Source organism: Pseudomonadota bacterium, assembly GCA_016195085.1.
GTDB lineage: Bacteria > Pseudomonadota > Alphaproteobacteria > SHVZ01 > SHVZ01 > JACQAG01.
Genome location: JACQAG010000017.1, coordinates 1 through 44292 on the forward strand (window position 1 = coordinate 1; position 44292 = coordinate 44292).

Annotated in this window: 35 protein-coding genes and 1 other RNA gene; 7 read left to right on the forward strand and 29 right to left on the reverse strand. The window is 66.0% G+C overall.

Annotation, left to right across the window (positions count from 1 at the left end; translation table 11 throughout):
* Nucleotides 1-236, forward strand: a 236-nt coding sequence (locus HY058_04585; GenBank protein MBI3496561.1) for a hypothetical protein, incomplete at its 5' end; no start/stop codon positions are given.
* Nucleotides 237-324: 88 nt separating this feature from the next.
* On the opposite strand, the gene HY058_04590 is transcribed toward HY058_04585, so the two are convergent.
* The 6 genes from HY058_04590 to recN all read right to left on the reverse strand — a co-directional run bounded on the left by HY058_04590 (nucleotide 325) and on the right by recN (nucleotide 9245).
* Complete coding sequence (locus tag HY058_04590) at nucleotides 325-1242, reverse strand: DUF3883 domain-containing protein (GenBank protein MBI3496562.1); 918 nt, start codon at nucleotides 1240-1242, stop codon at nucleotides 325-327.
* Nucleotides 1230-2834 (reverse strand): DEAD/DEAH box helicase, encoded by a 1605-nt coding sequence (locus tag HY058_04595; protein MBI3496563.1) that lies wholly within the window; start codon nucleotides 2832-2834, stop codon nucleotides 1230-1232. The genes HY058_04590 and HY058_04595 overlap by 13 nt, the downstream gene beginning before the upstream one ends.
* 175 nt (nucleotides 2835-3009) lie before the next feature.
* Nucleotides 3010-4245, reverse strand: coding sequence for a hypothetical protein (locus HY058_04600; protein MBI3496564.1), 1236 nt, complete (start codon nucleotides 4243-4245; stop codon nucleotides 3010-3012).
* Nucleotides 4246-4348: 103 nt separating this feature from the next.
* A complete protein-coding gene (locus HY058_04605; GenBank protein ID MBI3496565.1) occupies nucleotides 4349-5290 on the reverse strand; it encodes a site-specific DNA-methyltransferase in 942 nt (313 codons plus the stop codon).
* A gap of 179 nt (nucleotides 5291-5469) precedes the next feature.
* The gene (gene ligA / locus HY058_04610) at nucleotides 5470-7560 is read right to left on the reverse strand and encodes an NAD-dependent DNA ligase LigA (GenBank protein ID MBI3496566.1); all 2091 of its coding nucleotides are present in this window, start codon (nucleotides 7558-7560) and stop codon (nucleotides 5470-5472) included.
* A 14-nt stretch (nucleotides 7561-7574) separates the two neighbouring features.
* Nucleotides 7575-9245 (reverse strand): DNA repair protein RecN, encoded by a 1671-nt coding sequence (recN, locus tag HY058_04615; protein MBI3496567.1) that lies wholly within the window; start codon nucleotides 9243-9245, stop codon nucleotides 7575-7577.
* A 232-nt stretch (nucleotides 9246-9477) separates the two neighbouring features.
* On the opposite strand from recN, the gene HY058_04620 reads away from it, so the two are divergent.
* Both HY058_04620 and HY058_04625 read left to right on the forward strand, forming a co-directional pair.
* The gene (locus tag HY058_04620; GenBank protein ID MBI3496568.1) at nucleotides 9478-10581 is read left to right on the forward strand and encodes an ISNCY family transposase; all 1104 of its coding nucleotides are present in this window, start codon (nucleotides 9478-9480) and stop codon (nucleotides 10579-10581) included.
* Between the two features lie 398 nt (nucleotides 10582-10979).
* Nucleotides 10980-11366, forward strand: coding sequence for a hypothetical protein (locus HY058_04625; protein MBI3496569.1), 387 nt, complete (start codon nucleotides 10980-10982; stop codon nucleotides 11364-11366).
* Nucleotide 11367: 1 nt separating this feature from the next.
* Here the strand turns inward: HY058_04625 and HY058_04630 are convergent, their stop codons facing one another.
* The 23 genes from HY058_04630 to HY058_04740 form a co-directional block, all read right to left on the reverse strand.
* Nucleotides 11368-12039, reverse strand: coding sequence for a Fe2+-dependent dioxygenase (locus HY058_04630; protein ID MBI3496570.1), 672 nt, complete (start codon nucleotides 12037-12039; stop codon nucleotides 11368-11370).
* 90 nt (nucleotides 12040-12129) lie between these two features.
* On the reverse strand, nucleotides 12130-12498 hold the full coding sequence (locus HY058_04635; protein MBI3496571.1) for a DUF3572 family protein: 369 nt from the start codon (nucleotides 12496-12498) through the stop codon (nucleotides 12130-12132).
* Between the two features lie 198 nt (nucleotides 12499-12696).
* Nucleotides 12697-13506: an outer membrane protein assembly factor BamD gene (locus HY058_04640; GenBank protein MBI3496572.1), complete on the reverse strand. Its 810-nt coding sequence runs from the start codon at nucleotides 13504-13506 to the stop codon at nucleotides 12697-12699.
* Between the two features lie 90 nt (nucleotides 13507-13596).
* On the reverse strand, nucleotides 13597-14565 hold the full coding sequence (locus HY058_04645) for a UDP-3-O-acyl-N-acetylglucosamine deacetylase (GenBank protein ID MBI3496573.1): 969 nt from the start codon (nucleotides 14563-14565) through the stop codon (nucleotides 13597-13599).
* A 148-nt stretch (nucleotides 14566-14713) separates the two neighbouring features.
* The gene (ftsZ, locus tag HY058_04650) at nucleotides 14714-16474 is read right to left on the reverse strand and encodes a cell division protein FtsZ (protein MBI3496574.1); all 1761 of its coding nucleotides are present in this window, start codon (nucleotides 16472-16474) and stop codon (nucleotides 14714-14716) included.
* A 76-nt stretch (nucleotides 16475-16550) separates the two neighbouring features.
* A complete protein-coding gene (gene ftsA, locus HY058_04655; GenBank protein ID MBI3496575.1) occupies nucleotides 16551-17807 on the reverse strand; it encodes a cell division protein FtsA in 1257 nt (418 codons plus the stop codon).
* 38 nt (nucleotides 17808-17845) lie between these two features.
* Entirely contained in the window at nucleotides 17846-18694 is an 849-nt protein-coding gene (locus HY058_04660; GenBank protein MBI3496576.1) for an FtsQ-type POTRA domain-containing protein, read from the reverse strand.
* Nucleotides 18682-19584 carry a D-alanine--D-alanine ligase gene (locus HY058_04665; protein MBI3496577.1) on the reverse strand — a complete coding sequence of 301 codons (903 nt, stop codon included), beginning with the start codon at nucleotides 19582-19584 and terminating at the stop codon, nucleotides 18682-18684. The genes HY058_04660 and HY058_04665 overlap by 13 nt, the downstream gene beginning before the upstream one ends.
* Complete coding sequence (gene murB / locus HY058_04670) at nucleotides 19581-20498, reverse strand: UDP-N-acetylmuramate dehydrogenase (protein ID MBI3496578.1); 918 nt, start codon at nucleotides 20496-20498, stop codon at nucleotides 19581-19583. The genes HY058_04665 and murB overlap by 4 nt, the downstream gene beginning before the upstream one ends.
* Nucleotides 20499-20515: 17 nt before the next feature.
* Complete coding sequence (locus tag HY058_04675) at nucleotides 20516-21949, reverse strand: UDP-N-acetylmuramate--L-alanine ligase (GenBank protein MBI3496579.1); 1434 nt, start codon at nucleotides 21947-21949, stop codon at nucleotides 20516-20518.
* Nucleotides 21946-23091, reverse strand: a complete 1146-nt coding sequence (gene murG, locus HY058_04680) for an undecaprenyldiphospho-muramoylpentapeptide beta-N-acetylglucosaminyltransferase (GenBank protein ID MBI3496580.1) — start codon at nucleotides 23089-23091, stop codon at nucleotides 21946-21948. Before murG ends, HY058_04675 begins: the two co-directional genes overlap by 4 nt.
* Nucleotides 23088-24212: a cell division protein FtsW gene (locus HY058_04685; protein ID MBI3496581.1), complete on the reverse strand. Its 1125-nt coding sequence runs from the start codon at nucleotides 24210-24212 to the stop codon at nucleotides 23088-23090. Before HY058_04685 ends, murG begins: the two co-directional genes overlap by 4 nt.
* On the reverse strand, nucleotides 24209-25597 hold the full coding sequence (locus tag HY058_04690; protein ID MBI3496582.1) for a UDP-N-acetylmuramoyl-L-alanine--D-glutamate ligase: 1389 nt from the start codon (nucleotides 25595-25597) through the stop codon (nucleotides 24209-24211). The genes HY058_04685 and HY058_04690 overlap by 4 nt, the downstream gene beginning before the upstream one ends.
* Nucleotides 25598-25602: 5 nt before the next feature.
* Entirely contained in the window at nucleotides 25603-26691 is a 1089-nt protein-coding gene (locus tag HY058_04695) for a phospho-N-acetylmuramoyl-pentapeptide-transferase (GenBank protein MBI3496583.1), read from the reverse strand.
* Nucleotides 26691-28127, reverse strand: coding sequence for a UDP-N-acetylmuramoyl-tripeptide--D-alanyl-D-alanine ligase (gene murF, locus HY058_04700; protein ID MBI3496584.1), 1437 nt, complete (start codon nucleotides 28125-28127; stop codon nucleotides 26691-26693). The genes HY058_04695 and murF overlap by 1 nt, the downstream gene beginning before the upstream one ends.
* Nucleotides 28127-29581, reverse strand: coding sequence for a UDP-N-acetylmuramoyl-L-alanyl-D-glutamate--2,6-diaminopimelate ligase (locus tag HY058_04705; protein MBI3496585.1), 1455 nt, complete (start codon nucleotides 29579-29581; stop codon nucleotides 28127-28129). Before HY058_04705 ends, murF begins: the two co-directional genes overlap by 1 nt.
* Nucleotide 29582: 1 nt before the next feature.
* On the reverse strand, nucleotides 29583-31331 hold the full coding sequence (locus tag HY058_04710; GenBank protein MBI3496586.1) for a penicillin-binding protein 2: 1749 nt from the start codon (nucleotides 31329-31331) through the stop codon (nucleotides 29583-29585).
* Nucleotides 31331-32005 carry a hypothetical protein gene (locus HY058_04715; protein MBI3496587.1) on the reverse strand — a complete coding sequence of 225 codons (675 nt, stop codon included), beginning with the start codon at nucleotides 32003-32005 and terminating at the stop codon, nucleotides 31331-31333. Before HY058_04715 ends, HY058_04710 begins: the two co-directional genes overlap by 1 nt.
* Nucleotides 32002-32985 carry a 16S rRNA (cytosine(1402)-N(4))-methyltransferase RsmH gene (gene rsmH / locus HY058_04720; protein ID MBI3496588.1) on the reverse strand — a complete coding sequence of 328 codons (984 nt, stop codon included), beginning with the start codon at nucleotides 32983-32985 and terminating at the stop codon, nucleotides 32002-32004. Before rsmH ends, HY058_04715 begins: the two co-directional genes overlap by 4 nt.
* Nucleotides 32982-33458 carry a division/cell wall cluster transcriptional repressor MraZ gene (gene mraZ / locus HY058_04725; protein ID MBI3496589.1) on the reverse strand — a complete coding sequence of 159 codons (477 nt, stop codon included), beginning with the start codon at nucleotides 33456-33458 and terminating at the stop codon, nucleotides 32982-32984. Before mraZ ends, rsmH begins: the two co-directional genes overlap by 4 nt.
* A 410-nt stretch (nucleotides 33459-33868) precedes the next feature.
* Nucleotides 33869-34281, reverse strand: an RNA gene (gene rnpB, locus HY058_04730) — RNase P RNA component class A.
* 83 nt (nucleotides 34282-34364) lie between these two features.
* The gene (locus HY058_04735) at nucleotides 34365-35096 is read right to left on the reverse strand and encodes a TerB family tellurite resistance protein (protein ID MBI3496590.1); all 732 of its coding nucleotides are present in this window, start codon (nucleotides 35094-35096) and stop codon (nucleotides 34365-34367) included.
* A gap of 13 nt (nucleotides 35097-35109) precedes the next feature.
* Nucleotides 35110-36276: a hypothetical protein gene (locus HY058_04740; GenBank protein ID MBI3496591.1), complete on the reverse strand. Its 1167-nt coding sequence runs from the start codon at nucleotides 36274-36276 to the stop codon at nucleotides 35110-35112.
* A 224-nt stretch (nucleotides 36277-36500) separates the two neighbouring features.
* Between HY058_04740 and dctP the strand changes: the two genes are divergently transcribed.
* From dctP to HY058_04760, 4 genes are all read left to right on the forward strand, one after another.
* A complete protein-coding gene (gene dctP, locus HY058_04745; GenBank protein ID MBI3496592.1) occupies nucleotides 36501-37457 on the forward strand; it encodes a TRAP transporter substrate-binding protein DctP in 957 nt (318 codons plus the stop codon).
* A gap of 227 nt (nucleotides 37458-37684) precedes the next feature.
* On the forward strand, nucleotides 37685-38266 hold the full coding sequence (locus HY058_04750; GenBank protein ID MBI3496593.1) for a GNAT family N-acetyltransferase: 582 nt from the start codon (nucleotides 37685-37687) through the stop codon (nucleotides 38264-38266).
* 297 nt (nucleotides 38267-38563) lie between these two features.
* Nucleotides 38564-42202 (forward strand): hydantoinase B/oxoprolinase family protein, encoded by a 3639-nt coding sequence (locus HY058_04755; protein MBI3496594.1) that lies wholly within the window; start codon nucleotides 38564-38566, stop codon nucleotides 42200-42202.
* Between the two features lie 177 nt (nucleotides 42203-42379).
* Complete coding sequence (locus HY058_04760) at nucleotides 42380-43885, forward strand: ABC transporter substrate-binding protein (protein MBI3496595.1); 1506 nt, start codon at nucleotides 42380-42382, stop codon at nucleotides 43883-43885.
* The last annotated feature ends 407 nt before the right edge of the window (nucleotides 43886-44292 follow it).

Here is a 44292-nt window from a genome sequence, read left to right on the forward strand (position 1 = left end):
CAATGAGCCCTGTCCCTGCGGCTCGGGAAAGAAGTTCAAGAAGTGTTGCGGAAAACCGCCCTGATCCCAGCACCGGAAGCGCACGGTGCGATGATGCTGGCTGCGCAAGCTTCATCTACCCGTCGCCAAAACACCGCTTACAATATGGCGAGGTCATCGGCGAGACCTCGACCGCGGTCGCAGCCGGCCAGCTTGTGCATACGCACAATCTGGTGAGTCGGCGGGCGAAGCGGTGATGAGCGATCATTTTGTCGATATGACTTAGCCCAGAAACCACGACCGCCCGCTCAGGTCTTCACGCTGCGCTTTTAGCCAAGCGCACGATCACGGCGGTGGGACCGCAGACTTGATAGCAGAGCGACAAGCTGCGAGGGCTTCTGCCTGTAGCGGAACGTCGTTATCACCGAAATCCATGTACCGGAGTTGCGTATTTTCCCACTTTCCACCGCCCTGATTAATGGGCAAGTGCGTTTCCAGAGTGTTTACCTCGACTACGAAGAGCCGCGGCTGCTCATGCAGTAGCCATAGATGGAACTCATAGTTCATACTATTGATCGCGGTTTCCCATTCGTTGCGTGTCACAAAGAAGGTGGCCTCCTTCAACCGCATGGTGCTTCCTTTCACCTCGATCCTCAGCACCTCGCTCCGATCCCGGTCCTTCACCGATAAGACATCGAATCCTGAGACATTTGATTCGATCGCCTGCCATTTCGGTTCCTTACCGGTTCGCGCTCGCTCCTGCGTCACTGTTAAGCGTTCTGCGAGGCGCCCAATCCGGAGATTGAACCCAGATTTCTTCGATCGGATGCTTAAGGCGACAAAATCCCACCACTCCACGACAGCGTCGTCATTACCTTCGAACAACCCACATGACTTGAAACACTGCTCTACGTTGGTCGGCATAGATCTCTGGGCCTCAGCGCGCCCGAGAAGTATGCGCTTCGCCCAAGGCGGTGACTCGATGGCGATCAGATCGGCAAGTTGGGCTCGGAGAAAATGGCCCTCATCCACTAGTTCCGCGATGACATGACCGCGGTCAGTTAATCGCAATGCCCCGTCTCTCGACACATTCGCCCACTGACATTTCTGAACCAGAGCCAGCACCGCTGCTGCGTCTGCAACCTCGAAACGACGAAAGCTTTCGCGGAATAGCTCCACGGTGATCGCCTGGTCGCGAACTAACCTCAAAAATGACTGGCTCGAGTACAGCACGCCGACTGAGAACATCGTCACCGTCGCCATGCATTCAGGTGGTTGACGAAGTCCGCCAAATCCTCATCGTCGAAGGCATCAACGTCTGCATCAAGGTCGACCGAAACAGGCTCAATTCGAAGGCCTGGATCCTGCAGAACCTCTGCCATGCGTCCAATTTTTGTGATCAATCGGCGGTTGACAGACTCATCGACCGTGTTGAGACATATCAGCATTTCGACTGTTGTAATCTGATCTGGTCTCAGGCCAAGGCGATGGATGCGGTCTTCTGACTGAAGAAACTGTGCTGCGTTATAGTTGCGATCGAGGTAGATCGCATGATGACAGACCGAATGCAGGCTGATGCCTTCACCGCATGCCGCCGGGTTCGCAACGAGGACATAGCAATTCGCATCGTCGTGAAACCTCTTGATCTTCTGCTCTCGAGTTCCTTCTTCGTCTTCGCTTCCAGCATCCACTCCCCCGTGAATATAGTCCGCACCGAGATCGATCAGGCGCTGAGCAACAATTTCCACATTGTCGACAAAACTCGACCATATGATTGTTTTTTGACCTTTCAGGGCCAATTGGCGTGCTCTCAGGCATACCGCTTCCAGTTTGGCACTGTCACCCTCTTCCAAGACTTCAGCCAACAGATCCGTGTGTTCAAATTCCACGGCACGCGCCAACAGACCTGGGTTGGACACGACCTGTAAAAGGCGCAATGCACTACGGCCGATGCGCCTCAATTTCATTCGGTCTGCTATATGCAAACCTTCAGCTTCTCTAGCTGCTTCCGATGACAGAAGACGATAGAGCTCATGTTGAGCGGGCTTTAGCGGTACAGGAATTAGGCGTCTCTCTACCGCCGGCAAATTCAACTCTGCTTTCGTGGTTCGCACGTATACGGGCTGAATCATATTCGTGACGGTGTTCTCATCGGCATTGATCTCGGGGAAGAGGAATCGGAACTGTGGGACCAAGTCGGCCAAGTCGTTTGGCATCGGTGTCCCCGACATAATCAGCTTATAAGAGGGTATATCGCTTATCGAAAGGATCGCATTCCCTATAACTCCTGACAGCCCGCGCTTTATACGATGCGACTCATCAAGGAACAGAATGCTGTCAGAGCCTGAAAGAAAGTCCCCTATCTCTGCCAGCACGTTCGGAAGTTGCTGGTATGTGATGAGAGTTTTGCTTGGTTCCGTACGCAGTATTTGCCGAATTGTTGCTCTGCCGCCCGTGAGCCTCACGAAGGGTTCGCTATCTCGTAAACAAAGGCCCAACTGTTCTTCCCACGCAGCAAACGCATTTTTGGGTGCGACGACAAACAGGCGAGTTGTCTCAATTCTTTTTAACGCGTAGACAGCCAAAGCTTCGGTTGTCTTCCCGGCGCCCGGAACGGAAAAGGTTGCCGCTGAAGGACGCGTGGCGAGCCTCGTCACATTGCGCTTCTGTTCGTTCGTGAGATCGCGAATGAAGCCCGCACCTTGTAATCGGCGCAACATCTCGCCAACGTCAAGCGGTTGCGCTGCAAGGGTCGCTTCATAGGCATCGTGGCGCAGGTTGGCGAGCTTGAGGCGTTGTTCAGCCGATGAGTGGACCGCAACGCCGAATTTTTTACGACTAGCTTGATACGCCAAGCCATCTCGACAAGAAAGGAATGCCCACCAAGGCATGGCAAGTGAGACGGCAGTCAGCTCTAAAGTTTGCGGATTGCTGTCGAGGCAAAGTCGACGGATGTGTGGCCAGATCCTCGGATCACCCACGTAACTTAGGACGGCCCTCCTCGTCTCTTCATCGTACGAGACAAGGACATTATTGTTCTCCATCGCCTCGTGCCCACTCAGACAGCTCGGCCACTAGCCGTCCAATTTGCTCCAGATCTGGCAAACATCCGTCCCGCAATGTCCCGGACTCTATCCCTTCTTTTGCGGCCTGCAGCGCCTCTCTCGCCCGACGTATCTGATCTGCCACGTAGCCGGTCTTTTTCTTATGTCGTTTTTTGGCAGCCTCGGCATCGAGAGTGTCACGTATTGCTAGGCGCGCGTTCTCAAAGTTCGCCTGATCGTTGAGTGCATCAGCCAACCTCGTTAGTTGTTCGCTTTTGTCCTCCTCGGCCTCTAGATCCAGCTCAGCGATGAGATTTTCGGCCACATCCTCAATAACGTCTCCAACGACCTTTATCTCCGCGTATGTACGTTTTCCTTCACCGGCTTCGTCGGCCAGGCAAAAGGATGCCTTTTCGAAGATTTCCTTATATGGCTCAGGCTGCTTGAGTTTCTTGCGCGTTCTACTGATTTGGCGAAAGGCAAATTCCTTGTCGTCCAATTCAGAGTACCGTTTGGGTTTTCCTCGGCTCTCAAGATAGGCATCCGCATAGTCGAGCGCGTCGAAGAGTTCGCGTAAGTCCTGTGAATCAATCTCGTATAGCGCCGATATCTGTGCTTCGGCATACCCATGGGTAGTCTGTTTTTCTCGATACATCAGAGCCTCAGCGGTCCAGCTGTAATCTGCCTTCAGGTCTTCTTTCAGCTGTAGCGTCGCCTCTAGCGCATCGAGATCTCGGTCATCGCAGGGCGGGAGGATCACTACATCGATGGTCGCGAAGCGTTTGTACGCCGAAGAGTCTTCCGCATAGAGGTCTCGCCAAGTCGCGAGGCGACGGTTTCCGTTAATAACAAAGCCCTGCGCCGAAAGAATGATTGGCTCAGATTGCTCGACCTTCTTGAACTCTGCGAAGAGATTCTTGCTATCGTTCTCCTTTGCTAATTTGACGAGCAGCTTGTGTTGAACCTCCTGCGCCTCTGCAGACTCTAGATCTGCTCTAAAGAAATCCGAGGGGAGGTCCGAATGCTGCGCGAGATACTCGGCTTGCCGATCTGTTGTCCGACCGTTCTCTAACCTGTAGAGCGGCAGATCGAGAGGCAACCGATGGATCGGGAGGTACTGATTGGATCCTTGAAACGGTACGGGGTGCGTCTTGTTGCTGCTATTATTCTGGAGCTCTAGCAAGAACTGCTTGCGTCGCGGATATCGCCAGCCGTAGTCCATCGATCGCCCCCGTATCGACTATCCGCGGATTCCAGAACCTACATTGCGAGAGTGTTGATTGCCATCGCTTGCCCCGACGTCTCTCCAATAGCACTACTGAGCACTATGCGATCTGGTCGCGGCGCACCGACATTGGAGAGGTGCGATGGTCATAAAGGGGGCGCGCGTGGGATCTAAATCTCATTTTACCCGACAGTGCCCCATCGATCCGCGCCTTGGCAAGTTGCGCGTAAGCTTCGTCGATTTCGCATCCCCAAAAGCGCCGTTGATGAATAGCGGCTGCTACACCAGCCGAGCCCACTCCTGCGAATGGATCGAACACAAGATCGCCTTCGTTTGAGAGCGCAAGCACTAACCTCTCCACGAGCCCTACCGGGAATTGACAAGGGTGCCCAGTTTTCTCGACGTGGCTTGCTTTGACATTGGGGATATCCCACACGTCGATATCAGCAGCTGGGACCTCCCAAACATCCTCGGGGTTTTTTCCCATAGGGTGACTCGAAAATTTTCCTGCATTGGGGCCTTTGTAAGCCCGTTTGCCAGGATACTTCGGTGGTATCCGGACTGCGTCGAGGTTGAATGTATAGTCGTTCGATTTCGTGTACCAAAGTACCACCTCATAGCGACCACTAAACCGCCGTCGCTGATGCATGCCGTGGCCATACCGCCAAATGACGCGATTCCGAAGTTTAAGGCCGTGCTTGAGAAAAATCGGATGGAAGATGTAGTCGAGCGGCGCGATAGACCCGTTCTCCACGTAGTTGCCTATTTGCCAGCATAGGCTGCCTGAAGGCTTGAGACGCGTAACCAGCTTGGCAATTATCGCTTCGTGCCATTTTGCATAGTCTTCAAGCCCCTGCTTGGTCTCGTAGTGCTTGCCAAGGTTATACGGTGGAGACGTGACCACGAGGTCCCATAATGCGGCCTTTGGCAGCGATGCGAGCACCCGCTCAGCATCGACATTCCAGATTATTGCTGCATGCTTGGATAGTCCCTTTGGAACACGCTTCCACAGCCTAGTTCGTTGCGGTGCCTGACGCGTCATGGTTGTTGATGTGCCCCCTTTTGACCAGACAAGTATTGACGCGGACGAAGGTGACGCGTTCTTAGCCCCTTCGTCCATAGTCGAGTAGGTTCCCACGCCATTTGACGCAGTTCAGGGTCCGTGACGCAACGGAGTGTGGCGCTGAGCCTGAGCCGCCGGGCGAAGCGGAGAGAGACCCCCTACCCGATCAGTGTCAGCCATTCCTGCTCACTCAGCGTCTTCACCCCCAGCTCGGCTGCCTTCGCCGCCTTCGAGCCGGCGTCCGCCCCCACCACCAGATAGTCGGTCTTCTTCGAGACCGAGCCTGCGACCTTGGCGCCTAAGGACTCGGCCCGCGCCTTGGCTTCGCTGCGGGTCATCTCCACCAGTGTGCCGGTGAAGACCACGGTCTTGCCGGCAACCGGCGAGCCGGTGGTGCGCGGCTGCACGAAGGGCTCGACCGCGACCAGGTGTTTGAGCTGGTCCAAGGTCTCGCGGTTGTGCTGCTCGGCGAAGAAGGCGAGGAGATCGGTCGCCAGCGAGGGGCCGATCTGGTCGATCGCATCCAGATCGGTGAAGGCCTCCGAGCTCTGATCCTGGGCCTCCTCCATCGCCTTTCGCCAGGCCTCCAAGGTGCCGTAATGGCGGGCGAGCAACTTTGCTGTCGCCTGGCCCACCTGGCGGATGCCAAGGGCGTAGATGAAGCGGTCGAGGGGGATGCGGCGGCGCTGGCTGATGGCATCGAAGAGCTTCTTCGCCGAAATCGGGCCCCAGCCCTCGCGCTCGGCGATCGGCGGACGCCCCTTGCCGTCGCGCTCCTCGAGGGTGAAGAGATCGGGCGGCGATTTCACCAGACCGTCCTCGTAGAAGGCGCGGATGTGCTTGTCGCCGAGGCCTTCGATGTCGAAGGCATCGCGGGAGACGAAATGCCGGAGCCGCTCGACGGCCTGCGCCGGGCAGGTGAGACCCGCGGTGCAGCGGCGCACCACCGCGTCCGGCTCGCGCATGGCGAGGCTGCCGCAAACCGGGCAGTGATCGGGGAACTTGAAGGCGCGGGCCCCCTTCGGCCGCTCCTCGGGCACGATGGCGACGATCTGCGGGATCACGTCGCCGGCGCGCTGCACGATCACCAGATCGCCGACGCGCACGTCCTTCCTCTGGATCTCGTCCTCGTTGTGCAAGGTGGCGCGGCTGACCATGACGCCGCCGACATTGACCGGCTCCAGCTCGGCCACCGGCGTCAAGGCGCCGGTGCGGCCGACCGAGATCCAGATCTCGTTGACGCGGGTGCGCGCCTGCTCGGCCGGGAATTTATGCGCAATCGCCCAGCGCGGCGCCCGGCTCACCATGCCGAGCCGCTCTTGGAGGGCAAACTCGTTCACCTTGTAGACGACACCGTCGATGTCGTAGGGGATGCCGGGCCGCTCCGCCAGCATGCGGGCATGGAAGGCGAGTGCGGCCTCGACGCCCGCTACATGCTTGGCCAAGGGGTTGACCTTGAAGCCCCAGCCCTGGAGCCGCTTGTAGAACTCCGCCTGGGTCTTCGCCACCGGCCCCGAGATCTCGCCGAAGGCATAGGCGAGAAACCGCAACGGCCGGCTCTGGGTGATCGTCGGGTCTAGCTGGCGCACGCTGCCGGCCGCGGCGTTTCGCGGATTGGCGAAGATCTTCTCGCCCGCCGCCTCCTGCGCCTGGTTCATGGCGAGGAAGTCATCGCGGGTCATATAGACCTCGCCCCTCACTTCCATGAGATCCGGCGCCTTGCCCTTGAGCTGTTTCGGCACGTCGGCGAGGGTACGGAGATTGGCGGTCACGTCCTCGCCGACGGTGCCGTCGCCGCGCGTGGCACCCAGGATGAGCGTGCCGTGCTCGTAGATGAGGTTCGCCGAGAGCCCGTCGATCTTCGGCTCGGCCATGAGCTCGATAGTGTCGGGCTCGACCTTGGCGACGTCCTCCGGCTTCACGAAGAAGTTGCGCACACCCTTAAAGAAACCTTGCACGTCCTCGTCGTCGAAGGCGTTCTCAAGCGAGAGCATCGGCCTCCGGTGGGTGACCTTGGCGAAGCCCTGGGCCGGCCCGGGGGCCACCTTGCGGCTGGGGCTGTCGGGGCGGATGAGGGTGGGGAAGCGCTTCTCGATCGCCGCATTGCGCCGGCGCAGCCGGTCATAGTCGGCATCCGAGATGATCGGCGCGTCTTCCTGGTGATAGGCCCGGTCATGGCGGGCGATCTCGTCGGCCAGCCGCTGGAGCTCGGCCCTGGCCTCGCTTTCGCTCAAGCGCTCGACGGCGATGGCGCCGGCCTCCTTCACCGGCGTCCCCCCGCCATCAGATCGGAGGCGGCGGCGCGGGCGGCATCGGTCACTGTGGCGCCGGACAGCATGCGCGCCAGCTCCTCGCGTCGCTCGGCCTCGTCCAGCGGCGCCACGCGGGTCAAGGCCGCGCGCCCGACCAGCTCCTTGGTCACCAGCCAGTGGTGCTGGGCGCGGGCGGTCACCTGCGGGGAATGGGTCACCACCAGCACTTGCAGCTCACTGGCGAGCCGCGCCAGCCTTTCGCCCACCGCATCGGCGACGGCACCGCCGACGCCGGCGTCGACCTCATCGAAGATGAGCGTGGGCACCGGGGCGGCGGCGGCCAGCACCACCTTGAGCGCCAGCATGAAGCGCGCCAGCTCGCCGCCCGAGGCGACCTTGGCAAGCGGGCCGGGCTCGCTGCCGGGGTTGGTCGAGACCTCGAAGACGATGCGCTCGATGCCGGCGGGTCCCCAGTCCGGCTCGCCCAAGCGCTCGATCCGGGTGCGGAAGCGCGCCCGCTCCAGCTTGAGCGGCGGCAGCTCGCCGGCGACGCGCTTGTCCAGGCGCCGCGCGGCGGCAAGCCTTGCCGCGGACAGGGATTCCGCCACGCTGCAATAGTGCGTCCGCGCGCCCACCGCCTCGGCTGCCAGAGTCTTCAACCTTGCGTCCGAGGCTTCGAGGTGGGCCAGGCGCTGCTTCAGGGAATCGGCGCGCGCCGCCAGCGCATCCACACCGATCCCGTGCTTGCGCGCCTGATCGCGGAGCGCGAACAGGCGGTCGTCGATCTCCGCCAGGCGGCCGGAATCGAGATCGATCCCCGAGCCCGCCCTCTGCAGCAGGCGGAGCGCCTCGGCAAGCTCGGCCATGGCGCGCTCGAGGCCGGCAGCGGCTGGGTCCAGAAGTCCGGCGGCGAGTGCCGCGACCCGGGCCAAGCTCCGCTGGGCTGAGCCGAGCGCGCGCTCAGCACCGCGCTCGCCGGCCAGGTCCTCGAGCGCGGCGTTGATCGCCTCCACCAGCTTCTCGGCATGCATGAGCATGGATCGCCGGGCGACGAGCCCCGCTTCCTCGCCCGGCTTGGGCGCCAGCCCCTCCAGCTCGCTGACCGACTGGCGCAAGCTCGCCGCCTCGGCGGCGGCTTTCTCCGCCTCGGCTTTCGCTTCTGCGAGTGCCGCGTCGCTCATACGCCAGGCGGCGTGCCGGGCGGCGACCGCCTTCGCATCCTCGAGGAGCCCGGCGAAGGCATCCAAGAGCCCGCGATGGGTCGAGGCATCGAGGAGGCCGCGCTCGTCGAACTGCCCCTGGATCTCAACCAGGCTGTCGCCGACCTGGCGCAGGAGATTGACGCTGACCGGCTGGTCGTTGATGAAGGCCCGGGTGCGGCCATCGGCACCGAGCGTGCGGCGGAGCACGAGCGCGTCCTCGTCCTCCATGCCAGCCGCGGCGATGAGGGCCCGCGCCGGATGGTCGCCGGCCACGGCAAAGCCGGCGCTGACGGTGGCGCTGGCGGCACCGGGGCGCACCAGACGCGATTCCGCGCGCGCCCCCAGCGCCAGACCCAAGGCGTCGAGCAGGATCGACTTCCCGGCGCCGGTCTCGCCGGTCAGCACGCAAAGCCCAGCGGCCGGCGCCAGGTCCAGCCGGTCGATCAGCACGAAATCGCGGATCGACAACTCGATCAGCATGGTCCGTCAACCGCTTCGAGAGAAGCCGGAGCCTGCCAGAGGCGTGCCGGCGGCGCAACAGAGCCTAGGTTCCGTGTAGCTAGCTCGTGATCTGTCCGGAGTTTGTAGCTCGTGATCTGTCCGGTTCTAGAACCACTCCAACGAGGGGGTGGGGATGGACCGGGTCAGAGTAGACGAGGGAGTTCGGAGGATGCGTTTTGAGGGATTGTTGGATCGTCATGAACGGGGCGAGTTGAGCCAGTTGGAAGCGGCGGAGATGCTTGGGATGGGGGAGCGGACGTTTCGGCGCTGGCGCGATCGGCTTCGCGAGGAAGGGCCGTCGGGGTTGGCGGACCGTCGGCTGGGCAAGCCGTCCGCCAGGCGTGCCGGAGTGGCGGAGATCGCGCGAATGCTGGAGCTGTATGCGGGGAGCTATGCGGACTTTACGGTGAAGCATTTTCACGAGCAGCTGGTGAAGCGGCATAACTACCAGCTGGGTTATACGGTGACCAAGGTGCACCTGCAGCGCGCTGGCCTGGTGCAGCCGGCGCCGCGGCGCTCGGCGCATCGCAAGAAGCGCCCCCGGCGGCCAATGATCGGCATGATGCTGCACCAGGACGCTTCCAAGCATGCTTGGTTGCCCGGCGATCGGCGCGCCTACGATCTGGTGGTGACGATGGAGGATGCGACCAGCGCCCTCTACTCGGCGTTCCTGGTTGATGAGGAGGGCACCGCCTCGAGCTTTCGTGGGTTGAGCGAGGTGATCGAGCGCCACGGCCTGTTCTGCTCCCTCTATACCGATCGGGGCGGCCACTACTTCCGCACGCCCAAGGCCGGCGAGCCGGTGTCGCGACAGCTTCCAACCCAGGTCGGCCGCGCCCTTGCCCAGCTCGGCATCGAGCACATCGCCGCCTACTCGCCGGAGGCCCGCGGCCGCTCCGAGCGGGCCTTCCGCACCCTGCAGGACCGTCTGCCCAAGGAACTCAAGCTCGAGCGGATCACCACCATCGAAGCCGCCAATCGTTGGCTCGCCGACACCTATATCCCCGCCTACAACGCCGCCTTTGCGGTCGTCGCCGAGCAAACCGGCTCCGCCTTCGTCGCCGATGCCGCGGGCGCCTGGCGCGAGATCCTCTGCCTCCAGGGCGAACGCCGGGTTGGCAACGACAACACCCTCAAATGGCGCGGGCTCTGCCTGCAGCTCCCGCCCAGCCACCTCAGACCTCACTTCGTCAAGGCATCCGTGCGGGTCCACCAGTATCCAGACGGCACGCTCTCCGTCTTTCTCGGACCCCATCGGCTCGCCAACTACAACCCTGATGGTCAGATCACCCAACCCATGGCCAAAGCCGCGTGACACGCTTCCACGAGGCCGATTTTCCCCGGGGCATGCCCCGGGGAAAATCAACAACGAAGCGGACAACTCACGAGCTACATAAACCGGTCAACTTGACGCGCTAGCAACACAGAGCCTAGGTTCCGGCGCCCGAACAGGGCGGGGCTCCTTCCTTCATTCGTCATGCCCGGCCATGGCGAAAAAGGGACGCACCACAGAGACACGGAGATCACAGAGAAGATCGAGATGCCTGCGCCCTCGGCGCGCATAAAGCCCTTTCTTCTCTCCGCGACCTCCGTGTCTCTGTGGTGAACTCGTCTTTCCTCACTAAGGGCTCCGGCGGCCCTTCGAAAACCGTTGATCGTCAGTTAACTCCGCGCCATCTATGATCGGGGGCGGTGCAAGGGGGCGCCGATCCCGTGAAGATACTCAGCGCATTCAAGCTCATCGCCGTAACGATCCTCGCCGTCGCCATCTTCTACGTCGGCGGCATGGCCGGCATGCAGGCGCTGCACTATTACGGCAATTTCGAATGGGCCGTCACCACCGCCGCCTTCTGGCTGGGCGGTCTCTTGATGGTCCTGGTCGTAGTCGAATCGGTGAAGCGCACCATCGTGGCGATCGCCTCCCTGGTCGAGGACGAGGTCCCGCCGGCGCCGCAAGCGGCCTCGGAATCCGACGCGGATGCGGGCCCGCTGGCGAAGCCTGTCCAGCGTCCACCGGCGCCGCCGCCAAGTGCGGCCAAGCCGGCCCAGCCGGCGAGCCCGCCCAAGCCGGCAGCTTCCGCAGCACCGCCGAAGAAGTAGATCAGTTATCCGCCCAGCGCTGCAGCAGCCGGGCGTAGACGCCGAGCATCGTCTGGCGCGAGCGGCCGGGCTGGCCGAGCTCGCGCACGTCGTTCAACAGCCTGGCGAGGTCGTAGAGGATCTCCCGGTCCGCCGCCTCGCGCACGTGGCTCTCGATCCAGGTGACCGCCGCCAGCCGCGTGCCGCGGGTGACCGTCTCCACCCGATGCACCTGGACGCTGCGGTAGAACACCGCGTGTCCGGCCGGCAACTTCAGGCGTGCGGTCCCGTGCTCGTGGTCGATGGCGAGCGCGCCGCCGTCATAGCTGCCGGGATCGGAGAGAAACAGCGTCATCGACAGGTCGGCGCGCAGGCGCTCGTTGTTGCCGAGATCCAGGAGCGGACTGTCGAGATGGTCGCCATAGGCCATGCCGATGTCGTAGCGATTGAAGATGATCCGGTGCAGCTTCCTCGGGTAGACGTAGTTCTGCACCATCGGATTGCGGCGAATCGCCTGGTCAACCACCTGCGCCGGGCCGTCATCGGCGACGTCGGAGAAGAATTCGAGGTTGTTCTTGGCGAGCTTGGCGGCACCGGCGGCGCTGGCGCGGCCGTCGGCGAAGGGTGCGGCGGCAATGCGGGCCATGACCCTGCCGAGCTCGTCGGCCGTCAGGAGGTCGGGTACGATGAGCATCCAGCCCCGTCTCTGCCAGGAGACCGGGACTTTGGCAAGGGCAGCCCTTTCGGGCCGCCGGAGGAATCGGCGCTCGAACTCGAGGGGGAACTAACGGCGGAGCGCGCCGGCGAGCGCCCCTCCGGCGACTCGCCAGCTCAGGGCCGGGGCGACGCCGCGCGTGGCGAAGGCGGCGGCAAGGCGGAGCCGCCGCCGCGCTTCGTACAGGCTTTCGGGCGACAGCTCGACGGCGCGGGTAAAGCCCATGAGCAGCGCCTCGTCGGTGATGAGGAAATCCAGGACCGCGGCCAGATGCTGGGTCGCGACCGGCCGGCGCCGCAGATCCGCCTCGGCGAGGCCGGCATGGGAGAGCAGCCGGCTCAGCCCGGAACGGCTGCTCATCAGGAAGCCGAGCACGCGGATGGCCAGGGTCTCGGGTTGATCCGCGAGCGTGTCGGCGGAGTATTCAGACGGCAACATGCGCGCTCCCATGCTCGACAGCCTACACCATGTGGGTCGATCGGGGCTGGATTCCAGCGAGGGGGCGAAAGGCCCCGTATCGGGCCCTGAAAACCCAGCCGGAATCACCTGAGCGTGTGCCGGAGGGGCGCCTCGCCACCGCTCGGCACAACCTCAGCGCGGATCTCGTGCCGAGGGCCGCCCCTCAGGGCTGGATGGCTAAAACACCCGGCTCCACATGCGGCCGAGCCAGGAGCGGTCGCTGGGAACCGGCGTCAATCCTTCGCCGGCGAGCAACACGTAGCTCTCGTGGTACCAGTCGCTGCCGGGATAGTTGTAGCCGAGCACCGCGGCGGCCGATTGCGCTTCCGTGCGCACGCCCAGACGGAGATAGGCTTCGGTCAGCCGGTGCAGCGCCTCGGGCACCTGCTCGGTCGTCTGGTACTCCTCGACCACCCGGCGAAAGCGGTTGATCGCCGCCAGATATTGCCCGCGCGTGAGATAGTAGCGGCCGATATCCATCTCCTTGCCGGCGAGGTGGTTGCGCGTGAGATCGACCTTGAGCCTGGCATCGCGGGCATATTTGCTTTCGGGAAACCGCCGGACGACCTCATCCAGGGCTTTCAGCGCCTTCTCGGTGATCTGCTGGTCGCGGCCGACATCGGTGATCTGCTCGTAGTAGCAAAGCCCTTTCAGATAGTAGGCATAGGCGATGTCGCGATTGCTCGGGTGCAGCTCGATGAAGTGATCGAGGGAGGCGATGGCCGGGTCGTACCTGTTGTTCTGGTATTGGGAGTAGGCGGCCATCAGCTGGGCCTTGGTCGCCCAGCCGGAGTAAGGGTGCTGGCGCTCGACCTCGTCGAACAGCGCCGCCGCTCCGGGGTAGTTCTGCTGGTCGAGCTGATCCATCGCCGCGTTGTAGATCGTCTCGACCGGCCGCTCGACATAGGCCGTGTCTTTGGCGCTGCAGGCGGCAAGCGCGATCAGCGCGAACGAGCCGACGAGCAGGTTTCTCACAGGTCCAACCACCGTTTCCACATCCCCCGAGACGACGAAGCGGCGGATTATATCAGGGATGGCTCGAGAGCCAACCGCCCGGATCGGGCGGGTGTGCCAGCGCTAGGCCGAGGCGGCGATCGGCTCGGCGGCGGCGGCGTCGAGCGCCGGAACTTCCACGCGGCGCCAATTGGCCGCATCGCCGAAGAGCTGCGACAGCGCCTGATGGGTCAAATGGTGGCCCGAGCGATGGCCGTGGAAGTGGCCCAGCATCGGACCCCCGGCAAGGTAGAGATCGCCGATGCAGTCCAGCACCTTGTGGCGGACGAACTCGTCGTCGTAGCGCAGGCCCTCTTCGTTCAGCACGCGGTCGCCGGCAACGACGACGGCGTTGTCGAGCGAGCCGCCGCGCGCCAGGCCGGCGGCCCTGAGCTGATCCAGCTCGTGCAGGAAGCCGAAGGTCCGGGCCCGGCTGATCTCGGACTTGAAGGTGCCGTTCACCAGATGAACCGCACAGTGCTGCTTGGCCACCGCCGGGCTGTCGAAATCGATGTCGAAACTGACCGACATGCCGAGCGCGGGGCTCAGCCTGGCATGGCGCTCGGCATTGCCGGCGCTGATCTGGCGCAGGATCTGGACGGCGCGCCTGGGGGCGTTCTGCTCGATCTTGCCGGCGCACTCGATCAGGAACACGAAAGGTGCGGCGCTGCCGTCCATGATCGGCACTTCCGGCCCATCCACCTCGACCACGGCATTGTCCACCTCGCAGCCGGCGAACGCGGCCATCAGGTGCTCGACCGTGGCGACCGCCACGCCGTCCTCGCGGCCGAGCCGGGTGCACAGGCGCGAGTCGACGACGTTGTGCCAAAGTGCGGGAATGTCCGATCCGCGCCCGGCCGCATCGGTGCGCCGGAAGCGGATGCCGCTATCGGCCTCGGCCGGCATCAGGGTCATGGAGACGCGAGCGCCGGTATGCAGCCCCACCCCAGAGCAATGGATGGCGCTCTTCAAAGTCTTCTGGCGTACTGAGAAAGCGTGCTTGGGTTTGACCGGTCGGCGGACTGAAGGCACCTGGGTCTGCAACTCGGGCATATCGCCAACCACTTCCGGAATGACTTGTGAGGGACGCTCCGGAAGACATTTAGTTGCATCTTCCGGAGCTGTCATATCACCTTTTGTTACTGTTTGTGACAGGAAAACTCAAAGTCTTTCAGAGGCTTCCAACGGTTTTCGGCCTCCTCTAGTTGGCCTGGCGGCGCAGGAAAGCAGGGATGTCCAGAAGATCGTCCTCGGCGCTGGTGCCGAGTCGGTCGGACGGATCGAGATGGCCGAGACGCGCCTGGGCCGATTGGGCTGGCTTCGCCGGCGCCGGGGGGGAAGCCGGCCTCGCCGCCGCTGCCGGCTTCGAGGTCGCCGGCTCCCGGAACAGGCTCTCGGCCGGCTGGGTGCGGCCGATGCCGACCACCCGCTGGAACAGGCTTGGGCTCCGGGGCTTCTCGCGCGGCCCATTGGCCATCGCCGCGGCCGCGAACGGATCCGCCACGCCAGCTTCCGCGCGCGCGCTCGCCGCCGCCGGACGGGGCGCGATGAAGGGCTGGCCCAGCGCCGTCATCGCCGGACGCGGCGCCGGTGTCGGTGCTGGGGCAGGGGCCGGGGCCGGGGCCAGCTCGATCGGGGCCATGACCGGCTCGGCGCGGGCCTCGAGGGCGGGCCCGCCCGGCGCTTTGTCGATCGCCGGCACGGGTGCGACCGCGACAGCGGGCTCCGCCAGGACCGGGGCGACCGGCAGCGGCGCCGGCTCGATCGCCGGTTGGGCCATCGGCTGGGCCATCGGTTGAGCCACCGCCAGGGCGGGAGCGGTCGCCACCACCGGGGCGGCGATCGGTGCCGCCACCGGCTCTCTCGCCAAGGCGGTCTGGCCGAGGGTGATCGGCTGCGCCATCGCCGGCTGGGCGGCGGCGCGGGCCGGGGCCGCCATGCGGGCGGGCTGACCCACGACGGTCAAGGCCGGACGCGGCGGGCGCTGCTGCGCCGACTCGATGTTGATGCCGGTCGCCACCACCGAGACCCGCATGCGGCCCTTGAGGGCATCATCGAAGGTCGAACCGAAGATGATGTTGGCCTCGGAGTCCACCTCCTCGCGGATGCGGTTGGCGGCTTCGTCGACCTCGAACAGCGTCATGTCGAGGCCGCCGGTGATGTTGATGAGCACGCCCTTCGCCCCCTTCATCGAGGCGTCCTCGAGCAATGGATTGGCGATGGCCGCCTCGGCTGCGTCGATGGCGCGCTTGTCGCCCTCGGCCTCGCCGGTGCCCATCATCGCCTTGCCCATCTCGCTCATGACCGTGCGGATGTCGGCGAAATCCAGATTGATCAGGCCCGGCATCACCATGAGGTCGGTCACGCCGCGCACGCCCGAATAGAGCACGTCGTCCGCCATCTTGAAGGCATCGGCGAAGGTGGTCTTCTCGTTGGCGACCCGGAACAGATTCTGGTTCGGGATGATGATGAGGGTGTCGACGTATTCCTGCAGCTCCTCGATGCCGGCTTCGGCGATGCGCATGCGGTGCGCGCCCTCGAAGTGGAACGGCTTGGTGATGACGCCGACGGTGAGGATGTTGCGCTCGCGCGCGGCGCGCGCGATCACCGGTGCCGCACCGGTGCCGGTGCCCCCGCCCATGCCGGCGGTGATGAACACCATGTTGGCATAGTTGAGATGCTCCAGGATCTCCTCCAGCGCCTCTTCCGCCGCGGCGCGGCCGATCTCCGGCCGGGATCCGGCGCCGAGGCCTTGCGTCACCCTGGTGCCGAGCTGGATGCGCCGCTCCGCCATGGTCATGGCCAGCGCCTGGCTGTCGGTGTTGCACACCAGGAAGTCGACGCCTTCCAGGTTCGAGCGGATCATGTTGTTGACGGCATTGCCGCCGGCACCGCCGACGCCAATCACGGTTATGCGCGGCTTCAACTCGGTTTCCCGGGGAATGCTGATATTGATGCTCATCGTCCTTCTCCGTTCCTCGATAAGAGGGTCAAGGTGTTGTCACGCCCAACCGGCCGTCGCCGGCACATCGCCTTCTTCAAAAATTCTCCCTGAGCCAGTGTCCGAAGCGGCCGAACAGCCCGGCCGATGCCGGGGGGACCGCGCTCATGCGTCCGACTCGATCCGGAATCTCGCCGACCGCGTAATGCAGCAGGCCGGCGCAGGTGGCGAAGGCGGGACCGCAGGTCGACTCGGCGAGGCCGGCCATGCCGATGGGCCGGCCGAGGCGCACCTGCTTGTCGAGAATGCTGGCGGCCAGCTCGCGCACGCCCTGCAGCTGGCTGGCGCCGCCGGTCAAGACCACGCGGCGGCCGGCGAGCTTGTCGAAGCCGCTCGCTTCCAGCTGGCCGCGCACCAGCTCGAAGGTCTCTTCGAGCCTGGGCTGGATGATCTGGTTGAGGTAGGACTTCGGCACATGGTTGGGCTGGCTGCGGTTGTCCTCGCCGACCAGCGGCACGTCGATGAGCTCGCGCTCGTCGGTGGCCGAGGAGGTGGCGCTGCCGTAGAGCGTCTTCAGGCGCTCCGCCTCGATGAGCGGCGTGGAGAGGCCGCGGGCGACATCGTTGGTGACATGGCAGCCGCCGACCGTCACCACGTCGGTGTGCACCACCGCACCATCGAAGAACACCGCGAGCGAGGTGGTGCCGCCGCCCATGTCGATGACGGTGACGCCGAGGTCGACCTCGTCCTCGACCAGGCTGGCGAGCCCGGAGGCGTAGGGAGAGACCACCAGCTTCTCGATGTCGAGATGGCCGCGCTCGACCACGTTGACGAGGTTGCGGACGGCACCCGAGGCGGCGGTCACCACGTGCATGCTGGCGCCGAGCCGGTCGCCGAACATGCCGCGGGGATCGCGGATGCCGCGATTGCCGTCGATGGTGTAGCCGATCGGAATCGAATGGATGAGCTGGCGCTCCTCGGCGTCGGTCACCGGGCTGCCCTGGTCGAGGACGCGGCGCATGTCGATCTCGCCGACCTCGTGGCCGGAGATCGCCACCTCGACGCCGACCGTTTCCGAGGCGGGATAGCCGGCCGAGAGATTGACGATCACCTGCCGGATGGTCTCGTTCGCCATCTTTTCCGCGGCGTTGACCGCGGCGATGATCGAGGCTTCCGCCTGGTCCATGTCGACGATGGCGCCGCCGCGAACGCCCTTGGCCACCTGATGGCCGATGCCGGTCACGCGCGGCAAGCCGCCGTTCTCGCTGCGCGCGATGAAGCAGCAGATCTTGGTCGAGCCGATATCGAGGGCCGCGATCGTGCCGCTACGGGTCTTGGGGTTAAGCTTTGCCATGGGTGATGCGCGTCTCTCTCAATTCCTCGTCGTTGCCGTCAGGTGGCCTTGCCGTTGCCGCGGGTCCGCTGCTTGGCACCCTCCGGCGAAACCTGGATCACCAAGCGGTCGGGCAACCGCAAGTCGATGGTCACCACGTCGCGCTGGAGCACGTTGCTGGTGCGTTCGAGGTTGGCGAGCTGTGCCCAGGCTTGGGCGATGTCGGTCTCCGGCAGACGCACATCGACGCCGTTGTCGAGCTGCAGATTCCATCGCCGCTCGGCGACGCGAATGGCGGCGACCACGCGCTTCTGCAGCATGGGCTCGCTCGCCAAGAGATCGAGCAGCTCGGCCGCTGCCGGGGGCGCATCGTCGCCCACCAGGACCGGCAGCGAGGCGAAGCGCTCGATGCCGCCCCGCAGGATCACCACGCCGTCGCGGTCGACCAGGACCAGCTTGCGATCGCGCTGCCAGAGCGCCATCGGCGTGCGTTCGGTCAAGCGGACGCGGAGCGTGCCCGGGAGCGCCCGCTCGACCACCGCGCTCTTGACCCAAGCAAGCCGCTCCAGGCGCCGCCGCGCCGCCTCGGGGCTGACGGCGAGGATCGGTTGCCCGCGCTGGACGTCGAGGGCGGCGAGCACGTCCTTGGCCGCGGTCTCCCGGCGACCTTCGAGCAGAACCTCCTCCACCCTGAGGCCGAAGGCGGCGGTCATCCTGAGCGCGCTTTCCGCCGCTTGGCCTTGCAGCCGATCGAAGGCACCGGAGCCCCAGAGAGACTGCGCGCCGAAGGCCGCTCCGGCTGCCGCGGCCACGGCCAGGAGGCCGATGAGCGACGGCTTCAGCCAGCGCAGCGCCACGCGTCGGCGCCTGGGCTTCGCTTGCGCGGGGTCGCGGATCATGAATCGCATCTCGCCTCCTCGACCATCCAGGTCACCAATTGCGTGAAGGAAATGCCGTGATAGGCGGCTTGCTCCGGCACCAGGCTCAAGGGCGTCATCCCCGGCTGGGTGTTGATCTCGAGGAAGACCAGCCGACCCGGGCTCTTGGTCGTGTCGTCGTAGCGGAAATCCGAACGGGTGACGCCGCGGCAGCCGATGGTCTGATGCGCCAACAGGGCAACGCGCAGCGTCTCTTCATAGACCGCGGACGGCAACGGCGCCGGCACCAGGTGCACGGCCCGGCCCTCGGTGTATTTGGCCGTGTAATCGAAGAATGCTTCTTTCGGCTTGATCTCGGTCACCGCGAGCGGTCGATCGCCCATGACCCCCACGGTCAGCTCGCGGCCGGGAATGAACTCCTCGACCAGAACGTCGTCGCCGTAGCGCCAATCCTCATCGGGAGCGCGATTGTCGCCATTGCGGACGATACGCACCCCCACCGACGATCCCTCGGAGATCGGCTTGACGACGAAGGGCGCCGGCATGGCACCGAACGCTTCTCGCCGGCGCACGACCTTACCCTCGGCCATGGGCACGCCGACCGAGCCGCAGAGGTGCTTGGTCTGGACCTTGTCCATGGCGATCGCCGAGGCGAGCGCGCCGGAATGGGTGTAGGGGATGCCCATGATGTCGAGCAGGCCCTGGATGCGGCCGTCCTCGCCGAAGCGGCCATGCAGCGCGTTGAAGCAGATCTCGGGGCGCATGCGGTCGAGGACGAGGGCGATGTCGCGGCCGACGTCGATCTCGCTCACCTGGAAGCCGCCCTGGCGCAGCGCCTTGGCGCATTCGCGGCCGCTCACCAGCGAGACCTCGCGCTCGCTCGACCACCCGCCCATGAGTACGGCAACGTGCTTGCTCATGGGGCAGTCGCTCCCGGACCCGGCTCGCCCACGATCTTGATCTCCCAGCGCAGCTCGACGCCTGACGTCTCGCGCACGCGCCGGCGCACCTCCTCGCCCAGCGTTTCGAGATCGGCGGCGCTCGCGGTTCCGGTGTTGATGAGGAAGTTGCAGTGCTTCTCCGAGACTTGCGCCCCGCCGACGGCAAGCCCGCGGCAGCCGGCACGCTCGATCAGCTGCCAGGCCTTCGCACCTTCGGGATTGGCGAAGGTGCTGCCGCCGGTGCGCGCGCGCACCGGCTGGCTCGCCTCGCGCTGAGCGCGAATGTCGCGCATGCGCTGGGCGATCTCTTCCGGCTCCCCCGGCTCGGCGCGCAACAGCGCGGCAAGGAAGATCCAGCCCGGCGGCACCTGGGAATGCCGGTAGCCGAGGCCAAGCTCGGCGCGGTCCAGCCTGTGCTTGATCCCGTGCGGGTCGAGCGCGTCGGCTTCGAGGGTGACGTTCACCATCTCGCGGCCATAGGCGCCGGCATTCATCCGCAAGGCGCCGCCGATCGTGCCGGGAATTCCCGACAGGAATTCCAGGCCGGCGAGACCGGCCTGCTCGGCCGTCAGCGCCACATTGAGATCGAGCGCGCCGGCGCCGGCGCGCAGCATCGTGCCCTCGACCGCGACCATGGCGAAGCCCTTGCCGAGGCGCAGGACCACACCACGGATACCGCCGTCGCGCACCAAGAGGTTGGAGCCGACCCCAATCACGGTAACCGGCACGTCGGAGGGCTTGCCGGCGAGGAAGTCGGCGAGATCTTCGGGATCGGCCGGCCGGAACAGGACCTCCGCCGGGCCGCCGACGCGAAACCAGGTGAGCGGACCCAGAGCGGCGTTCTCGGCGTAGCGGCCGCGCACGGCCGGTAGCCGTTCGATCAGGCTGTACATGGACTTCCGCAGCGGCCTCACGACGCCGCCTCCCGTGTCGCGGGCATCAGGCGCTGCAGCTCGCGCGGCAGCCCATTCGCCCAGTTCGTGATGCTGCCTGCACCGAGGCAGACGACGAGATCGCCCGGCCGCGCCGTCGCCGCCACCAGCGCCGCCAGGTCTTCCGGCTTCTCCAGCGCCACCACGCTGCGATGTCCGCGGGCGCGCAAGCCCTCGACCAGCGCATCGCGGCTCGCCCCTTCGATCGGCTGCTCGCCGGCGGCATACACATCGGCCACCACGACGCAGTCGGCGTCGTTGAAGCAGGTGCAGAAGTCCTCGAACAGGTGCTTGAGGCGCGTATAGCGGTGCGGCTGCACCACGGCGATCACCTGGCCCGAGGGACAAGCGCCGCGGGCGGCCTTGAGCACGGCGGCGATCTCCACCGGATGATGGCCATAGTCGTCGATGACGGTGACGCCGCCCACCTCGCCGGTCCGGGTGAAGCGGCGCTTGACGCCGGCGAAGGATCCGAGCGCCCGGCGCAGCACTTCCTCCTCGATCCCCATCTCGTTGGCGACGGCAATGGCGGCCAGCGAATTCTGCACGTTGTGCTGGCCCACCATCGGCAGCCGCATGTCCACCAGCGTGCGGCTCTCGCCGCGCGCCCGGTCGTTGATGATCACATCGTAGCGGGCGCCGGACGGCGACAGCCTGATGTCGACCGCGCGCACGTCGGCCTGCGGGCTCATGCCGTAGGTGATGATCTTGCGGTCGGCCACCTTCGGGATCAGCGCCTGCACCACGGGATGGTCGATGCAGAGTGCGGCGAAGCCGTAGAACGGGATGTTCGCGACGAAGCTGGCGAATGCGTCCTGGACGGCCTCGAAGGTGCCGTAGAAGTCCAGATGCTCGGGATCGATGTTGGTGACCACCGCGATCGTCGCCGGCAGCTTGACGAAGGTGCCGTCCGACTCGTCCGCCTCGACCACCAGCCATTCCCCCGAGCCCAGCCGGGCATTGGTGCCATAGGCGTTGACGATGCCGCCGATGATCGCCGTCGGATCGAGCCCTGCCGCCTCGACCACGCTGGCGATCATGGTCGTGGTCGTGGTCTTGCCGTGGGTTCCGCCGACGGCGATCGACCATTTGAGGCGCATGAGCTCGCCCAGCATCTCCGCCCGGCGCACGACCGGCAGCAGCCGCTGGCGTGCTGCGACCATCTCGGGATTGTCCGGCTTGACCGCGGAGGAATAGACGACGACGGAGGCATCGCCCAGATTCTCGGCGCGGTGGCCGACCTTGACCTTGATGCCCTTGTCGATGAGCCGTTTGACGTTGCCGCCCTCGGAAAGGTCGCTGCCTTGGACCGCGTATCCCAGATTGTGCAGAACCTCGGCGATGCCGGACATGCCGATGCCGCCGATGCCGATGAAATGCACGGTGCCGATGGTGAGCGGGAGCGCTCTCATGCCGCGACCTCCCGGATGCCGCCGTGGCCGCCATTGGCAGGTGCGATCTCGAGGACGAGGCCGGCCAAGCGTTCGGCGGCATCGAGGCGGCCGAGGGCGCGCGCCTTCTCGGCCATCTCCACCAGCCGCGCCGGTACGACCAAAAGCGGCTCCAGCCTTGCCGCCAGCGCCTGCGCGGTGAACGCCGCTTCCGGCATCAACCACGCCGCACCGGCATTCTCCAAGGCTTGCGCATTGGCACCCTGCTGATTGTCGCTGTGGTAGGGATAGGGAACCAGGATCGAGGGGCGGCCCGCCGCCGTCAGCTCGGCCACCGTGGAGCCGCCGGAACGGCAGATGACGAGCTGCGCCCGGGCGAGACGCTCCGGCAGATCGGCGAAGAACGGCGACAGCTCCGCCTCGACGCCGAGCCCGAGATAGATATCGCGCGCCGCCTCGATGTCCTCGGGGCGGCATTGCTGCACGATGCTCAGGCGGCGGCGGACCGACTCCGGCAGGAGTGCCACCGCCTGGGGAACGATGCGGCCGAAGACGCGCGCCCCTTGGCTGCCGCCGGTGATCAAGAGCGACAGCGTGCCGTCCGCCGCCGGCGCCGGGTAGGGCGCTTGGCTGACGCGGGCGACGGCGTCGCGCACCGGGTTGCCGGTCATCACCACGCGGCCGCGGTCGGCCTGCTTGATCTGGCTCACGGCTTCGAAGGAGGTGGCGAGGCGGGTTGCGTGGGAGGCGAGCAGCCGGTTGGCGCGGCCGAGCACGGCATTCTGCTCGTGCAGCACCGTCGGGATGCCGAGCTGGCTTGCGGCAAGCAGCGTCGGCACCGAGGCATAGCCGCCGAAGCCGGCGATCGCCGCGGGCCGCAGGCGCTTCAGGAGCTGGCGTGCCTCGATGAGGCCGAAGCCGAGCTCGATCACGCCCAAGAGCTTGCGCGTGAGCGAGCGGTCGCCGAGCCCGCTCGCCCGGATGCGATGGATCTCGACCTCGCCGCCGGCGACGGTGAAGGCTTGGCCGCGGCGATCGGTGATGAGGGTGAGCGCGTAGCCGCGACGCGCCAGAGCTTCCGCCAGTGCCGCCGCCGGAAACATGTGGCCGCCGCTGCCCCCCGCGGCGAGCGCGATCAGGCGTCTGGTGACGATCTGGCTCATCGTTGCCCGCTCCCGCCGGTCCGCCGCCGCGTCAGCGCCAGCAACATCCCGGTCCCGAGCGCCAGCGCCACCAGCGAGGAGCCGCCATAGCTGACGAAGGGGAGCGTCATGCCCTTGGTCGGCATGAGGTGCAGCGAAGAAGCCATGTTGATGATCGCCTGCAAGCCAAACTGGGTCAGAAGCCCGGTGGCCGCCAGCAGCACGAAGAGATCCGTCTCCTGAAACAGCCGCGAGAAGCCGCGCAGCACCACGAAGGCGAAGAGGCCGACGATCAACAAGCAGACCAGCACGCCGAACTCCTCGCCGGCGACGGCGAAGATGAAATCCGCGTGCACGTCGGGGATCACGTCCTTGACCCGGCCTTCGCCGGGCCCACGCCCCCACAGGCCGCCGCGGGCGAAGGCTTCGAGCGACCGCTCGACCTGGTAGCTGTCGCCCGATGCCGGGTCGAGGAAGCGGTCGATGCGGCTCGCCACGTGGGGCAGCAGGAGATAGGCGCCGCCGAGGCCGAGCGCGCCGGCGCCACCGAGGGCCGCCACATAGATCATCGACAGGCCGGCCAGGAAGAACTGGCCGAACCAGATGGCCGAGATCACCACCGCCATTCCAAGGTCGGGCTGCAGGATCAGCAAGCCGACGACCAGCGCATAGAGCACGCTGGCGATGAGATTGCCGGGCACCCCGGTGCCGCGGCGCTGCTCGGCGAACATCCAGGCCGAGACCACGGCAAAGCACGGCTTAACGAACTCGGAGGGCTGCAAGGAGAGCCCGGGGAGGTTGATCCAGCGGCGTGCGCCCTTGATCTCCACGCCGTTGATGAGCGTCAGTGCTACCAAGGCGATGCCGATCGCGAGTCCGACCACCGCAATCCGGCGCACGGCCATGGGCGAGGCGAGCGAGATCAGCACCATCAGCGTCACCGCCGGCAGCAGCAGAAGCATCTGACGGCGCACGAAGTAGAATCCGTCGAGGCCGATGCGCTGGGCGACGGCCGGGCTCGCCGCCAGGATGAGGATGGCGCCGATGCCGATGATCATCGCCAGCGCCGCCAGGGTCCAGCGATCGACCGTCCACCACCAGCGGCCGAGCACGCTCGTGTCGCTACGGGCAATGGCGCTCATTGCATGCTCTCCGCCGCCAACTGCTTGACCAGGCGCCGGAACTCCTCGCCCCGCGCCTCGAAATCGGCGAATTGATCGAAGGAGGCGCAGGCCGGCGACAGGAGCACGACCGCACCCGGCCGGTGCTCGGATCCTGCCATGCTGGAGGCCTCGCCGACGGCGCTCTCGAGGTCGCCCGAAAGCGTGTAGGGCACCCGGCCTTCGAGCGTGTCGGCGAAGGCCCGGGCGGCTTCGCCGATGAGGAAGGCGTGAACGATCCGCGGGAAATACCCTTCCAGCGAGGCGATGCCGCCTTCCTTCGGCTTGCCGCCGGCGATCCAGTAGATCGCTTCGTAGCAGGCGAGGGCGCGGGCGGCGGCATCGGCGTTGGTCGCCTTCGAGTCGTTGATGAAGGCGACGCCGCCGATCACGGCGATCCGCTCCTGGCGATGGGCGAGGCCGGGATAGAGGCTGAGCGAGGCAGCGATCCGCGGCGCCACCAGGCCGGCGGCCTTGGCCGCGGCATAGGCCGCGACCGCGTTCTGCTGGTTGTGCTGCCCTGGGAGGTTGGGCAGTTTGGCGAGGTCGAGCATCGGCCGGCTCCAGCCATCCATGTCGTCGATGAGCCAATTGTCTTCGACATAGACCCCACCCGGCGCCGGTCCGCTGGCGGAAACCGGCACCACCGACTGGCGGCCATGCTGGATGAGATCGTCGTAGATCTTGCGGCTGGTCTCGTCGTCGAGCGCCACGATGGCGGTCGCCTCGCCGCCTTGCCCGCGAAAGATCCGGCGCTTGGCCGCGACATAGCCCTCGAAGCCGCCATGGCGATCCAGATGGTCGGGGGTGACGTTGAGGAGCACGGCGATGTCGAAGTCGATCGAATGCGTGAGCTCGAGCTGGTAGGAGGACATTTCCAAGACGTACCAGCCATCGACATCGAGCGCCGCCAGCGACAGGACCGGAACGCCGACATTGCCGCCGACTTCCGAGCGGAGATCGTGCTGGCGAAAGAGATGGCCGATGAGCGTGGTGGTGGTCGATTTGCCGTTGGTTCCGGTGACGCCGAGATAGCGGCCGTCCGGCCGGGCCCGGCCGAGGAGATCGATGTCGCTGACGAGCGCTGCCTTGGCCGCGAGCGCCTTGGCGGCGATTGGATGCGGCTTGGGGAAGCTGTGGGGAATGCCGGGGCTGAGCACGAGGGTGCGCACGCGGCCCCAATCGGCCGTCTCGAGATCGACGATCGGCACGCCCGCCGCCGCGGCCGCCTGGCGACGCTCCGGCGCATCGTCCCACGCCATCACCTGGGCGCCGCTCTCGATGAGCGACTGTGCGGCGGTGAGCCCGGAGCGCGCCAAGCCCAAGACCGCGATCGGAACCTCCGCCATGCCTGGAATGGTGATCATCCTCTTCACCGGATCTTCAACGTCGACAGTCCGGCGATCGCCAAGATCATGGCGATGATCCAGAAGCGGATGACGATGGTGGGCTCGGCCCAGCCCTTCTTCTCGAAATGATGATGCAAGGGGGCCATGCGGAAGACCCGGCGCCCGGTCAGCTTGAAGGAGACGACCTGGACGATGACCGACACCGTCTCCAGGACGAAGAGGCCGCCGATGATGGCGAGCGCGAATTCGTGCTTGGTCACCACCGCGATGGCACCCAAGGCGCCGCCCAAAGACAGGGATCCGGTGTCGCCCATGAACACCATGGCGGGCGGGGCGTTGAACCAGAGAAATCCCAAGCTGGCACCGACCAAGGCGCCGCACAGGACCGCGAGCTCGCCGGCGCCGGGCACGTGGTTGATCTGCAGGTAGTTGGCGAACACCGCATTGCCGGCGAGGTAGGCGATGAGCGCGAAGCAGGCTGCGGCGATCATCACCGGCACGATGGCAAGACCATCGAGGCCGTCGGTCAGATTGACGGCGTTGGAGGCGCCGACCATGACGAAGGCGGCGAAGGCGACGAAGGTCCAGCCGACCTGCAGGAGCACCGTCTTGAAGAACGGCACCGCGATGGCGGTCGACAAGGGGCCGCGCGAGAGCATCACGACCAGCACGGCGGCGGCCACCGCGATGGCGATCTGGCAGATGAGCTTGACGCGCCCGGGCAACCCGCCCGAGGAGCGCCGGGTGAGCTTGAGGTAATCATCGCCGAAGCCGACGAGGCCGAAGCCGATGGTGACCAGGAGCACCGTCCACACATAGCCGTTGGTCAAATCGGCCCACAGCAAGGTCGAGATCGAGAGCGCCAGAAGGATGAGGACGCCGCCCATGGTGGGCGTGCCCTTCTTGGTGATGAGATGGCTCTCGGGTCCGTCGTCGCGGATCGGCTGGCCGCCGTTCTGCCGGCTCTTCAGCCATTGGATGATCGAGGGTCCGAGCACGAAGCTGATGGCGAGCGCGGTCAAGACCGCGCCGCCGGTGCGGAAGGTCAAATAGCGGAAGAGGTTGAGCGGGCCGAACTCATCCGACAGCGGGAACAGCAGGTGATAGAGCATCAGGCGCCCCGCTCGCTGCCCGGGGGCCGGTCGAGGGCCGCGAGCGCTTTGATGATGGGCGCCATGTTGGTGCCGAGGGAGCCCTTGACCGTGACCACGTCGCCGGCGCGGATATCGGCGGAGACGAGCCGGGCCATCTCCTCGCTCGTTCCGGCATGCAGCCCCTGGATCGTCGGCGGCAGCGCTTGGCGGAGGTGCTGGGACAACGGCCCGACCGTGTGCAGACGATCGATGTGGTTGGCGAGCACGCTTGCGGCCAGCTCGGCGTGGAGCGCCGGCCCGCTGGCACCGAGCTCGCGCATGTCGCCCAGAATGAAGACCCGGCGAGCGCCCGGAGCCGGCGCGATTTGGCCCAGCACCGCCAAGGCGGCGCGCACCGCAACCGGGCTCGCATTGTAGCTGTCGTCGATCAGCTCGAAGCTGCCGCCGCCGGCGAGCCTGACCGTCCGCCGCTCGCCGCGGCCTTTGGGCGCTTTGATGGCCCCCAGCGCGCTGGCCGCTCGGGAGAGATCGAGGCCGAGGAGATGGGCAGCGCCCAGGACGGCGAGGCTATTGATGGCCCAATGCTTGCCGGAGACCGGCATGGCGTAGCCGATGCTGGTTCCGGCGATGTCGGCGGCGACCTCGACCGAGCCTGGCTGGGTCAGGCTCTGCACCAGCCGAAAATCGGCGCCGCGACTCTCCCCGAAGCTCTTGACCGTGAGCCCCCGCACCTTGGCAGCGGCCGCGAGCCGGTCGAAATGCCGGTTGTCGCGGTTGAGGATGGCGATGCCGCCCTTCTCCATGCCCTCGAAGATCTCGGCCTTGGCATCGGCGATGGCTTCCTCGGAGACGAAGGCCTCGAGATGCACCGCCTCGACATTGGTGATGATGGCGATGTGTGGTCGGGTGAGGCGCGCGATGGGCGCGATCTCGCCCGGATGGTTCATGCCCAGCTCGAAGACGCCGATCTCGGCCTCGACGGCCAGACGCGCCAGGCTCAAGGGCGTGCCGATCTGGTTGTTGAGATTGCCTTCGCTGGCGCTGGTGCGCCGCTGGGCTCCCAATGCCAGGCGCAGCATCTCCTTGGTGCTGGTCTTGCCGACGCTGCCGGTGACCGCCACGAACCGCGCCATCGAGCGTCGGCGCGCATGACGGCCCAATTCCGTCAGCCCCGCCAGCGCGTCAGGCACGAGGAGGAGGGGGGCGGCCTCGGCGCCCGCGGGAAGCCTCTCGACCAGCGCCGCCGCGGCACCCTTGGCCAGCGCCGCGGCAACGTAATCGTGGCCATCGACCCGCTCCCCAGGGAGTGCCACGAAGAGATCGCCCGACCTGACCGAGCGGCTGTCGATGCTGACGCCCTCTGCTTGCCAGGGCTTGGTCGAGCGCCCGGACGTGGCGCGCTCGGCCTCCTCCGCAGTCCACAGCGGCTGAGCCTGACGGAGCGATGGCGCCATCACGCTGCCACCCCCTCGAGTCCGCCGAGTGCCGCCTGCACCACCGCAGCATCGTCGAACGGACGCACCTGACTGCCGATGATCTGACCCTGCTCGTGGCCCTTGCCGGCGACGACCAGCACGTCGCCGGGGCCGAGCGCGGCGACGGCATAGTGAATTGCTTCGGCGCGATCGCCGATCTCGCGCGCCGCGGGCGAGCCCGCCATGACCTGGCGCCGGATCGCGGCCGGGTTCTCCGAGCGCGGGTTGTCGTCGGTCACCACCACCCGGTCGGCGAGCTTGGCCGCGAGCCCGCCCATGATCGGGCGCTTGCCTGCGTCACGGTCGCCGCCGCAACCGAAAACCACCCACAAACGCCCTTGCACATGGGGTCTCAGCGTGGTCAGCACCGCTTCCAGAGCATCGGGCTTATGCGCGTAATCGACGTAGATCTCCGCCCCGTTGCCCCGCCTTCCGGCGAGCTGCAGGCGGCCGGGCACGCCTTCAATGAATGCCAGCGCGTCGGCCGCAGCCGCCGGCTCGGCGCCCGTCGCGATCGCCAGACCGAGGGCCTGCAGCGCGTTCATCGCCTGGAAGGCACCCACCAGGGGCAGCCGCACTTCGCGGCTCGAGCCCGACACCATGAGGGATAGGATTTGCGCGCCGGTCTCGGCGCGGCGTCCTGTCAGGCGCAGATCGGCCGTCTCGGAGGCCCCATAGCCGACGACGCCGATCCCGCGCCGCCGGCAAATGGCGGCGATCTCGGCGGATTCCGGCGCATCGGCATTGATGACGGCCTTGCCCTTCGGCTCCAGCACCCGCTCGAAGAGACCGCGCTTGGCCGCCAGATAGGCTTCCCGGCTCGGGTGGTAGTCGAGGTGATCGCGGCCGAGATTGGTGAAGCCGGCGGCGGCGGCGACGAGCCCGTCCAAGCGATACTGGTCGAGACCGTGGCTGGAGGCCTCGATCGCCAAGTGGTCGACGCCGTCCAGGGCGAGATCGGCCAGCGTCTCGTGGAGCAGCACCGGATCGGGCGTGGTGAGCGAGCTCATGGTCGGCCGCCCCGGGCGGATCACGCCCAAGGTGCCGATCGAGGCGGCGCGCCGGCCGAGCCGGGTCCAGATCTGGCGCAGGAAATCGACCGACGAGGTCTTGCCGCTGGTGCCGGTGACGGCGGCCACCGTCCTCGGCTGGGCGCCATAGAACCGTGCGGCCAGCTTGGCTAAGAGCCGGCGCGGCTCCGCGTCGGTCACCAGCACGACCCCACGCGCTTCTGCCGGCAATTCGGTGCCCGTCGGCGCCAGCACGACGCCGGCGCCGTGCTCGATCGCGGCCGCGATGAAGCGGCGCCCATCGGCATGGCTGCCGGGGAGTGCGGCGAAGAGATAGCCCGGGCGGACGGTGCGGGAATCCGCGGTCAAACCCTGGACGACGACGTCGTCCGGGGTCGGCTGGGTCCGCCCGGGTGGGATCAGGTCACTGAGACGCAATACGCTTCTCCTGTGGCCCTGACTCGATCACCAAAGCACGGCGAATTTCGGGCGAGGTTTCGTCGACCGGCGGAATTCCGTAGAGCGGCCCCATGCGGGTGATGACCTTGCGCACCACCGGAGCCGCGACCCAGCCGCCGGTGGCGTAACCATGGCTGCGCTTGGTGCCCTTGGGCTCGTCGACCATCACCATGACGAGGTATTGCGGATCGTGCATCGGAAAGACGCCGATGAAGGAGGAGAGCACGGATTTGTGCCGATAGCCGCCATGGCCGACCTTTTCGGCGGTCCCGGTCTTGCCGCCAACCACATAGCCAGGTGCCGCGGCGTTCTTGCCGGTGCCTTCCTCCACCACCAGGCGGAAGAGCCGGCGCATGTCCTCGGAGGTCGACTGCTTGAGGATGCGGGTGCCCGCCGGCATCTCCTCGGGCGGCCGGCGGATCAGCGTCGGCGCCCGGAGGATGCCGCCATTCAAGACCGCGGCCGTGCCCATGGCGACATGCAACGGGCTCACCGACAGGCCATGGCCGAAGGCGATGGTCATGGCGTTGATCGGTCGCCAGGGCCTGGGATAGAGCGGCTTGCCGGCCTCTTTCAGCTCGATCGGCACCGGCTTCAGGAAGCCGACGCGACCCATGAAGGCGCGCTGGGTCTCCACGCCCGCATCAAGGGCCATCTTCGCCGAGCCGATATTGGAGGAGTATTTGAAGATCTCCGGGACCGTCAGCCACCGGCGCTCGGCGTGGTAGTCGGTGATGGTGTAGCGCGAGATGCGGATCGGTTGGCGCGCGTCATAGCTGGAGCGCAGGCTGGCGGTGCCGCTGTCGAGAGCCATGGCGCTGTTGAAGATCTTGAAGGTCGAGCCCATCTCGTAGACGCCGAGGGTATTGCGGTTGAACCGGTTCTCGGGCGGCGAGGCACCGGGGCGGTTGGGGTCGAAATCCGGCAGCGAGACCATGGCCAGGATCTCGCCGGTGCGCACATCCATGACGATGCCCATGCCGCCGACGGCGGAGAATTCCTGGATCCCCTGCTGCAGCTCTTCCCTCAAGATGTGCTGCAGGCGGACATCGACGGTCAGCAGCAAGGGCTGCGTCTGGCTCTTCAGCCGCTCGTCCAGATCCCGTTCGAGCCCGGCCAATCCCCTGCCGTCGACGTCGGCGAAGCCGACGATGTGGGCGAATAGCGAGCCATCGGGGTAGATGCGCTTGTCCTCGCGCTGGAAATAGAAGCCGGGAATGCCGAGGCGATTCACCTCGTATTGCTGGCGCGGCGTCAGGTTGCGTTTGAGCCAGACGAAGTTCTTCTCGCTGGAGAGCTTGGCTTGGATCTCCTCCGCGGCGAGGCCGGGCAGCACGGAGGCGAGCTTGGCCGCCGCTTCGCCCGCATCCAGCACGTCCCTGGGATCGGCGTAGAGCGAGGCGGTGGGCAGGCTGGTCGCCAAGAGCGTGCCGTTGCGATCGACGATGGGCGCGCGATCCGGCACGAAGCCGAGCGCGCGTCGGGCTTCGGCCAGGCGCTGCGGGGCGCTCCTGGAGACCGCGATCTCGATCAGCCTGCCGCCGATGACGGTGAATGCGAGCGCGAAGACCGCGCAGGTGACGAGAAGGCGGTTGCGGCCGATTTCGAGAGCTTGCTTGGCGGCACCCTCAAAGCGCACCGACCGGCCCGGAGGCGGAGCCTCCGGCCGGTCGAGGACGACGGGCCGTGCGGTGAGAGCGGCGGTTGGATTCATCAGCGCACTTCGGACGTCCTCATCATCTGAATCATCTGAGCGGGCGCGCTCGAGGCCTCGCTCAGGACGGTGAGCACGCTCGCGATCAGCACCGAGGGGGCGTCGACTAGGCTGGCGCGCTCATGCGCCGGCTCGGCCTTGGGGGGCGGGAGGTAGCGCGCGGCCTCGATCGGCCTGGAGGGGTTCGCTGCGGGCGGGCTCGCCGGCGGCTTCGGTTGGGTCGCCTGCATGCGTTCGGGCCCGCTTACCGGCGCGGCCGAGACGAGCGGGCGCGGCTGCGGCGCGAGCTGGGTCTTTGCCGCCGGCACCGTTGCGCTGTTGGCTGCCATCGCGGCACGGGCCGGTATCGGTTTTGCCGCCGGAGCGCTCGCCGCTAGCACCGCCGCCGCAGCCATCGCCTCGCGGTCGGGCAGATTGGCGATCTGCGCGAACTGCGCCGGCACCACCGGCGACATTTCGAGATAGCGGCGCGCCATTTCCGCCAGCCGGTCCGGACGGTTGAGGAAGCTCCACTCGGCGGTCAGCACCTGGATCGCTTCCTGGTTCTCGACGATCTGTTTGTTGATGCGGGTGAAGCGCTCTTCCTGCGACTGCACCTCGTACTTGATCTGATAGAGACCGAAGCCGAGGAGGGCGGCCAATGTCAGCCAGATGAGCGTGGAACGACGGATCATGGTCTCGTCTCCTCAGAACCGGCGGCCATCGGCCAGGCCGGGGCTTGGGTCCGCTCGGCCACGCGCAGCCGAGCGGAACGGGCACGGGGATTGGCGGCCACTTCCGCCGCGCTGGGACGCAAGGCTTTGCGGGTCAGCAGGCGAAAGGAGGGCGGACGCGGCGCCTCTTCACCGGGGAGCCGACGCGAGCCCCCGGCGGCGGTGGCCGCGCGGGCCTTCATGAACTGCTTCACGCGACGATCTTCCAGCGAATGAAAAGAGACCGCGGCGAGTCTGCCGCCCGAGGCAAGCAGGTTTTCTGCGGCGCTCAAACCGCGGTCTAGTTCATCAAGCTCGTCGTTCACCTGGATGCGCAGCGCCTGGAAGGTGCGGGTGGCGGGATCGATGCCGTCCGCCGCGCGCGGCACCGCCTGGCGCACGATCTCGGCCAGCCGGAGCGTGGTTTGGATGGGCGCTTGGGCACGGGCGCCGACGATCGCGCGCGCGATCCGCCTGGCGTAGCGTTCCTCGCCGAGCTCGAAGATGAGGTCGGCCAGCGCCCGCTCGGACAGCCCGTTGACGAGATCGGCCGCCGACGGCCCCTGGCGCTCCATGCGCATGTCGAGGGGCCCGTCGGCGCGAAAAGAGAAGCCGCGCTGGGGGTCGTCCAGCTGCGGGGAGGAGACGCCGAGGTCGAGCGCCACACCGTCCACCCGCTCGAGGCCGCGACCGCGCACGAGCTCGATCATGTCGCCGAAGCGACCCTCCAAGACTTCGAGCCGGCCGGGAAAGCGTCGCTCGAGGCCCTGCCCGCGGGCGACCGCGTCCGGGTCGCGGTCGATGCCGACCACCCGGCAATCGCAGGATGCAAGCAAGGCCTCGGCATAGCCGCCGGCCCCGAAGGTGCCGTCGACATAAAGCCGGCCGGCCTGCGGCGCCAAGGCTGCCACGATCTCGGCCGGCATGACCGGGTTGTGGACCCTCGCCACCCCTTGGCTCATCGCTCGTCCTTATTCTCTTTATCTTCAGGAATGAGCGAGAGCGTCGGGCGCTGGCGCCGGGCCCTTTCCAGCGCATGGGCCTGCTGCACCTTGAAGGTCTCCGGCGCCCAGATCTGAAACGTCGCACCCTTGCCCACGAACATCGCCGTATCGGCGATCACGGCATGGGCGGCCAAGTCCTGGGGAAGCGTGATGCGCCCTTCCGGATCGAAGGCGAGCTGCTGCGCATCGGCCAAGACCGTGGTCGCCAAATCGTCCTGTTCGTCTGAGAAAAGATCGAGGCGATCCAAACTCTTAGCGATGCGCTCCATGCGGTCCATGCCGCACGCCTCGATCACCGAGAATTTGTAGGAGGGGAAGACGACGATGCCGGGAAAGCCGCTCTCCTCCAAGGCCGCGCGAAAGCTGGCCGGGACCGAAACTCGGCCCTTCTTGTCCAGTTTGTTGACGAATTTGGACAGGAACAGGCCCATCCGATCCCCTCAGCGGCCACGTCCCTGATCGAGACGGCGGCGTTAACCGAGCATCTCTGGGACATGATGGGATATCATGGGGCGATATGGGCGTCAATGGGAAATCATAGTAATCGCATGGGCCTAGACAGTAGTTCTTAAGAGAGTATCACCTACTAGATCTGCGATGGACTGGCGACAACAGGGCAATGCATCCGCGAATTGAGCAGCAACCAAGTTGCCGGAAGATTTTACTTATGTTCCCTTTATGTTCTCACATTCGACATCGCTCCGACTGCAACAGAGGAGCGGATTGGGCCGCGCCGGTACCTGTGTATGCACAAGGGCTTCCGTCCCGGTCTTGCCGCGGCGGTGCGCCGGGCGTTGGTGACCGCCTTCGCCCCGGAAATGATCGATGGCGACAATCGAGAGGGACCAGATGGCCTGTAAGCCGGGTTCTGTCCCCGCCTTCCTTGCGGAAGACGGGGGATGGCCATTCATCTGGGACGCCCGTTGCCGGGCGCCTCGCGCGACCAACCCGGGCGGCGACGCGGGAATGCGCTTGGCCCCGTGCCTTGCGGCTCGGGGCGTGCCGCCCCTATTCGGTCTTGCTCCCGGTGGGGTTTGCCGTGCCGTCCCCGTTGCCGGGGCCGCGGTGCGCTCTTACCGCACCCTTTCACCCTTGCCTGTCGGCCTAGGCCAACAGGCGGTTTGCTTTCTGTGGCACTTTCCCTAGGGTTGCCCCCGCCGGGCGTTACCCGGCACCGTTTTCCCGTGGAGCCCGGACTTTCCTCCCCCCTTCTGGGCGTGAGCCCAGAAGAAAGGCGGCCATCCGGCCATCTGGTCCGAGCCCGCATGTAGGCCCATCGACGCGGGGGGTCAAGCGAGGCGCGCGCACCCCCCCTGTCCTGCTGCGCGCGCCAGCACCTACTGAAACAGCCGCGCTTCCTTCAGCTGGTCATAGGCGGCATTGATCTGTGCCAGCTTCTCGGTTGCGACCTGCACCGCCTCCGCCGGCATGCCGGCGGCGATGAGATAGTCGGGGTGGTGCTCGCGCACCAGGCGGCGATAGGCGCGCTTGATCTCCTCCAGGCTGGCGTCCGGGGCGACGCCGAGGAGCTCGCAAGGCGGACATTCATCGGCGCCGACATTGCTCACGCGGATGCGCTCGAACTCCTGATCGGAGAAGCCGAAGATGCGGGCCACTTCGCGGAGGTAGGCAAGCTCCGCCGGGTTGACGACACCGTCGGCCTTGGCGATGTGGAAGAGGCAATCGATGAGCTGCTCCAAGACCGGCGAGCCCGGCCCGAACAGGCCCGCGACCTGGCGGGCGTAGGCTTCGTAGCCGGCGGAGTCCCGGCGCGCCAGGTCGAAGACCCGCTGCACGCTGGGCGCATCCGCCTCGTCCACATGGAAGACCTCGCGGAAGGCGCGGACCTCGTCGCGGGTGACCACGCCGTCGGCCTTCGCCATCTTCGCGCCGAGCGCCACGACCCCGATGGTGAAGGCCACCGTCTTCGTTGGATCGCCGCCATCGCCGGCCAGGTCGGCGCGCAGGTGGTCGTAGGCATGGCCGGCGAGCGCACCCAGGAGCGCCCCCATCGGCCCGCCCAAGGCGAATCCGGCCGCGCCGCCGATGATCTTGCCCCAGAGGCTCATCCGACCGTCCGTCCTAGAGTCCGACCTGCCGCATCATGCGCCCCAGCACCTTGGCGCTGTCGAAATGCTCGACGGCGATTTCACGTGCGGCGCGGCAATGTCCGGCATAGTCGGAATTGATCGCCTCCAAGGCGGCGAAGATGTCGTCCCAGTCTTGGAAGGCAAACAAGCCGCGCCCGGTGGGCGTGCGCTTCTCGAAGGCGGTCGACTGGGTGATCACCGGCCGGCCGGAGGCGAGGTAGCACACGCTGCGATCGCTGAACCAGCCCGAGCGGCCGCGCACGTAAATGTCCTTCGCCACGGTGAATTCGCCGCGCGAATCGCCGATGAATCCCGCATAGGCATCGAAGCTGGAGGAGACCGGCACGGGGTCGACCACATCCCATCCGCTCTTTGCCACCTCGGCATTGACGCCGGGGTTGGGCGTGATCATGGCCAACCGGAACCGCTGCTTCGTGCGATTCGGCAAATCGAGGAACCTCAAGAAGTTGCCGTGCTTCGACCATTGATAGCGTTCGCCAGCGAACTCGATGTCCTTGATCGAGTGCTGCCAGGTGGCGATCGTGCTGAACTGGGCCGGTTCGCGGGCGAAGTCCTGGGGCCAGATGTCGGGGATGACCGGCGGCCGGGTCTTCAGCCAGGTGCGCGTGCCCAGCGGCACCGGGCAATCCGGATCGCCCAGATTCTCGCCGATCGTGTAGAGCACGTTATGGGCGTCGATATAGGTGGCCGAGGCGGCGTCTCCCTTGGCGAGCTTGATCTGCTCAAAGATCGGATCGGTGTCCACCAGGATGCGCACCGGGCATGCCATGTGCTCATCGCGCAGCTTGGTGGTGCCGCAGAGATTGATGAGCGCATCGGCCTCGCCATATAGGCGGAACAGCGCCTCCTTGCTCAACCCATGATACGAATCCGGACGCGTCGGATCCCAATACGCCCAGCGGTCGCCCATGCCGAACCGCTCCATCATCTGGCGGATGAAGCCGATATTGTAGGTGGCATCCCACACCACGCTGTTCTCTCGGGGCGAGTAGGGGTTGGCACCGTTATCCTCGATGTACCAGGCATCGTAGCCGAGCCGCCGCAAGCCGAGGACGTAGTGAATCGCCTCCATGGCGACGCCCGCCAGCGGCATCAGGCCATAGTAATGCAGCACGAGGACGGTCTTGGCGCGGGGCATGGAAAGGAGGCTCCGGCGGGGGGCGGGGGACACTAGCCCGGATTGCGCGCCACTTGTACCCGCTCAACTGTGGCGCTCTTGCGGCAGGCTCCGCCGGCCGGAGGCCGCCATGACAGGGCGCGCCCGCGACAACCGGCGATTGCTCCCTGCGATGCCGACGGTGATACTGCGTCCAAGACGCCTCGGGGGGAACCTCGCTGAAGTTCGCCGTCATCCTTGGGCTCATGCTTGTCTTGCTCGCCGGGCGAAGCTGGGGCGAGACCCTGCGCGCCTCCCATCAATGGCCCGTGGGCACCGGCGATTTCCGCGACCAGGCCTTGCGGCTGCTCGCGCGCGAAGCGGCCGTGGCCAAGGTCGGCCTCGACATCAAGGTCTCCGGCGCCTCCAAGCTGTTCAAGCCGCGCGACCAATGGACGGCGCTGCAGAAGGGTCAGCTCGACATCGCGCTCTTGCCGCTCTCCTATGGCGGTGTGCGCGACCCCTCGCTGATGGCGACCTTCATGCCCGGCGTGGTCAGAAGCCACGACCAGGCCGCTCGCCTCGACGCCGCACCGTTCATGCAGGTCATCCGCACCATTGCCGAGGTCGACGGGGTCATCATCCTCTCCAATGTCTGGGTCTCGGGTGGAATCGTTTCGCGCGGCGGCTGCGTGCGCGAGCCGAAGGACCTGGCTGGACGTGCCGTCAGGGTTGCCGGGCGCTTCTACGAGCTGATGGCGGTGGCGGCGGGTGCGACGCGCGCCGAGTTGGCTCCGCCCGATCTCTACGGCGCCTTGCAGACCGGCCTCATCGAGGCGGTGATGGGCAGTTCCGACAGCCTGGTGCAGCTCAAGCTCTATGAGCAGGCGCAATGCCTGACGGCACCCGACGACAAGGGTGTGTGGTTCCTCTACGAGCCGATCGTGATGGCGAAGGAGACCTATGAGCGGCTGAGCGAGGTGCAGCAGAAGGCGCTCATCGCGGCCGCGACCAAGGCCGAGGCCTTCGCCATGGAGGCGGCACGGGCGGCCGACCAGGTGATGATCGACACCTATCGCAAGAACGGTGTCGAAGTCACCTTCATGACCGTCGAAGAAGCCGAAGCGTGGCGCGAGCTCGCTATCTCCTCGGCGCATGAGACCTTCAAGCAGGAGGTGCCCGCCGGCGCCGTGCTCCTCGATCTGGCGCGCAGGGTGCAGTAGGAGCAGGCAATCTGCATAAGAATTGGGCGAGCATGCGTTGCGGGGGGCGCATGCCTGCTGCGCGCCGCATCGTCGGTCTTGATCGACGCGGGCTGCATCACCATTTGCTTTCGGCTAAGGGCTCGCTCAAGAGCCGAGCTCAGCGGCGGCCGCGATCGCCGTATCCAGCGCAAGTAAGGGAAGGAAGCGACCACGGGCCCGGATCATTCCGGTCTCCGGGAGTTCGCATGCAGGTCATTCGCCCACTCGTGCCGATCGAAGCGTCGAGCATGCGCGAGCATTTTCTGCGCTTGCGCGATGAAGACCGCTATCTCAGATTCGGGGGGCCGGCGCGCGAGGGGATGGTCGATCGCTATCTGGCCGGGATCGATTGGACGCATTCGATTCGGCTCGGATGCTTTCTCGATGCCACACTCCGCGGCTTGGCCGAACTGGTCAGGAGCGGCGAGCACGCGGCCGAGCTTGCGCTCACCGTCGAGGCGCCGTTTCAGCATCGAGGCATCGCCTCCGATCTCTTGCGGCGGGTTCTGGTCCTCGCCCGCAACCGCGGCGTTCGTCAGATCATCTCTTACTGCCTCGCCGACAATCAGAACATGCGCGGTCTTGTCCGCAAGTTCACCGGACGCATCGAATTCGACGGCGCCAACGCCGCCGCGCATTTCTCCACCGGCGTCGCCAACCCGCTCTCCTTCTGGCATGAGAGCGTGCAATCGGCCAACGGCCTCGTTGGCAGCCTCGCCCAGCAGCTGATCGGCCGCGGCCAGGCCGCTGCCGGCGGCTCCGAGCCGGCGCCGAAACCGATTTCGTAATTCGTCATTTGCCGGGCTTGACCCGTCGCTGTTCGGTTCGGCGTCTTGCGCATCGACGCGACATATTTGCTTTCGACTGAATTGATACAAATGGTCATGCGCGGGCTTAACCCGCGCATCCACGTCTTCCGTCGAGCAACGGCACCACGTGGATGCGCGGGGAGGGTCAGGGAGGGGTGATCCTCACCCCTCCCAAAGTCCACCCCCGTCAAGTCCGCGCATGACGACGAAATGCACTGTTCCCTCCCCCGTGAAACGGCACTAAAACCAGGTCCGGACGCGGGGGGCGAGGAACCGATGGCGAGCGCGATGGCTGAAGGGCGCTGGGAGTTCTGGATCGACCGGGGCGGCACCTTCACCGACGTGGTGGCGAAGCGGCCCGACGGGGGCATTCTCACGCACAAGCTGCTCTCCGATAATCCCGAGCGCTATGCCGATGCGGCGATCCAGGGCATCCGCGAGCTCCTGGACCTGGCACCGGGCGAGATGATCCCGCCGGAGATGATCGGCGCGGTCAAGATGGGCACCACGGTTGCGACCAATGCGCTTCTGGAGCGCAAGGGCGAGCCTACCGTGCTGGTGATCAATCAGGGCTTCGGCGATGCGCTCCGCATCGCCTATCAGAATCGCCCGCACCTCTTCACCCGACGCATCCAGCTGCCGGAGCTCCTGTATCGACTTGTGGTCGAGGTCAGGGGACGCATCGGCGCCCATGGCGAGGAGCTGGCGCCGCTCGACCTCGAGGCCGCACGCACCGGTCTTGCCGCCGCCTATGCCGATGGCATTCGCGCCTGCGCGATCGTGCTCATGCACGGCTATCGTCATGGCGAGCACGAACGGCGTCTGGGCGCGCTCGCCCGCGAGATCGGTTTCAGCCAAATCTCCGTGAGCCATGCCGTGAGCCCGCTCATGAAGCTGGTCGGCCGCGGCGATACCACGGTGGTCGATGCCTATCTCTCGCCGATCCTCAGGCGTTATGTCGATCGCGTGGCGGCCGAGCTCGGCTCGACGCGCCTCATGTTCATGCAATCGAATGGCGGATTGACCGACGCAAGGCTGTTCCAGGGCAAGGACTCGATCCTGTCGGGACCGGCCGGCGGCATCGTCGGCGCGGTCGAGACCAGCCGCGGCGCCGGCTTCGAGCGGATCATCGGCTTCGACATGGGCGGCACGTCGACCGACGTGTCGCACTTCTCCGGCGAGCTCGAGCGCACCTTCGAGACCATGGTCGCGGGCGTGCGCATGCGGGCGCCGATGATGCGCATCAACACGGTGGCCGCCGGCGGCGGCTCGGTCTTGTTCTTCGACGGAGCGCGCTACCGCGTCGGACCGGAATCGGCCGGCGCCAATCCAGGCCCCGCTTGCTACCGCCGCGGCGGACCGCTCACCGTGACCGACGCCAATGTGATGCTGGGCAAGCTCCGGCCGGAGTTCTTTCCCCACGTCTTCGGCCCCTCGGGCGACAAGCCGCTCGACGCCGAGATCGTGCGGGCCAAATTCGCCCTGCTCGCCCGTGAGATCAAGGAGGCGACCGGCAACGACCGTTCGCCCGTCGCAGTGGCGGAGGGCTTTCTCGACATCGCGGTTGCCAATATGGCGAATGCCATCAAGCAGATCTCCGTGCAGCGCGGCCACGACGTGACCAAGTACACGCTCACCTGCTTCGGCGGCGCCGGCGGGCAGCATGCGTGCCTGGTCGCCGATCAGCTCGGCATGCAGACCATCTACATCCACCCCTATGCCGGCGTGCTGTCCGCCTATGGCATGGGATTGGCCGATATCCGGGTCCTGCGCCAGCGCGCGGTCGAGGAGCCGTTGACGGACGCGCTGATCCCCGAGCTGGCGCAATGGCTGGGTGGACTTGAAAGCGAAGGCCGCGCCGAGATGGCAAGCCAGGGCGTGGAGGCGGGCCAGACCCAGGCGCTCCTGAAGGTGCATGTCCGCTACGAGGGCAGCGACACCGCGACCATTGTCGACTTCGCCGACCGCGCCGGCATCCTCGGCGCATTCGAATCCCTGCACCGGCAACGCTACGGCTTCACCATGGCGGGCAAGGGCCATGTCGTCGAGGCGGTCTCGGTCGAGGTGATCGGCAAGGCCGCCGGCGTCGCCCCAACCCCGGCCAAGGTCCCCCGGGCGGCGGCGCTGCCGAAGCCGCTCGCGGTCGAGCCGGTCCATGGCGGCGGTCAGGTGCATCGCGCCCCCTTCTACGATCGCGAGCTCTTCTTGCCCGGCGCCGTCATCGATGGTCCCGCGATCCTCATCGAGGCCAATGCGACGACCATGGTCGAGCCGGGCTGGCAGGCGCGCGTCACGGCGGCGAATCATCTCGTGCTGAAGCGGGTCGTACCCTTGGCTCGGCGCCGGGCCATCGGCACCGAGGCCGATCCGGTGATGCTCGAGGTCTTCAACAATCTCTTCATGTCGATCGCCGAGCAGATGGGCGTGGTGCTGGCGAACACCGCCTACTCGGTCAACATCAAGGAGCGTCTCGACTTCTCCTGCGCGCTCTTCGACCGCGAGGGCAACCTCATCGCCAACGCCCCGCACATGCCGGTGCATTTGGGATCGATGGGCGAGAGCGTGGAGACGGTCATCCGCAACAACCGGGGCAAGTTCCGGCCGGGCGACGCCTATGTGCTGAACGCGCCCTACAATGGCGGCACGCATCTGCCCGACATCACCGTGGTGACGCCTGTTTTCGACCGCGGCGACGCCCGCATCCTGTTCTGGGTGGCGAGCCGCGGGCACCATGCCGATGTCGGCGGCATCACACCGGGCTCGATGCCGCCCGACAGCCGCACGGTCGACGAGGAGGGCGTGCTCATCGACAATTTCCAGCTGGTCGATCGCGGCCGCTTCCGCGAAGCCGAGCTCTTGGCGCTGCTGCGGTCGGGGCCGTTCCCGGCGCGCAACCCCCAGCAGAACCTGGCCGACCTGCAGGCCGAGGTCGCCGCCAATGCCAAGGGAGTGGCCGAGCTCCATCGCATGGTGGATGAGTTCGGGCTGGACGTGGTCGAGGCCTATATGCGCCATGTGCAGGCGAACGCCGAGGAGCAGGTGAAGCGCGTGCTCGACGTGCTCGCCGATGGCAGCTTCGCCTATGAGATGGATGACGGCAGCGTCATCAAGGTCAGGATCTCGATCGACAAGGAACGACGCACGGCGAAGGTGGATTTCACCGGCACCAGCCCGCAGCAGCCGAGCAACTACAACGCGCCGTCGGCCATCTGCAAGGCCGCCGTCCTCTACGTCTTCCGCACGTTGGTCGATGACGACATCCCGATGAATGCCGGCTGCATCAAGCCGATCGAGATCGTGATCCCGGAAGGCTCCATGCTGAACCCGCGCTATCCGGCGGCCGTGGTCGCGGGCAATGTGGAAACCAGCCAGTGCGTCACCGACGCGCTCTATGGCGCGCTCGGCGTCATGGCTGCCGCCCAAGGCACGATGAACAACTTCACCTTCGGCAATGATCGCTACCAGTACTACGAGACCATCGCCGGCGGCTCCGGCGCCGGTCCGGATTTCGACGGCACCGATGCCGTGCACACGCACATGACCAATTCGCGCCTGACCGATCCGGAGGTGCTGGAATGGCGCTTTCCGGTGGTTGTCGACAGCTTCCGCATCCGGCGCGGGTCGGGCGGCGGCGGTCGCCATCGGGGCGGCGACGGGGTCATCCGACGCATTCGCTTCAAGGAGAAGATGACCGCCTCGATCCTTGCCAATCACCGCCGCGTGCCGCCCTACGGCATGGCCGGAGGCGAGCCGGGTCACGTCGGCTTGACCTATGTCGAGCGCGCCGATGGCAGCCGGACCGAGCTCGCCTTCCGCGACAAGGCCGAGGTGGAGCCGGGCGACGTGTTCGTCATCGAGACCCCCGGCGGCGGCGGCTTCGGGCGCGCCGAACGGGCGAAGCAGGCTGCCGATTAAGCGCCGGCTTCCGGCCTCGATGCACAGCCTTACCCATGTTTCAGGGTGAGGCGGATGGCCTCACGGTCCTGTGATCTCGATAGTGGCCCGGTTGCTCCGTCCTGGGGGCGACCCTAGGATACGCGCCGATCATCTCGTGTCCAAGCCACGAGACGGACCAAAAACAGGGAGTGAGGCATGAAACGCGCATTGGCCGTGACGCTGTTGGGCGCGCTCCTGTGCGGGACCGCCGCTGAGGCCCAGACCCATCTCCGCATCGGGCTCTCGGAAGATCCCGACAGCTTCGATCCGACGCCGGGCAATTCCTATGTCGGCCGCATCGTCTTCATGTCGCTCTGCGACAAGCTCTTGGACGCCGACAAGAAGGCGCAGATCGTGCCGATGCTGGCGACCGAATGGAGCTGGGCTCCCGATCTCCTGTCGGTCACCCTCAAGCTCAGGCAGGGTGTGAAGTTCCAGGACGGCGAGCCCTTCGACGCGGCGGCGGCGAAGTTTACCTTGGAGCGCCATCTGACCCAGGCGGATTCGCGCCGCAAGAGCGAGATCCAGCAGATCAAATCCATCGACATCGTCGATCCGCAGACGATCAAGCTCGGTCTCGAGGTGCCGTTCGTCGCACTCTTGGCGCAGTTGGCCGACCGCGCCGGCATCATGATCTCGCCCAAGGCGGCGAAGGCGCTCGGGCCTGAGTTCGGCCAGAAGCCGGTCTGCGCCGGCCCCTATAAGCTGGTCGAGCGGGTGCCCCAGGACCGCATCGTGCTAGAGCGCTTCGCCGACTATTGGGACAAGGACAAGATCCACATCGACAAGATCACCTTCCTGCCCGTGGTCGACGACCAGGCGCGGATCGCCAGCGTGCAGACCGGCCAACTCGAGATGATGGAGCGTCTGCCCGCCGCCGATATCGACCGGGTGAAGAAGGATAGCCGCCTCAAATTCTACGGCACGGTGGGCTTGAGCTATCAGGCGCTCACCTTCAATCCCGGCCTGGGCGACGGCTCGAAGATTTCGATCAACCGCGACCCACGCATCCGCCAGGCGCTCGAGCTCTCCCTCGACCGCGACGCCATCAACCAGGTGGTCTTCAACGGCGCGGCGCTGGCAGGCAACCAGTGGCAGTCGCCGGCGAGCCCCTGGTATGTGAAGTCGGTGCCGATCCCCAAGCGTGACCTTATCAAGGCGAAGGCGCTCCTGGCCGAGGCGGGCCAACCCAACCCCAGCTTCACCATGCTCTTGCCCAATGGCGGCGAGGTCATGCGCGTGGCCGAGGTCATGCAGGCGATGGCCAAGGAATCCGGCTTCGACATCAAGCTCTTGGTGACCGAGTTCCAGACCTCCCTGCAGCGCGCCTACAAGGGCGACTTCGAGGCCTTCCTCATCGGCTGGAGCGGCCGCATCGATCCCGACGGCAACATCCACGTCTTCAACCATTGCGGCGGCGCGCAGAATTATGGCGGCTATTGCACGCCGGAGATGGACAAGCTCCTGGACGAGGCCCGCACCAAGGCCGGCATGGAGGAGCGTTATGCGGTCTATGAGAAGGTGATGCAGATGCAAGTCAGGGACGTGCCGCGCATCTACCTCTATCACCAGCAGTATCTGTTCGCCTCGACCACGCGGCTCACCGGCTTCGAGCCCTATCCCGACGGCCTCATCCGCCCGCAGGGCCTGAAGCTGAACTGATCGAAGCAGCGCCCCTCTCCCCGAACAAGCCGGGGAGGGGGCCACTCCCCTACGCTCGCATCCTGATCGACATGTTCCTCAGTGTATGACGGAGGCTTGGATCGCTGCCGTGCGTGCTTCGACAAGCTCAGCATGAGGTTGTTCTTTTTTCCACTTCGATCTCGATGCCACGCACACCCTCCCTCATCCTGAGCTTTCTGTCGAAGGACGCACACCCGGTATGCAGGTGTCGCCTCATCCGACGAACGTCTCGGTCAGGACACTAGCCCGAACTTTACCCTGTGTTTTGCGATAAGCGCTTGAGCTGTTTGACTGTCTGCGGCTTTTCGGCTGCTTTTGTGTCCATGTAGATAGAGGGATATTACTTGACATGGCGCCAGCTTGGTGATTCAAGCTCGTCATGTTCA

Coding starts and splice junctions, on each gene's coding strand:
- HY058_04590 (MBI3496562.1), bottom strand. CDS start 1,242: ATGGCGACGGTGACGATGTTCTCAGTCGGCGTGCTGTACTCGAGCCAG.
- HY058_04600 (MBI3496564.1), bottom strand. CDS start 4,245: ATGGACTACGGCTGGCGATATCCGCGACGCAAGCAGTTCTTGCTAGAG.
- HY058_04605 (MBI3496565.1), bottom strand. CDS start 5,290: ATGACGCGTCAGGCACCGCAACGAACTAGGCTGTGGAAGCGTGTTCCA.
- recN (MBI3496567.1), bottom strand. CDS start 9,245: ATGCTGATCGAGTTGTCGATCCGCGATTTCGTGCTGATCGACCGGCTG.
- HY058_04630 (MBI3496570.1), bottom strand. CDS start 12,039: ATGCTCATCGTACCCGACCTCCTGACGGCCGACGAGCTCGGCAGGGTC.
- HY058_04635 (MBI3496571.1), bottom strand. CDS start 12,498: ATGTTGCCGTCTGAATACTCCGCCGACACGCTCGCGGATCAACCCGAG.
- HY058_04645 (MBI3496573.1), bottom strand. CDS start 14,565: ATGCCCGAGTTGCAGACCCAGGTGCCTTCAGTCCGCCGACCGGTCAAA.
- ftsZ (MBI3496574.1), bottom strand. CDS start 16,474: ATGAGCATCAATATCAGCATTCCCCGGGAAACCGAGTTGAAGCCGCGC.
- ftsA (MBI3496575.1), bottom strand. CDS start 17,807: ATGGCAAAGCTTAACCCCAAGACCCGTAGCGGCACGATCGCGGCCCTC.
- HY058_04660 (MBI3496576.1), bottom strand. CDS start 18,694: ATGCGATTCATGATCCGCGACCCCGCGCAAGCGAAGCCCAGGCGCCGA.
- HY058_04665 (MBI3496577.1), bottom strand. CDS start 19,584: ATGAGCAAGCACGTTGCCGTACTCATGGGCGGGTGGTCGAGCGAGCGC.
- murB (MBI3496578.1), bottom strand. CDS start 20,498: ATGTACAGCCTGATCGAACGGCTACCGGCCGTGCGCGGCCGCTACGCC.
- HY058_04675 (MBI3496579.1), bottom strand. CDS start 21,949: ATGAGAGCGCTCCCGCTCACCATCGGCACCGTGCATTTCATCGGCATC.
- murG (MBI3496580.1), bottom strand. CDS start 23,091: ATGAGCCAGATCGTCACCAGACGCCTGATCGCGCTCGCCGCGGGGGGC.
- HY058_04685 (MBI3496581.1), bottom strand. CDS start 24,212: ATGAGCGCCATTGCCCGTAGCGACACGAGCGTGCTCGGCCGCTGGTGG.
- HY058_04690 (MBI3496582.1), bottom strand. CDS start 25,597: ATGATCACCATTCCAGGCATGGCGGAGGTTCCGATCGCGGTCTTGGGC.
- HY058_04695 (MBI3496583.1), bottom strand. CDS start 26,691: ATGCTCTATCACCTGCTGTTCCCGCTGTCGGATGAGTTCGGCCCGCTC.
- murF (MBI3496584.1), bottom strand. CDS start 28,127: ATGGCGCCATCGCTCCGTCAGGCTCAGCCGCTGTGGACTGCGGAGGAG.
- HY058_04710 (MBI3496586.1), bottom strand. CDS start 31,331: ATGAATCCAACCGCCGCTCTCACCGCACGGCCCGTCGTCCTCGACCGG.
- HY058_04715 (MBI3496587.1), bottom strand. CDS start 32,005: ATGATCCGTCGTTCCACGCTCATCTGGCTGACATTGGCCGCCCTCCTC.
- rsmH (MBI3496588.1), bottom strand. CDS start 32,985: ATGAGCCAAGGGGTGGCGAGGGTCCACAACCCGGTCATGCCGGCCGAG.
- mraZ (MBI3496589.1), bottom strand. CDS start 33,458: ATGGGCCTGTTCCTGTCCAAATTCGTCAACAAACTGGACAAGAAGGGC.
- HY058_04735 (MBI3496590.1), bottom strand. CDS start 35,096: ATGAGCCTCTGGGGCAAGATCATCGGCGGCGCGGCCGGATTCGCCTTG.
- HY058_04740 (MBI3496591.1), bottom strand. CDS start 36,276: ATGCCCCGCGCCAAGACCGTCCTCGTGCTGCATTACTATGGCCTGATG.
- dctP (MBI3496592.1), top strand. CDS start 36,501: ATGCTTGTCTTGCTCGCCGGGCGAAGCTGGGGCGAGACCCTGCGCGCC.
- HY058_04750 (MBI3496593.1), top strand. CDS start 37,685: ATGCAGGTCATTCGCCCACTCGTGCCGATCGAAGCGTCGAGCATGCGC.
- HY058_04755 (MBI3496594.1), top strand. CDS start 38,564: ATGGCGAGCGCGATGGCTGAAGGGCGCTGGGAGTTCTGGATCGACCGG.
- HY058_04760 (MBI3496595.1), top strand. CDS start 42,380: ATGAAACGCGCATTGGCCGTGACGCTGTTGGGCGCGCTCCTGTGCGGG.